Source organism: Rhodococcus sp. I2R (assembly GCF_020889545.1).
GTDB lineage: Bacteria > Actinomycetota > Actinomycetes > Mycobacteriales > Mycobacteriaceae > Rhodococcoides.
Map to the genome: position 1 here is coordinate 1 of NZ_JAHUTG010000009.1, position 57,671 is coordinate 57,671.

At 63.6% G+C, this 57,671-nt stretch carries 53 protein-coding genes, 2 tRNA genes, 1 other RNA gene and 1 pseudogene (1 of these 57 running past the window's edge); 24 read left to right on the top strand and 33 right to left on the bottom strand.

Going from position 1 to position 57,671, the window contains the following annotated elements:
• Positions 1-251 precede the first annotated feature (251 nt).
• The 4 genes from KVY23_RS11015 to KVY23_RS11030 all read left to right on the top strand — a co-directional run bounded on the left by KVY23_RS11015 (position 252) and on the right by KVY23_RS11030 (position 3,080).
• On the top strand, positions 252-1,316 hold the full coding sequence (locus KVY23_RS11015; RefSeq protein WP_230556440.1) for an ABC transporter substrate-binding protein: 1,065 nt from the start codon (positions 252-254) through the stop codon (positions 1,314-1,316).
• Positions 1,316-1,786, top strand: a complete 471-nt coding sequence (locus KVY23_RS11020) for an NUDIX domain-containing protein (RefSeq protein ID WP_230556441.1) — start codon at positions 1,316-1,318, stop codon at positions 1,784-1,786. Before KVY23_RS11015 ends, KVY23_RS11020 begins: the two co-directional genes overlap by 1 nt.
• A 154-nt stretch (positions 1,787-1,940) precedes the next feature.
• Positions 1,941-2,864 (top strand): SPFH domain-containing protein, encoded by a 924-nt coding sequence (locus KVY23_RS11025; RefSeq protein ID WP_374108718.1) that lies wholly within the window; start codon positions 1,941-1,943, stop codon positions 2,862-2,864.
• Positions 2,865-2,867: 3 nt separating this feature from the next.
• Positions 2,868-3,080 carry a toxin-antitoxin system HicB family antitoxin gene (locus KVY23_RS11030; protein ID WP_075840169.1) on the top strand — a complete coding sequence of 71 codons (213 nt, stop codon included), beginning with the start codon at positions 2,868-2,870 and terminating at the stop codon, positions 3,078-3,080.
• A gap of 25 nt (positions 3,081-3,105) precedes the next feature.
• Here KVY23_RS11030 and nrdF read toward each other — a convergent pair whose 3' ends face one another.
• The 6 genes from nrdF to KVY23_RS11060 form a co-directional block, all read right to left on the bottom strand.
• Positions 3,106-4,116, bottom strand: a complete 1,011-nt coding sequence (gene nrdF, locus KVY23_RS11035; protein WP_075838883.1) for a class 1b ribonucleoside-diphosphate reductase subunit beta — start codon at positions 4,114-4,116, stop codon at positions 3,106-3,108.
• A gap of 85 nt (positions 4,117-4,201) precedes the next feature.
• Complete coding sequence (nrdE, locus tag KVY23_RS11040; protein WP_374108719.1) at positions 4,202-6,364, bottom strand: class 1b ribonucleoside-diphosphate reductase subunit alpha; 2,163 nt, start codon at positions 6,362-6,364, stop codon at positions 4,202-4,204.
• 34 nt (positions 6,365-6,398) lie between these two features.
• Positions 6,399-6,863, bottom strand: a complete 465-nt coding sequence (gene nrdI / locus KVY23_RS11045; protein ID WP_083667627.1) for a class Ib ribonucleoside-diphosphate reductase assembly flavoprotein NrdI — start codon at positions 6,861-6,863, stop codon at positions 6,399-6,401.
• A gap of 41 nt (positions 6,864-6,904) precedes the next feature.
• Positions 6,905-7,138, bottom strand: a complete 234-nt coding sequence (locus KVY23_RS11050) for a redoxin NrdH (RefSeq protein WP_075838877.1) — start codon at positions 7,136-7,138, stop codon at positions 6,905-6,907.
• Between the two features lie 440 nt (positions 7,139-7,578).
• The gene (gene ykgO, locus KVY23_RS11055) at positions 7,579-7,701 is read right to left on the bottom strand and encodes a type B 50S ribosomal protein L36 (RefSeq protein ID WP_019668008.1); all 123 of its coding nucleotides are present in this window, start codon (positions 7,699-7,701) and stop codon (positions 7,579-7,581) included.
• A gap of 43 nt (positions 7,702-7,744) precedes the next feature.
• Entirely contained in the window at positions 7,745-8,311 is a 567-nt protein-coding gene (locus KVY23_RS11060; protein WP_230556442.1) for an NAD(P)H-dependent oxidoreductase, read from the bottom strand.
• Between the two features lie 104 nt (positions 8,312-8,415).
• On the opposite strand from KVY23_RS11060, the gene KVY23_RS11065 reads away from it, so the two are divergent.
• Positions 8,416-9,009, top strand: coding sequence for a TetR/AcrR family transcriptional regulator (locus KVY23_RS11065; RefSeq protein ID WP_230556443.1), 594 nt, complete (start codon positions 8,416-8,418; stop codon positions 9,007-9,009).
• A gap of 13 nt (positions 9,010-9,022) precedes the next feature.
• Here KVY23_RS11065 and KVY23_RS11070 read toward each other — a convergent pair whose 3' ends face one another.
• Positions 9,023-9,787: a fructosamine kinase family protein gene (locus KVY23_RS11070; protein WP_230556444.1), complete on the bottom strand. Its 765-nt coding sequence runs from the start codon at positions 9,785-9,787 to the stop codon at positions 9,023-9,025.
• Between the two features lie 36 nt (positions 9,788-9,823).
• Between KVY23_RS11070 and nadE the strand changes: the two genes are divergently transcribed.
• The gene (nadE, locus tag KVY23_RS11075) at positions 9,824-10,705 is read left to right on the top strand and encodes an ammonia-dependent NAD(+) synthetase (RefSeq protein WP_230556445.1); all 882 of its coding nucleotides are present in this window, start codon (positions 9,824-9,826) and stop codon (positions 10,703-10,705) included.
• A gap of 20 nt (positions 10,706-10,725) precedes the next feature.
• Here nadE and KVY23_RS11080 read toward each other — a convergent pair whose 3' ends face one another.
• Together KVY23_RS11080 and moaA are read right to left on the bottom strand one after the other, a co-directional pair.
• Positions 10,726-10,968 carry a MoaD/ThiS family protein gene (locus tag KVY23_RS11080; protein ID WP_230556446.1) on the bottom strand — a complete coding sequence of 81 codons (243 nt, stop codon included), beginning with the start codon at positions 10,966-10,968 and terminating at the stop codon, positions 10,726-10,728.
• Positions 10,961-12,040, bottom strand: coding sequence for a GTP 3',8-cyclase MoaA (moaA, locus tag KVY23_RS11085; RefSeq protein WP_371829791.1), 1,080 nt, complete (start codon positions 12,038-12,040; stop codon positions 10,961-10,963). The genes KVY23_RS11080 and moaA overlap by 8 nt, the downstream gene beginning before the upstream one ends.
• 164 nt (positions 12,041-12,204) lie before the next feature.
• On the opposite strand from moaA, the gene glp reads away from it, so the two are divergent.
• From glp to KVY23_RS11100, 3 genes are read left to right on the top strand one after another with little or no spacing between them, the layout of a single operon-like run.
• The gene (glp, locus tag KVY23_RS11090) at positions 12,205-13,389 is read left to right on the top strand and encodes a gephyrin-like molybdotransferase Glp (RefSeq protein WP_230556447.1); all 1,185 of its coding nucleotides are present in this window, start codon (positions 12,205-12,207) and stop codon (positions 13,387-13,389) included.
• A 59-nt stretch (positions 13,390-13,448) separates the two neighbouring features.
• Positions 13,449-14,438 carry a bifunctional molybdenum cofactor biosynthesis protein MoaC/MoaB gene (gene moaCB, locus KVY23_RS11095; RefSeq protein WP_230556580.1) on the top strand — a complete coding sequence of 330 codons (990 nt, stop codon included), beginning with the start codon at positions 13,449-13,451 and terminating at the stop codon, positions 14,436-14,438.
• A gap of 4 nt (positions 14,439-14,442) precedes the next feature.
• Positions 14,443-14,856, top strand: a complete 414-nt coding sequence (locus tag KVY23_RS11100; RefSeq protein WP_230556448.1) for a molybdenum cofactor biosynthesis protein MoaE — start codon at positions 14,443-14,445, stop codon at positions 14,854-14,856.
• Between the two features lie 11 nt (positions 14,857-14,867).
• Here KVY23_RS11100 and KVY23_RS25095 read toward each other — a convergent pair whose 3' ends face one another.
• Positions 14,868-15,917: a GTP-binding protein gene (locus KVY23_RS25095; RefSeq protein ID WP_230556449.1), complete on the bottom strand. Its 1,050-nt coding sequence runs from the start codon at positions 15,915-15,917 to the stop codon at positions 14,868-14,870.
• A gap of 42 nt (positions 15,918-15,959) precedes the next feature.
• A pseudogene (locus KVY23_RS11110) lies at positions 15,960-16,760 on the bottom strand (N-acetylmuramoyl-L-alanine amidase); the annotation flags it as partial.
• A gap of 378 nt (positions 16,761-17,138) precedes the next feature.
• Between KVY23_RS11110 and KVY23_RS11115 the strand changes: the two are divergent.
• On the top strand, positions 17,139-17,486 hold the full coding sequence (locus KVY23_RS11115; RefSeq protein WP_230556450.1) for an Lsr2 family protein: 348 nt from the start codon (positions 17,139-17,141) through the stop codon (positions 17,484-17,486).
• Between the two features lie 80 nt (positions 17,487-17,566).
• Here KVY23_RS11115 and KVY23_RS11120 read toward each other — a convergent pair.
• From KVY23_RS11120 to prfB, 12 genes are all read right to left on the bottom strand, one after another.
• A tRNA-Ala gene (locus KVY23_RS11120) sits at positions 17,567-17,639 on the bottom strand.
• A 193-nt stretch (positions 17,640-17,832) separates the two neighbouring features.
• Positions 17,833-18,594 carry a thioredoxin domain-containing protein gene (locus KVY23_RS11125; protein WP_230556451.1) on the bottom strand — a complete coding sequence of 254 codons (762 nt, stop codon included), beginning with the start codon at positions 18,592-18,594 and terminating at the stop codon, positions 17,833-17,835.
• 31 nt (positions 18,595-18,625) lie between these two features.
• Complete coding sequence (locus KVY23_RS11130) at positions 18,626-19,840, bottom strand: MFS transporter (protein WP_230556452.1); 1,215 nt, start codon at positions 19,838-19,840, stop codon at positions 18,626-18,628.
• Positions 19,837-21,477, bottom strand: coding sequence for a phosphoglucomutase (alpha-D-glucose-1,6-bisphosphate-dependent) (gene pgm / locus KVY23_RS11135; protein ID WP_230556453.1), 1,641 nt, complete (start codon positions 21,475-21,477; stop codon positions 19,837-19,839). Before pgm ends, KVY23_RS11130 begins: the two co-directional genes overlap by 4 nt.
• A 142-nt stretch (positions 21,478-21,619) precedes the next feature.
• Positions 21,620-21,990, bottom strand: a transfer-messenger RNA (tmRNA) gene (gene ssrA, locus KVY23_RS11140).
• 81 nt (positions 21,991-22,071) lie between these two features.
• On the bottom strand, positions 22,072-23,466 hold the full coding sequence (locus tag KVY23_RS11145; RefSeq protein WP_206511222.1) for an NAD(P)H-binding protein: 1,395 nt from the start codon (positions 23,464-23,466) through the stop codon (positions 22,072-22,074).
• Positions 23,467-23,506: 40 nt separating this feature from the next.
• On the bottom strand, positions 23,507-23,980 hold the full coding sequence (gene smpB / locus KVY23_RS11150; protein ID WP_075840244.1) for an SsrA-binding protein SmpB: 474 nt from the start codon (positions 23,978-23,980) through the stop codon (positions 23,507-23,509).
• A 117-nt stretch (positions 23,981-24,097) separates the two neighbouring features.
• Positions 24,098-25,003 (bottom strand): permease-like cell division protein FtsX, encoded by a 906-nt coding sequence (gene ftsX, locus KVY23_RS11155; protein WP_206511223.1) that lies wholly within the window; start codon positions 25,001-25,003, stop codon positions 24,098-24,100.
• Positions 25,004-25,096: 93 nt separating this feature from the next.
• A complete protein-coding gene (gene ftsE, locus KVY23_RS11160) occupies positions 25,097-25,786 on the bottom strand; it encodes a cell division ATP-binding protein FtsE (protein WP_206511224.1) in 690 nt (229 codons plus the stop codon).
• 65 nt (positions 25,787-25,851) lie between these two features.
• Complete coding sequence (locus KVY23_RS11165) at positions 25,852-26,283, bottom strand: hypothetical protein (protein ID WP_230556454.1); 432 nt, start codon at positions 26,281-26,283, stop codon at positions 25,852-25,854.
• Positions 26,280-27,197, bottom strand: a complete 918-nt coding sequence (locus tag KVY23_RS11170) for a mechanosensitive ion channel family protein (RefSeq protein ID WP_230556455.1) — start codon at positions 27,195-27,197, stop codon at positions 26,280-26,282. Before KVY23_RS11170 ends, KVY23_RS11165 begins: the two co-directional genes overlap by 4 nt.
• Before the next feature lie 7 nt (positions 27,198-27,204).
• Entirely contained in the window at positions 27,205-28,317 is a 1,113-nt protein-coding gene (gene prfB, locus KVY23_RS11175) for a peptide chain release factor 2 (protein WP_230556456.1), read from the bottom strand.
• Between the two features lie 100 nt (positions 28,318-28,417).
• Here prfB and hisN point away from each other — a divergent pair, with 100 nt between their 5' ends.
• From hisN to KVY23_RS11210, 7 genes are all read left to right on the top strand, one after another.
• Complete coding sequence (hisN, locus tag KVY23_RS11180) at positions 28,418-29,206, top strand: histidinol-phosphatase (RefSeq protein WP_230556457.1); 789 nt, start codon at positions 28,418-28,420, stop codon at positions 29,204-29,206.
• Between the two features lie 135 nt (positions 29,207-29,341).
• On the top strand, positions 29,342-30,748 hold the full coding sequence (locus KVY23_RS11185; RefSeq protein ID WP_230556581.1) for an acyl-CoA dehydrogenase family protein: 1,407 nt from the start codon (positions 29,342-29,344) through the stop codon (positions 30,746-30,748).
• Between the two features lie 46 nt (positions 30,749-30,794).
• On the top strand, positions 30,795-32,015 hold the full coding sequence (locus KVY23_RS11190; protein WP_230556458.1) for an acyl-CoA dehydrogenase family protein: 1,221 nt from the start codon (positions 30,795-30,797) through the stop codon (positions 32,013-32,015).
• A gap of 162 nt (positions 32,016-32,177) precedes the next feature.
• On the top strand, positions 32,178-32,513 hold the full coding sequence (locus tag KVY23_RS11195; protein WP_206511228.1) for a YciI family protein: 336 nt from the start codon (positions 32,178-32,180) through the stop codon (positions 32,511-32,513).
• 66 nt (positions 32,514-32,579) lie between these two features.
• Positions 32,580-33,833: an RNA polymerase sigma factor gene (locus KVY23_RS11200; protein ID WP_230556459.1), complete on the top strand. Its 1,254-nt coding sequence runs from the start codon at positions 32,580-32,582 to the stop codon at positions 33,831-33,833.
• 184 nt (positions 33,834-34,017) lie between these two features.
• Positions 34,018-35,616: an acyl-CoA synthetase gene (locus KVY23_RS11205; RefSeq protein ID WP_230556582.1), complete on the top strand. Its 1,599-nt coding sequence runs from the start codon at positions 34,018-34,020 to the stop codon at positions 35,614-35,616.
• A 39-nt stretch (positions 35,617-35,655) separates the two neighbouring features.
• On the top strand, positions 35,656-35,880 hold the full coding sequence (locus KVY23_RS11210) for a hypothetical protein (protein WP_230556460.1): 225 nt from the start codon (positions 35,656-35,658) through the stop codon (positions 35,878-35,880).
• Positions 35,881-35,967: 87 nt separating this feature from the next.
• Here KVY23_RS11210 and KVY23_RS11215 read toward each other — a convergent pair.
• Positions 35,968-36,041, bottom strand: a tRNA-Met gene (locus KVY23_RS11215).
• 497 nt (positions 36,042-36,538) lie between these two features.
• Between KVY23_RS11215 and KVY23_RS11220 the strand changes: the two genes are divergently transcribed.
• On the top strand, positions 36,539-37,138 hold the full coding sequence (locus KVY23_RS11220) for a transglycosylase family protein (protein ID WP_230556461.1): 600 nt from the start codon (positions 36,539-36,541) through the stop codon (positions 37,136-37,138).
• A gap of 86 nt (positions 37,139-37,224) precedes the next feature.
• On the opposite strand, the gene KVY23_RS11225 is transcribed toward KVY23_RS11220, so the two are convergent.
• Positions 37,225-40,212, bottom strand: a complete 2,988-nt coding sequence (locus KVY23_RS11225) for a UPF0182 family protein (protein WP_206511234.1) — start codon at positions 40,210-40,212, stop codon at positions 37,225-37,227.
• A gap of 238 nt (positions 40,213-40,450) precedes the next feature.
• Between KVY23_RS11225 and KVY23_RS11230 the strand changes: the two genes are divergently transcribed.
• On the top strand, positions 40,451-41,044 hold the full coding sequence (locus KVY23_RS11230) for a PPA1309 family protein (RefSeq protein WP_187346808.1): 594 nt from the start codon (positions 40,451-40,453) through the stop codon (positions 41,042-41,044).
• A 5-nt stretch (positions 41,045-41,049) separates the two neighbouring features.
• Here KVY23_RS11230 and KVY23_RS11235 read toward each other — a convergent pair whose 3' ends face one another.
• Complete coding sequence (locus tag KVY23_RS11235) at positions 41,050-42,072, bottom strand: PDZ domain-containing protein (RefSeq protein ID WP_206511235.1); 1,023 nt, start codon at positions 42,070-42,072, stop codon at positions 41,050-41,052.
• A 136-nt stretch (positions 42,073-42,208) separates the two neighbouring features.
• On the opposite strand from KVY23_RS11235, the gene KVY23_RS11240 reads away from it, so the two are divergent.
• The 3 genes from KVY23_RS11240 to KVY23_RS11250 all read left to right on the top strand — a co-directional run bounded on the left by KVY23_RS11240 (position 42,209) and on the right by KVY23_RS11250 (position 46,003).
• Complete coding sequence (locus KVY23_RS11240) at positions 42,209-43,606, top strand: zinc-dependent metalloprotease (protein ID WP_075840180.1); 1,398 nt, start codon at positions 42,209-42,211, stop codon at positions 43,604-43,606.
• 145 nt (positions 43,607-43,751) lie between these two features.
• The gene (locus KVY23_RS11245) at positions 43,752-44,621 is read left to right on the top strand and encodes a TOMM precursor leader peptide-binding protein (RefSeq protein WP_206511237.1); all 870 of its coding nucleotides are present in this window, start codon (positions 43,752-43,754) and stop codon (positions 44,619-44,621) included.
• Positions 44,622-44,686: 65 nt separating this feature from the next.
• Positions 44,687-46,003, top strand: coding sequence for an AarF/ABC1/UbiB kinase family protein (locus KVY23_RS11250; protein WP_230556462.1), 1,317 nt, complete (start codon positions 44,687-44,689; stop codon positions 46,001-46,003).
• Between the two features lie 37 nt (positions 46,004-46,040).
• Here KVY23_RS11250 and KVY23_RS11255 read toward each other — a convergent pair whose 3' ends face one another.
• The 3 genes from KVY23_RS11255 to KVY23_RS11265 all read right to left on the bottom strand — a co-directional run bounded on the left by KVY23_RS11255 (position 46,041) and on the right by KVY23_RS11265 (position 49,113).
• Positions 46,041-46,328, bottom strand: coding sequence for a WhiB family transcriptional regulator (locus KVY23_RS11255; protein ID WP_269418006.1), 288 nt, complete (start codon positions 46,326-46,328; stop codon positions 46,041-46,043).
• Positions 46,329-46,559: 231 nt separating this feature from the next.
• Positions 46,560-46,814, bottom strand: a complete 255-nt coding sequence (locus KVY23_RS11260) for a hypothetical protein (RefSeq protein WP_230556463.1) — start codon at positions 46,812-46,814, stop codon at positions 46,560-46,562.
• 169 nt (positions 46,815-46,983) lie between these two features.
• A complete protein-coding gene (locus KVY23_RS11265; protein ID WP_371829790.1) occupies positions 46,984-49,113 on the bottom strand; it encodes an ATP-dependent DNA helicase UvrD2 in 2,130 nt (709 codons plus the stop codon).
• 103 nt (positions 49,114-49,216) lie between these two features.
• On the opposite strand from KVY23_RS11265, the gene KVY23_RS11270 reads away from it, so the two are divergent.
• The gene (locus KVY23_RS11270; protein ID WP_206511241.1) at positions 49,217-49,492 is read left to right on the top strand and encodes a mycoredoxin; all 276 of its coding nucleotides are present in this window, start codon (positions 49,217-49,219) and stop codon (positions 49,490-49,492) included.
• Positions 49,493-49,503: 11 nt separating this feature from the next.
• Here KVY23_RS11270 and nudC read toward each other — a convergent pair whose 3' ends face one another.
• Positions 49,504-50,409 carry an NAD(+) diphosphatase gene (nudC, locus tag KVY23_RS11275; protein WP_230556464.1) on the bottom strand — a complete coding sequence of 302 codons (906 nt, stop codon included), beginning with the start codon at positions 50,407-50,409 and terminating at the stop codon, positions 49,504-49,506.
• Positions 50,410-50,446: 37 nt separating this feature from the next.
• Entirely contained in the window at positions 50,447-51,514 is a 1,068-nt protein-coding gene (locus KVY23_RS11280; protein WP_075840184.1) for a TrkA family potassium uptake protein, read from the bottom strand.
• A gap of 110 nt (positions 51,515-51,624) precedes the next feature.
• On the opposite strand from KVY23_RS11280, the gene KVY23_RS11285 reads away from it, so the two are divergent.
• On the top strand, positions 51,625-52,014 hold the full coding sequence (locus KVY23_RS11285; protein WP_230556465.1) for a hypothetical protein: 390 nt from the start codon (positions 51,625-51,627) through the stop codon (positions 52,012-52,014).
• On the opposite strand, the gene KVY23_RS11290 is transcribed toward KVY23_RS11285, so the two are convergent.
• Both KVY23_RS11290 and KVY23_RS11295 read right to left on the bottom strand, forming a co-directional pair.
• Complete coding sequence (locus KVY23_RS11290) at positions 52,005-55,403, bottom strand: ATP-dependent DNA helicase (protein WP_230556466.1); 3,399 nt, start codon at positions 55,401-55,403, stop codon at positions 52,005-52,007. The two genes, KVY23_RS11285 and KVY23_RS11290, sit on opposite strands and share 10 nt — an antisense overlap.
• A protein-coding gene (locus tag KVY23_RS11295) for an ATP-dependent DNA helicase (RefSeq protein WP_230556467.1) crosses the window boundary here: on the bottom strand, positions 55,400-57,671 show its 3' portion. It continues 1,121 nt past the right edge of the window; only the last 2,272 of its 3,393 coding nucleotides appear in the window; the start codon falls outside the window, past its right edge; its stop codon occupies positions 55,400-55,402. The genes KVY23_RS11290 and KVY23_RS11295 overlap by 4 nt, the downstream gene beginning before the upstream one ends.

The window sequence follows — 57,671 nt, forward strand, 5'->3', positions numbered from 1 at the left end:
TTCCACCGCGACATAGAGACGGAACGGCTGGTGTCGTGCGCTGACACGAATCCTAGACGGTGTCGCTCCCGTCCGCCGAACCGGTCCTACCGTGTGTCGTATTGCCTCGTCGGCGCTGCACAGGGCATGTGCTCACCTGGTTGCGCACCGGAATCGGCGCGCACGCGCTCGTCCGAGGCGAGTGGGCGCACACCGCCGAGTCGAGCGATAGGGTGTGACGGCATTCCCACTCTTCGATAGGAACGTACGAGTTGCCCACACAATTCTCGGTGCGAGCCCGTGCCATCGCGCTCGCAGCCGGTGCGGCCCTGGCTCTGGCGGGCTGCTCGTCCGCAGCGGAGTCCAGCGACAACGCGTCGGACATTGTTCGGAGCACCACCAACGTGGCCGGCGCCGGCGTCGTCGGCAACGACAGAGACACCGTCGGGCTATGTCCCACCCCGGCGCCGGTGGATCCGGTAGGCATCGAAGGCGCGGTCCGTCCCGTCGGACACAGCGAGGGCATCAGCGAAGTCCCAGCCGACCCCGTCCGTATCGTCTCGCTCGATCCCGCATCGCTCGATGCGACGTGCGCCGTCGGCGTATGGGAGCGAGTAGTCGGGGCATCGACCCTCGATCCCGAGTTCCGTGGGGACGGCGACCAGGAGCTGTACCTGGGCCCGGGGATCGCCGCGATTCCCAGCGTCGGACCGGTGGGCGCGCCCGACATCGATGCCATCGCAGGTCTGACCCCCGACCTCATCATCGGTAGCGATGCGCTGGGCACGGAAACGTTCGACGCCCTGAGCGCGATCGCACCGACGGTCTTCACTTCCTCCGAGGGTGGATGGAAGGACACGTTCCTGCAGTCCGCCGCCGCTCTCGGCCGCGGACAGACTGCCTTCGACGAACTCGCACGCTTCAGTGCCGACGCGCGAGAGGTCGGCGTCGAGCTGAACGCGAGCCAGACGCAGGCTTCGGTGGTCCGATTTCTGGCCGATTCGGCGGTCACCGACGGCGCCGACTCGTTCGCGAGCGAAGTCCTCGACGAGATCGGCGTGCGGCGACCGCCCGCCCAGCGCGATGCTCCGGTGACAGTGACGCCGGAGGACCTCCTCCCCGCCGAGGGAGACATCGTCTACGTCCGATTCGCCGGGGACGATGGTGAGAGTTTCGGCACCTCGATCATGGAGTCCGACGCCTGGGCCGATCTCGGCTCGGCGGAGGACGGGCGAATTTTTGCGGTGAACGACACGGTGTGGTCCGGTAGCGGCGTCATCGCTGCTCGCACGATCCTGACGGACGTGACCGATTCGCTCAACGCATACGTGTCCTGATGCCCATCCCAGAGTTCGTGTTGCAGTTGCGCAGCCACGTCGGCACGGCGCCACTGTGGCTGTCGGGAGTCAGTGCGGTCATCGTCGACGACGACCGTGTGCTGCTCACCCGGCGCCGTGACAACGGATTGTGGGCCGTGGTGTCCGGCATCCTGGAACCCGGCGAGGAACCGGGTCCAGCTGCGCTACGGGAGATCAGCGAGGAGACGGGCATCGAGGCCGAACTCGTCCGACTCAGCAGCGTGGACGTCACCGAACGGATCACCTACCCGAACGGGGACGTGGCGCAGTACCTCGACATCACATTTCTGGCCCGACACATCTCCGGTGTTGCCCGGGTTGCGGACGACGAGAACTTGGCAGTCGACTGGTTCGACGTCACTTCGCTCCCCCGCGATCTCACCGACACATCTCGACTGCGGATCGACAAGGCTCTCAACGGGTCTCACGAGGCCTGGTTCCGGCGCTGAGGCTCGCCAGAGTGCTCCCGAGGTGACCGAATGTCACCCTCGCACACTCTGAGTGACCGAATGTCACCCTCGCTGCGGAAGCGGCGCACTTCGCCTTCCCCGACACCGTTAAATGTGATATCACTTTAGTATCAAAAACCACATGGAGGTCGACATGCCCGAATCTGCACCCGTTTCCGTTTCGGAAAAGCCGACGGGTACACCCACACTCACAATTGCCGAACGACCCGGCTGGGATCTCCCTGGATGGTCGATGCTGGGCATCGGGCTCGTCCTGCTCCTGAGCGGTGGCGGCGCATTCGCCCTCGGCCTGGTGAACGACACCATCGCGTTGACAGTGTCCGGAGTGGTGCTGTTCCTCTTGTCGTTTCCGCTTCTCGCTGGCCTCACGCTCGTTCAACCCAATCAGGCTCGCGTGCTGCAACTTCTCGGCAGCTCCTACAGCGGAACCCTGCGGACGCCGGGGCTGCGCTGGACCAATCCGCTGACGCTGCGCCGATCGATTTCCACACGCATCCGCAATCACGAAACCGGCCAGTCGAAGGTCAACGATGCCGACGGCAATCCCATCGAGATCTCCGCAATCATCGTGTGGCAGGTGGCCGATACCGCGCTCGCCTCGTTCCAGGTGGACGACTACGAGGAGTTCGTCGCCGTCCAGTCGGAGTCTGCGGTCCGGCACATCGCCGGCAGCTACCCGTACGATGCAGCAGATCGGATGTCGTTGCGGGAGAACGCCGACGAGATCACCAGGGCAATGAGCGAGGAGGTGCACGCCCGCGTACGTTCGGCAGGCGTCGAGGTGATCGAAACGCGCATCAACCGCCTCGCCTACTCCCCCGAGATCGCCCAAGCCATGCTCCGGCGTCAGCAGGCCGGCGCGGTGATCGCAGCTCGAGAGCAAATAGTCGAAGGGGCCGTCGGAATGGTCGAGATGGCCCTGTCGAAGTTGGAGGAAAACCACGTCGTCGAACTCGACGAGGAGCGCAAAGCCACGATGGTGTCCAACCTGCTCGTCGTGCTGTGCAGCGACAATGACACCCAACCCGTGATCAACACTGGCTCGCTGTACCAGTGACCGATGGCCATCGAAGGTAGGAAGCCAGAACGCAAGAAGCTGCTGCTTCGGCTGGACCCAGCGGTGCACGACGCACTTGCCCGCTGGGCCGCCGACGACCTACGCAGCACCAACGCCCAGATCGAGTTCCTGCTGCGACGAGCGCTCGTGGACAACGGGCGGATGCCGAAGGGCGCAGGCGAAATCCGTAAACAGGGACGACCCCCCGGTAACTGACGACGTCGTCGGGGGTCGTATCAGGTCAGAAGTCCCAGTCGTCGTCCTCGGTATTGACGGCCTTGCCGATGACATACGAGGAACCGGAGCCTGAGAAGAAGTCGTGGTTCTCGTCTGCGTTCGGCGAGAGTGCCGACAGAATCGCCGGGTTGACGTCGGTCTCGTCCTTCGGGAACAGGCCCTCGTAGCCGAGGTTGTTCAAGGCTTTGTTGGCGTTGTAGCGCAGGAATTTCTTGACGTCCTCGGTGAGCCCGACCTCGTCGTAGAGGTCCTGGGTGTACTCGACCTCGTTGTCGTACAACTCGAACAGCAACTCGAAGGTGTAGTTCTTGAGCTCCTCGCGCTGAGCCTCGGAGACCTTCTCCAGACCTTTCTGGTACTTGTAGCCGATGTAATACCCGTGCACGGCCTCGTCGCGAATGATCAGGCGGATGAGGTCTGCAGTGTTGGTCAGCTTGGCCCGGGACGACCAGTACATCGGCAAGTAGAACCCCGAATAGAACAGGAACGACTCCAGCAGCGTCGACGCCACCTTGCGCTTGAGCGGGTCGTCTCCGTGGTAGTAGTTCAGGACGATTTCGGCCTTGCGCTGCAGATTGACGTTCTCCTCGGACCAGCGGAACGCGTCGTCGATGTCACGCGTAGAGCTCAAAGTAGAGAAGATCGAGCTGTAGCTCTTCGCGTGCACCGATTCCATGAAGGCGATGTTGGTGTACACCGCCTCCTCGTGGGGAGTGATGGCGTCGGGAATCAGGCTGACCGCGCCGACCGTGCCCTGAATGGTGTCGAGCAACGTCAGGCCGGTGAACACCCGCATCGTGAGCTGCTTCTCGACGGCGTTGAGCGTTCCCCAGGACGGGATGTCGTTGGAGACCGGCACCTTCTCGGGCAGCCAGAAGTTGCTGGTGAGCCTCTCCCAGACCTCCGAATCCTTGTCGTCCTGGACGCGGTTCCAGTTGATGGCCGACACCCGGTCGATGAGCTTCGGGCGTGCGGTACCCGCGGGAGTCTGCGCGGTGTTGCTCGTGACTGTCATGTACATCCCCAGGATCGATCGAATTCGGTTCGGCGCTTCACATCAAGTATGTCCTCGGGTCCCGACACCCTTCGTTGCGGACGCTCTACAGCATGCAGGACACGCAGCCCTCGACCTCGGTGCCTTCCAAAGCCATCTGACGAAGACGGATGTAGTACAGCGTCTTGATGCCCTTGCGCCACGCATAGATCTGCGCCTTGTTGATATCGCGCGTGGTCGCGGTGTCCTTGAAGAACAGCGTCAGCGACAGCCCCTGATCGACGTGCTGCGTCGCGGCCGCGTAGGTGTCGATGATCTTCTCGTACCCGATCTCGTACGCATCCTGGTAGAAATCAAGGTTGTCATTGTCCAGGTAAGGCGCCGGGTAATAGACGCGCCCGATCTTGCCTTCCTTGCGGATCTCGATCTTCGACGCGACCGGGTGGATCGACGATGTCGAGTTGTTGATGTACGAGATCGAACCGGTCGGCGGCACGGCCTGCAGGTTCTGGTTGTAGATGCCGTATTGCTGCACCGACTCCTTCAAGACGACCCAGTCGGCCTGCGTCGGAATGTGCACATCGGCTTCGGAGAACAACGAGGCGACACGAGAGGTGCTCGGCTCCCACACCTGGTCGGTGTACTTGTCGAAGAACTCACCCGAGGCGTACTTGGACTCCGGGAAGCCCTTGAACCAGGTCCCCCGGTCCTTCGCCAGCTGATTCGACGCCTGAAGCGCATGGAACAGCACGGTGTAGAAGTAGATGTTGGTGAAGTCGATGCCCTCGACGCTGCCGTAGTGGATGCGTTCGCGCGCGAGGTAACCGTGCAGGTTCATCTGGCCGAGACCGATAGCGTGAGAGTCGTTGTTGCCCTGCTCGATCGACGGCACCGAATAGATATGCGTTTGATCCGACACCGCCGTCAACCCGCGGATGGCGACAGCGATGGTCTTGCCGAAATCAGGCGAGTCCATGGTCTTCGCGATGTTCAGCGAACCGAGATTGCAGGAGATGTCCTTGCCCACGTGGCTGTAGGACAGGTCGTCGTTGAACGTCGACGGCGTCGAGACCTGCAGAATCTCCGAGCACAGGTTCGAGTGGGTGATCTTGCCTTTCACCGGGTTTGCGCGGTTCACGGTGTCCTCGAACATGATGTACGGGTAGCCGGACTCGAACTGCAATTCCGCCAGAGTCTGAAAGAACTCACGCGCCTTGATCTTCGTCTTGCGGATTCTCTTGTCGTCGACCATCTCGTAGTACTTCTCGGAGACATTGATGTCGGCGAACGGAACTCCGTAGATGCGCTCGACGTCGTACGGCGAGAACAGGTACATATCTTCGTTCTTCTTGGCCAGTTCGAACGTGATGTCCGGGATGACGATCCCGAGTGAGAGCGTCTTGATACGAATCTTCTCGTCCGCATTCTCGCGCTTGGTGTCGAGGAAGCGGTAGACATCGGGGTGGTGCGCGTGCAGGTACACCGCGCCGGCGCCCTGACGCGCACCGAGCTGATTGGCGTACGAGAAGGAATCCTCGAGCAACTTCATGATGGGAATGACACCCGAGGACTGGTTCTCGATGCGCTTGATCGGCGCTCCGTGCTCACGAATGTTGCTCAGCAGCAACGCCACACCGCCGCCGCGCTTGGACAGCTGCAAGGCGGAGTTGATGGACCGTCCGATGGACTCCATGTTGTCCTCGATGCGCAGCAGGAAGCAGGAGACGGGCTCTCCTCGCTGCTTCTTGCCGGAATTGAGGAATGTCGGTGTCGCCGGCTGGAACCGTCCGGCGATGATCTCGTCGACAAGATCCGTGGCGAGCGCCTCGTCGCCGGCCGCCAGCGTCAGCGCGACCATGCACACACGATCCTCGAATCGCTCGAGGTACCGCTTGCCGTCGAACGTCTTCAGCGTGTACGAGGTGTAGTACTTGAACGCACCCAGGAACGTCGGAAAACGAAACTTCTTGGAGTAGGCGTGGTTGATGAGAAATTTGACGAACTCGCGAGAGTACTGGTCCAGAACCTCGGGCTCGTAGTAGTTCTCCTCGACGAGGTAGTCCAACTTCTCGTCCAGATCATGAAAGAACACCGTGTTTTGGTTGACGTGCTGCAGGAAGTACTGGTTGGCCGCTTCGCGATCCTTGTCGAACTGAATCTCGCCGTTGGGTCCGTACAGGTTCAGCATCGCGTTCAACGCGTGATAGTCGAGGTCACCGTCGGATCGAACAGCGTTGACGGGTGCTACCTCGGTAATTGTCGGTGCCACGGCGATCGCTCCAGTTTCTGTACGCGTTGTGTAACTAATGTGTGTGCGCCGCCCGACGCGACTCCCGCTCCCAGAACTCCTCGAGGCCGTCTCGGACTCGTTCGACGTCCTCGGGAGTACCCATCAATTCGAATCGATAGAGGTACGGAACTGCACACTTCTGTGAAATGACATCGCCCGCGAAGCAGAACGAGTCACCGAAATTGGTGTTGCCCGCTGCAATGACTGCTCTGATCAGGGACCGGTTGTTCTTCTGGTTGAGAAATTTGACCACTTGCTTCGGGACGTAGTTGGTATCACGCCCGGAGTACGTAGTGCCGCCGCCGTAGGTGGGAACAATCAGCACGAAAGGCTGATCGACCAGGAACGTTTCGGGATCGTGTAGCGGAATCCGACTTGCCGGAATCCCGAGTTTGACTACGAATCTATGAGTGTTCTCGGACGCACTGGAGAAGTAGACCAATCGATGCGTCAACTGTGGAACGGGCGCGGAAGTCACACCTGCTCATCTCCGTCCAATGCACCGGCGGTGCCGTCTGTTCAAGCAACAGCAGCAGTGAGGGCCTTGATGCGATCGGGACGAAAACCCGACCAGTGATCTTCACCGGCGACGACGACCGGGGCCTGCAGGTAGCCGAGAGCCATGACAAAGTCACGCGCTTCCGGATCCTGCGAGATGTCGATGATCTCGTAGTCGATGCCCTCTTTGTCGAGAGCACGGTAGGTGGCATTGCACTGGACGCAGGCGGGTTTGGTGTAAACGGTGACGCTCATATGGGGTTCCCTTCTCCCTGTACGACATCGAGATCTTCATCGCGATGCCGGTGTGCTCTGCCTGTGAAACGAGTTGCATGGTGATGTGAAGTTGTGACGTCGTAGAACGCGCGAGGGCCCTTGGATACTCACGTTCGGGCCGTTTCGAGCGGTTGATATCGCGGCTTCGAGCCGGATTTCCGGGCCCGTCGCGTTGTGTCTTCTCGACTGCTCAGACACTACACCTTGTGTCCGACATATGCCTACAACACGAGATGTTGCGAACAACATCCATGGTATTCGCTGGTCAGACTCTTGCCGACCGCAGGATTAGCAGCCCCCACGGCGTGTCGCGCGTCACATCGACGCAGTGTTCGAAAATCGAGGCAGAGAGCCAACGACAACCCAAGGGCCCCCGCACCCAGTGGATGCGAGGGCCCTTGCGCTCGAAGAGACGATACTCAGCGCTGGCGCGCTTTGAACCGAGGCTCCTTCTTGTTGATGACGAACACCTTGCCGTGACGGCGCACGACCTGCGCTCCAGGCTTGTTTTTCAGCGACTTCAGTGAGTTCCGTACTTTCATGAAGCAGGAGCTTACATGAAAACGATTCCCATTATGGGGCGGGTCAGACAGCGAGGAGCTCGTTCGACGCTCTGACGAGTTCCGCGACGACCTCGGAGATCTCGGCCGACACGACGGCGTTCTCGCGCGGATGCGCAGCCCCGAACTTGTCGCTGGTTCCGCCGATCGTCAGCTCGACATGCTCGAGCACCCTGCCACCGGCGATGCCCACAGCCTTGCGGGCGTGCTCATGCGCCCACTTGGCGCCGTATCCGCTCGGCGATGCACTGATCACCGCGACCGGCTTGCCCTGCACCGCAGAGGCGCCGTAGGGGCGCGAGAGCCAATCGATCGCATTCTTGAGCACCGCCGGGACGGTGCCGTTGTACTCGGGAGTGACGAGCAGGAGCGCAGTCGCCTCTTCTGCGGCAGCGCGCAGATCCAGCGCTCCTACGGGCACCTGTCCGTCGACATCGATATCCTCGTTGTAGAACGGAATCTCGGAGAGAGCGCCGTAGACCACTGCCGAGGAGCCCGTAGGGAACATCTCCACCGCGGTCTGTGCGATCTGCTTGTTGACGGAGTCTGCACGGAGACTGCCGACGAGGATCAATACGTGCGGTTCTGTCATTTCGATCTTCCTTCGAGTTCGGAGTGCGCCGGTGATCTACTACTTTCATACCCCCCAACCGGACCGCGGTCCACTTTGTTCCCCCAGCAGGTACAGTGACGGATGTGACCGAGTTCATGCTCCCTATTGCAGGCGAGGAGACCGAGCGCTGCGATGCGGCGCGCAATCGCCGTCGCCTGCTCGATGCCGCAGCGGAGATGGTCGCGACGATCGGCGTAGACGCGGTCACCATGGACGGCTTGGCATCGAGGGCCGGGGTCGGCAAAGGCACCGTCTTCAGACGGTTCGGCAGCCGGACGGGGTTGATGCAAGCACTACTGGACCACACGGAGAAAGAACTGCAACACGCTTTCCTCTTCGGCCCTCCGCCGTTGGGCCCCGGGGCAGATCCGATTGACAGGCTCGTCGCATTCGGCCGGGCTCGCCTCGACCTCGTCGAAGTGCAGGGCGAGGTCATGCGCGCAGCGGAGAACTCTCCCGAGTTCAGATACTCCGCTCCGGCCCACATGGTGAACTACACCCACGTGCTCACCCTGCTTCGGTCGGCGCACGTCGATGCAGACCTGGAGTTGTTGGCGTACAACCTGCTCACCCCGCTCGAGGCTACGCTCGTCCTCCATCAGTTCCGCGACCTCGGAATGTCGATGGAGCGTCTGGCCGACGGCTGGGAAGACCTGGTGCGCAGGGCCACTCGGTGACAAGCGCTACAGGTCAGAGCAGACGCCCCACCGCAGCCGCCGCCCGATGCAATTGCTGCCCGTAGGACGGGCCGTGCCCGGCGGCGTGAACAGCGAGCGGATGCAGCTGGTGAAGTGGAACCCGCTGCTGCCAGCCCGAGCGAAGCTCGTGCACCGACAAATACCCATCGATGATGTCCGCGAGCATCGGACAGCCGAACAACTGCAGCATTGCCAGATCGGTTTCGCGATGTCCGCCGTGCGCCGCCGGATCGATCATCACCGCACCCACACGGGTCCATACGACGTTGCCGGTCCAGAGATCACCGTGGACTCGGCTGGGAACATCGCCGAAGTCGAACGTGCCTTCGGCGACCACGGCGCAGACACGTTCGACGTCGGCCGCGGCCGGCTCCGAGATATTTCCGACATCGACTGCCACCCGCAGATACGGAATGACTCGCTCGGCGACGTAGAACGAACCCCACGTGGAGTATTCGACGCTCGACATGGGCCGCGATCCGATGAACATCTGACCGTCGAAACCGTCCGGTGAGCACCCGAACGCCCGAGCACCCGCATTGTGCACGCGGGCGAGCTCTGCCCCGAACCGGCGCGCGCCCTCTACCGTCGGGGGCGCGGACTCGAGTCTGTTGAGCTCGATGTGTCCAGACCCGACGCTGCGAACATCGACGACGCTGGCGCCTCCGTCACGAAGCCACGCGAGACCGGCCGCCTCAGCGGCGAAGAAGTCCGGGTGTGCCCCGGCATCGGTCTTGGTGTAGGTATCGGGAGACACCGCCCCGAGTCTACGGAGCGCACCTAGGATGGCCGAATGTCATTGATACGTTCGGAACTGCGCACCTGCATCGTGCGCGAACTCGCCGTCCAGTCGACGATCGACCCCGATCACGAAGTCACCCGGCGGGTCGACTTCCTCAAGGCGTACCTCCGATCCACACCGGCGAAAGGCTTTGTTCTCGGCATCAGCGGCGGCCAGGACAGCACGTTGACCGGGAAGCTGTGCCAGCGGGCAGCAGCAGAACTCCGCAAGGAAGGCGCCCAGGCGGAGTTCGTCGCCGTTCGGCTGCCCTACGGAGTGCAGGCCGACGAAGCGGACGCGCAGACGGCGCTCGATTTCATCGATCCCGACCGGACCGTGACAATCGACATCAAGGCTGCTGCGGATGCGTGTGCGGCCACCGTAGCGAAGGCTCTCGAAGTCGATGAGCTCCGAGACTTCGTGCGCGGCAATATCAAATCCCGTCAACGGATGGTCGCGCAGTACGCGTTGGCCGGCGAGCTCGGATATCTCGTCGTCGGTACCGATCACGCTGCGGAAGCGGTCACCGGCTTCTTCACCAAGTACGGCGACGGCGGCGTCGACATCACACCGCTGACCGGACTGTCCAAGCGCCAGGGTGCGGCGCTGCTGCGCGAGCTCGGCGCTCCCGAGAGCACGTGGAAGAAAGTGCCGACCGCGGACCTCGAGGACGACCGGCCCGCGCTTCCCGACGAGGAAGCGCTCGGCGTCACCTACGAGCAAATCGACGACTATCTGGAAGGCAAGGAAGTCGCCGAGGACGTCTCGGACAAACTCGAGCGCATGTACCTCAATACGCGCCACAAGCGCGCGGTACCGGCGACTCCGTTCGATGACTGGTGGACCACCGAGAATGCCGTCGATACTGAGCACGGGCGCCCCACCCCGGATTGAGGTACGCGCGTCGGGCAGTTCTATCCGCCGGCGAACGGTGGCAGCACATCGACCCTGTCACCGAACGTTGCGCTCGGGTCTCGGGTGAGATCGTCGCCCACCAGGAATGCCGACACTCGGAGCACGGCCGCCACGTCGGCGCCGTGGCGCTCGAGCACCGCGGCTTTCAGTACACCGAGATCGCTACCGGCCGGCAGGTCGAAAAACTCCTGGGCACACCCGAACGCCTCTGCCGCACCGGCGAAATAGCGGACCTCAACCACCTATGGCTCCCATGCTCTTGGTCGGCGGGACGAAGTCTGCGGCGTCCATACCGTGCCCTGCCCACTTGTTCCACATGGCGCCTCGCCACAGCTGGGCCAACTCCTCGTCGTCGGCGCCACCACGAAGTGCGGCACGCAGGTCGGTCTCCTCGTCGCTGAACAGACACGACCGCACCGAGCCCTCGGCGGTCAGGCGGGTTCGGTCGCAATCGGCGCAGAAAGACCTCGTGACCGAGGCGATGATGCCGACGGTACCGCCGGTTCCTTCGACCGCCCACTCCTCGGCGGGCGCAGACGGGTCCTCCCGCCCCACCGCGCGCAGATCGAAGCGTGCAGAGAGCACATCGAGCAGGTGCTCGGCGTCGAGCATGTTCGCGCGTGCCCACTCCCGGTCCGCGTCGAGAGGCATCTGCTCGATGAATCGCAATGCCACATCCTCGTCGAGGCACCACTGCAACAGATCGGCCGCTCCATGCAGCGTTTCCGGCATCAGGACTGCATTGACTTTCACCGGGGTCAGGCCCGCCGCCTTGGCGGCCCGAATACCTGCCAGTACCGCCGGCAGCCGATCACGTCTGGTCAGTTCCGCGAAATGTGCACGATCGATCGAGTCCAACGAGACATTGACCCGAGTCAACCCGGCCGTGGCCAGGGCCTCCGCGCGGCGCTCGAGACCGATCGCATTGGTTGTCATCGCCAAGGGGATCTCCGGCACTCGCTCCGAACAGCGCTGGAAGATCTCGGCGAGATCGGCGCGCATCAGCGGTTCTCCGCCGGTGAACCGAACTTCCCGCACACCGAGTCGGTGCACTGCAATGTCGACGACACGCGCGATCTCCGAGGGCGTGAGCACATTCTCGGCAGCAATGGCGGGCAGGCCCTCTTCCGGCATGCAGTAAGTGCACCGAAGAGAACACTTTTCGGTTATCGACACCCGTAGATCACGCGCCACACGTCCGAAACGGTCGATCAGTGCGGGACGATCCGGTCGGTCGTCGACGGTCGGCTCGGTCCCGCTGCGCGACCGACCGATCGAAGGGATACCGAGGCCGACGGCCCTACTGCCAGTCACGTGCCCTCCCTTCGGGGTCGTTCCTTCGCGCAATACATCCTCACTCCTCAAGTATGCCGCCCTCGAACAACTCGGTGCGATCCGCCGAACGATCGGGTTGCGGCACCCACATAGGATCGTTGCATGACGAGCCGTACATCCGTGCCGAGCCGAGCGAGCAACGCGTGAGTGCATCCACGGTCGAAGAGCACCTGGCGCACGTCGAATCGATGTTGGCATCACTGTCGGACCGGCAGGCCGAGTCGGTGAGCATTGCCGATGCGTTGGGACGCGTCGCGCACAGTGACGTCGAGTCCCCTGTGGATCTTCCGCTGTTCCGCAACTCGCAGATGGACGGCTATGCAGTTCTGGCCGCCGATATTGTAGCGGTGCCGACCACGCTGCAGGTGACTGGAACCATCGCAGCAGGCCCGTCCGGCGACGCTTCGGTCACGCCCGGTACCGCGATGAAGATCATGACCGGCGCACCGCTTCCCGACGGCGCCGACACCGTCGTGCCCGTCGAGCACACCTCATCCGACGGCGACCGTGTCACCGTGTCCACCCCCCACAAGCTGGGTGAGTACATCCGCGAGCAGGGCAGCGACATCACCGCGGGCACTGTTCTCGTGCGCGCAGGACAACTCCTGCAACCGCGCCACATCGCCGTACTCGCCGCAGTCGGTCTCTCGCACACCGACGTTCGGTCCAAACCGAAGGTCGCCGTCATCACCACCGGCGCCGAACTCGTCGATGCAGGCACCAAGCTACGGCCGGGACAGATCTACGACTCCAACGGCGTCACCCTCGCCGCACATCTGCGCGCCAACGGTGCCGACGTCGTCGGAGTCCATCGAAGCTCCGATGATCCCGACGAGTTCCATCGCATCGTGCACGAGGCAGCTGCGGCCGCTGAGCTCGTGATCACCTCGGGAGGGGTGTCGATGGGCGACTTCGAGGTGGTCAAAGATGTTCTGACGCCCCTGGGTGGTCGATTCGGTGCCGTCCGCATGCAACCGGGCGGACCACAGGGAACCGCCACGATCGACGGTGTTCCGGTGCTCGACTTCCCCGGAAACCCCGTCAGCACGGTCGTCTCCTTTCTCGTCTTCGCCCGCAATGCAATCCGAGAAGCTGCCGGACTCGCGGCCGTGCGGCCGACTCGACTGCCACTGACACATCGCATCGCATCGATCGCCGGCAAGCGACAGTTTCTGCGCGGTACCGTCGTGGACGGTGCGGTGTCCCTGATAGCGGGGCCCGGCTCGCACCTGGTGGCAGCGATGGCCTGGGCCGACGTCCTCGTCGACATCCCAGCGGAAACTACGGCGCTCGAAGCCGGCGACGAGGTGGAGGTGCTTGCACTGTGAACGCACAATTTGGAGCCGATCACGCCCTCTCGCACCTCGATTCGGAGGGTCGGGCACGAATGGTCGATGTCTCGCACAAATCCGACACCGCCCGAACAGCGGTTGCCGCAGGCGAATTGGAGACCACCGCAGAGGTCGTCGCCCTGGTGCGCGCAGACGGAATGCCCAAGGCCGATGTGCTGGCCACCGCTCGGATCGCCGGTATCGCGGGTGCGAAGAAGACATCCGAACTCATCCCGTTGTGTCACCAATTGGCGCTATCGAAGGTGGATGTGACCTTCGGCTTCACCGACACCACGATCACTGTCGAGGCAACGGCGAAAACCACCGGTCCCACCGGCGTCGAAATGGAGGCATTGACCGCGGTCGCCGTCGCCGGACTCACCCTGCACGACATGGTCAAAGCAGTGGATCCGTCGGCTTCGATGAACCATGTGCGGCTGCTGACCAAGGACGGCGGAAAACACGGGCACTGGTCACGCCGCGGTAGCGAACCGACTCCTGCGGACACCGAGGCAACTGCGGATACTGAGGCAACTGCCGGGGAATCACCCGGCATCAGGTCCGCCGTCGTCCTCGTCGCCTCCACCGGTGGCGCAAACGGAACCCGCACGGACACCACCGGCCCGGCCATCGCCACCTGGCTCACCGACCGTGACTTCGCCGTTCGCGGACCCCTGGTCTATCCCGATGCCCACATCGCCGACGGCCTCACCGACGCACTCACCGGCTCGCCGGCCCTGCTCGTCACCACCGGCGGTACCGGCGTCTCACCGACCGATGCGACGCCGGAAGCCACGCGCCTCGTCCTCGACCGCGAACTACCGGGCGTCGCAGACGCCATCCGAGCCAAGGGCACCGAAGTGACCCCCCACGCGGTGCTGAGCCGAGGCCTGGCTGGTGTCGCAGGCCGTACCGTCGTGATCAACCTGCCTGGGTCTCCCGGAGGCGTGAAGGACGGCCTGTCGGTGCTCGAGCCGATCCTCGATCACCTGCTTGCCCAGGTTGCGGGGCACGGTTTGCACGACGGAACGAAAGGGACACCGTAGCGCCATGGTCGACGTACTCGCCGAGATATCGAACACACCTATCGACTCAGCAGCCGTCGAGAACGCCGTGGCTGGTCCACAGCACGGTGCCGTCGTACTGTTCAGCGGTGTCGTGCGCGACCACGACGGCGGCCAGACAGTCTCGGCCCTGGAATACCAGGCACACCCCGAGGCAGAGCGGTTCATGCGCGCGTGCTGCACAGCTGTGGCGGAGCAGTCGGGGCTACCGGTGGCTGCAGTTCACCGCGTCGGGAATCTCGTTGTCGGAGATGTCGCTCTGGTCGCAGCTGTGGCAGCCCCGCATCGAGCCGAAGCCTTCGCCGCGTGCGCCCTTCTCGTCGAACGCATCAAAGCGGAAGTGCCGATCTGGAAGCGCCAGCATTTCGCGAGCGGTGTCTCGGAATGGGTGGGACTGTAAGAGCTGCACCGTCAGCGTGCGATACCCGGAACATATCGGTGCACCGGCATCATCGCCGACTCGTCGGTGGCGTCTCCCGGGCGCCGGACACAGTCGAGCAATCGGACCTCGATGAGTTCATCGTCGATCTTCGTACCGATGACGACTAGTTGAGTTCCAACCGCGTCCGCGAATTCAACTTCGGTACGTTTCATTCTGATGTGTGTACCGACGGTGCTGACTTCGTATCGCCCCGGATATCCGTCGATACCGAACAGAACAAAACCTTTCAATCGATAGACCTCACCCGTTGGGTTCTCGAGCACCTCGACGAATCGCCGGGGATCCATCGGCTCACAGGTTTCGAAAGTTGTCGTCGAATAGCCGACGTGGAGATGTGCATGGTGATCGTCGGCAGCGTAGAGAATTTCATCGAAAGACAGCTGGCGGGCAACGCTCGAGTCGTCGAGGTATTCCGGTACGTCGAACAACAACTCCGCATCGACACGGCCATGATCGGTAGCCTGTACCGGGACGTTCGGTGCGCAACGGCGTAGTTCGGCCGTCACGGCGTCGATATCGTGCTGGGCGAGTCGGTCGGTCTTGTTCAGTACCAACAGGTCCGCAAGGCGCAGATGCTGCTCGATCTCGGGGTGAGCGCTGCGCGTCGAAACGAACTCGACGGCATCGACCACCGTGACAAGTCCCCCGTAGGTGATCGCAGGGTTGTTGCTGGCCAACACCATCCGGATCAAGTTCCGTGGCTCGGCGAGACCGCTCGCCTCGACGACGATGACGTCCAACCGAGACGGGGCACCCGCCAGAGTGTCGAGCATCGCATCCATCTCGTCAGCGTCCACAGCGCAGCACAAGCAGCCGTTGCCGAGAGTCACCATCGAATCGACCTGCCCTGCGACCATCATCGAATCAATGTTGATGGAACCGAAGTCGTTGACAACGACTCCGATCTTGATCCCTCGATTGTTGCGTAGGAGGTGGTTGAGCAGAGTCGTCTTGCCTGCGCCGAGAAATCCTCCGACGAGAACCACGGGGATTGCGTCGTTTCCGCGAGCGTGCACCACGCAGCGAGGCTACTGCAACCTCCGTCACGAGGTTTCCGACGACTCCCGAGAAGCACCTTCAGGTCCGAGCAGAAAGTCGATGATGCCGGTGGTGATCGCGATGGCGTGTTCGAGCTGACCTTCGGAGGTTTCGAGAACCGCGGCGTCCTCGGGGTTCGATCCGTTGCCCATCTCGACGAAGACGAGCGGTACGCCGGTGAGAGCGGGACCAGCGACATCCGAGCGTTCCGCGATGCCGTCGACAGCGCCCGCATAGTTGGCGGGTGCAAATCCTGCACGTTCGTAGGCGTCACGCATCAGCGTGGACGCCGCGCGGCCGCCGACGGACTGCGCGCTGTTCGCTGCCTGATCCGGAATCGGGAGTGAGGGCACGATGAGGTGGAATCCGCGTCGGTTGTCGTCTGTGGCGCCAGTGGAGTCCGCGTGGATGCTCACGGCCACGTCGGCGCCGGATCGGCTTGCCATCGCCGCGCGTTCGTCCACGCATCCACCCCAACCCGAATCGTCTTCCCGCGAGGTGATGACGGTGGCCCCGAGGCTTTCCAGGCTCGCTTCGATCAACTGGGCTACGTTCCAGTTGATGGTGTGCTCGGGGATGCCGTTCAGACTCGTCATTCCGGTCGTCTGGCAGTCTTTGGTGCTTCCTCTGCCATCATCGACCTGCCGGGTCAGGTTCTCGCTGTGTCCGGTGCCCTGGTGTCCAGGATCTAGAAACACCGTCGTGCCGGCCAGCGCGTCGTTCCGGCCGTCCTCGTTCGGCGCTGCGGCGCTGACCGAGGGCACGGCAACCGACAACAGAAGAGTGCCTGCAGACAGCGCTCCGAATACAGCGGTTCTGTTCATCACGGCTTGGGCCCAGCTCAGCGGAAAGAGCCGACCACTCTCCTTCCATGGATGCTCGTCCACCAAGGCACACTGGCACCGGCAGACACTTCCGTACCAACTCCCGCATCAAGTGAAGCAGACCGTCGCGGATGCTTCCGAGCACGGTGAAATCGGAAGCCGATCGTGAGCATGCTGTTATTCGGCTGTTGCCTGGCTCGTTCGGACGAGCATCCGGATTTTACAGATGCAATCGGCGCAACGCCTATTGTTTGGACGCCCCCCGAAACGTATATCGACAAAACTTCCATGCAGATGGATAATTCAGAAGCGCGGTCGTATAGTTCGCCTGGAGTTCCTTTTCGGACGCACCCCTGATGATCATTGGAGAAGTTCACAATGGCGAAAAAAGTCTATGTTCAACTCGTCGACGATATCGACGACAAGCCAATCGAGTCCGGCGGAGAGCACATAATATACGCCGTCAACGGCGTCAGCTATGAAATCGACCTGAGCGACAAGAACGCCAAAGAGTTTCACCGCAAGTTGGACTACTACATCGAGCACTCGACTCGCTTGGGCGGAAAGCGTTCCAAGAAGTCTGTTGCGGCAGCCAGCGGTGGCAGCAAACGCGACGCGAATCAGACGAAGGCCGTCAGAGAATGGGCCAAGTCGAACGGGTACACCATCTCCGCACGGGGTCGCATTCCAGCTGATGTCGAGAAGGCTTTCGACGCGGCTCACTGATATCGAGAAGCTGTCATGGTGTCGGCGAGCCCGGCATATGAACGAAAAAGGGAGCCACCGTTGGGTGGCTCCCTTTTCGGTGGAGCTAAGGGGACTCGAACCCCTGACCCCCACACTGCCAGTGTGGTGCGCTACCAGCTGCGCCATAGCCCCGTACTTCACAATCACATCAGCGACGCATTTCTCCGGCGCCTTGAGGTTGCTCGAACGAAGTTACACCATGGCCGATGACGCCCACAAATCTCGTGGTCAGGGTGGGCAGGGTGGCAGGAGTGGAGCCTGCGGAATGACCCGGGTGGCAGGAGTGGAGCCTGCGGAATGACCCGGGTGGCAGGAGTGGGAGGACTCAACTTGTGGGTGTGATTGCTTCGACCCACCCGGAGTCGCCGAGTGCGTCGACGAGTTCGCCGTCGACGAGCACGCCCGGGGTTCCTGCGGCTCCGGAAGCGGAGAGGGCGGCCCGTGCGGTGTCGGCGTCGGCTGCTGCGGTTGCCGTCATTGCGCCGGAGGTGATGCAGTCCGCGGTGGTGTCGCCGGCGCCGCTGGCGCGTGCCATGTCAACGAGTTCGGCGTCGGTTCGGTCGGTGTCACCATTTTCGGCGGGCTGGAATTCTTCGGAGAACAGGGTGGCGTGGAATGCCGAGTAGACGATGACGTTCTCCGATTCGGCGACGCAGTGTGATGCCGCGACGGCTCGGCTCGAATAGTTGCCACTGGCGGAGGCTGCATCGAGTCCCGGAAGTACCAGGAGGTGGTAGCGCACAGCTAGTTCGCCGTCGTCGATCTTCTGAGCGAGTTCCTGTCCGTGCAGCACTTCGAGTTCGCGGCAGAACGGGCACATGGGGTCTTCGAAGATGTCGACGACGGATCCGCTGGCGGGGTCTCCGAGTTGGACGACTCCGTCGTCGAGGACTGTCAGCTCCACCGCCGGATTGTTCACCGATCCGTACCCGTCGTTGCGTGGTTCGGCGCCGCCACGCTGCCACATGATTGCCACGACCACCACGACGATCACTGCTACGAGGGCTATGGCAGCCAGAACGTAGGTGAAGGCATTCGATGTCGGTTGTGGCGTGTATTTGGTGGAGGAGGTTCTCTTCTGACTCACGGTCCTCATGATACGGAGGACGTTGCCTCGGTCAGGAGGCCTCGTGCAGCTTTCGTGTGTCGGGCACGAGGGCCCACCACAGCGCGGCGGCGAGCATTATGGCGCCCGAGAGCACGAACGCCGTTCCGTACGTGTACACCTCGACGATTGCACCGGCAACCAGGGGACCCAGAATCGCGCCGACGTCGGCGGACATCTGGAAGGTGGACAGAACCGGACCGCCGCGAGCCTTCGAGCCGATGATGTCGGCGATGGACGCCTGCTGAGCGGGAGTCATCAACCCGGATCCGACGCCGGCGACGAACGAGGCGATCATGAACAGTGTGACGGTGTCGGTCAGGCCCAACGCGGCCATGCCAATACCAGAGACAACCAAACCGATGATGACGAAGGGTTTTCGGCCGCGCGCATCGGACAGCCGACCCGAGGTGATGAGAACCAGAGCATTTCCGACGGCAAAGATTGCCAGTGAAACTGCGGCAACTGCCGCGGAGCGATCCAGCACGGCGATGACGAACAAAGGGATCAACGCGACGCGTACGCCCATCACAACCCACCCCGTCGCGAAGTTCGATGCCAGCGCAGCTCGGTACGCGGGTACGCGAAGTGCCGATCGCAGCGTCAACACGGGCATCGACGAATCGCCACCGGCCTCGTGGTCTTCTATCGCGTCCAAACTGAAGTACACGACGGCCGCGGCGATCACCAGTGCGATTGCGTAGATGACGAACGGGGCGCGCAGTCCCAGTCCGACGACAGCGCCACCGAGCAGCGGCCCACCGATCGATCCGAGCAGAAAGCTCGTTGCGTACAGACCCGATACGCGACCGCGACTGTGGGCTGGACTCATTCGAATAAGTAGGCCGAGTGCCGAGACCGTGAACATCGTCGATCCGATTCCGCCGAGACCGCGGAACACCAGAAGCTGCCAGTAGGACTGAGCCAGCGCACACGCGCCGGTGGACAGCGCAACGATCAGAAGTCCGGAGAGGTATACCGGCCGCTCCCCGAGCTTCTGCACAAGAAGACCACTCGCAGGCGCGAACACCAACCGCATGCCCGCGAACGTGCTGATCACTGCCGACGCAGCGAACTCACCCACACCGAACTCGGTTGCAAACTGCGGCAGCGCGGGCGCGACGATTCCGAACCCGAGCGCAATGACGAAGCTTGCCGAAATCAGGACCCATATCTGGGACGGAAGGGAGTCGTCCTTGCGCTCGTCGGGTGAGTCCGTTCTCGTCACGACTTGTTCAAGGCCTGTGACACCACGTCTTTCGCAGCCGCCTGTACCTGGGCGAGATGTGTTGCCCCGAGGTAGGACTCGGCGTAGATCTTGTACACGTCCTCGGTTCCGGACGGGCGAGCAGCGAACCATGCATTCTCGGTGGTGACTTTGAGGCCTCCGATCGGGGCACCGTTGCCGGGCGCGGAAGTCAGGGTATCGATGATCTTCTCACCGGCCAGCTCAGTGGCGGTCACCTGTTCAGGGGACAGCTTTGCCAGGACGGCCTTTTCTTCTCTCGAGGCCGGCGCATCGATCCGCGCGTAGCTGGGGCTGCCGTACTTCGCCTCGAATTCGGCGTAGCGCTGCGAAGGGGTCACCCCCGTGACAGCGGCGATCTCGGAGGCCAGGAGGGCCATGATGATGCCGTCCTTGTCCGTGGTCCACACCCGTCCATCGGTTCGTAGGAACGATGCGCCCGCACTCTCCTCACCGCCGAAGCCGAGATCACCGTTCGACAACCCTGGTACGAACCATTTGAATCCGACGGGCACTTCGAGGAGTTGACGACCCAGACCGGCGACCACGCGGTCGATCATCGACGACGACACCAGGGTCTTGCCGACGCGGGTGGCGGGCGACCAACTCGGACGGTGGCCGAACAAATAATCGATCGCGACCGCCAGGTAGTGGTTGGGGTTCATCAGTGCACCGTCTGGGGTGACGATGCCGTGTCGATCGGCGTCTGCGTCGTTGCCGGTGGCGATGTCGTACGCAGTCCGCGAGTCGATCAGCGAGGCCATCGCGTTGGGTGACGAGCAGTCCATCCGAATCTTGCCGTCGGTGTCGAGCGTCATGAACCGGAACGTGGCATCGACGAGCGGATTGACCACTGTCAGATCGAGATTGTGCCGTTCGGCGATCGCATCCCAGTAGTCGACACTTGCGCCGCCGAGCGGGTCGGCACCGATTCGTATACCGGCTGCGCGGATGGCATCGAGATCGACAATGTTGGGCAGATCGTCGACGTAGGTGCCAAGGAAGTCGTACTTGTCCACCGACGAGTTCAGCGCGGCCGCCAGCGAGACCCTCTTGACGCCCGCGAGCCCGCCTTCGAGAAGCTCATTCGCGCGGTTGGCGATGATGGTGGTGACGTCGCTGTCGGCGGGGCCACCGTGCGGTGGATTGTATTTGAATCCGCCGTCGCGCGGCGGATTGTGCGACGGCGTCACGACGATCCCGTCGGCCTTGGCCGACGAACCGGAGGTGTTGTAGCGCAGGATCGCATGACTGACGGCCGGCGTCGGGGTGTATCTATCACCCGAGTCCACCAGCACCGTCACATCGTTCGCTGCGAGAACCTCGAGGGCAGTGGTCCACGCCGGTTCGGAGAGCGCATGCGTGTCGCGGCCGATGAACAACGGCCCGGTGATGCCCTGCGACGCGCGGTACTCGACGATGGCTTGCGTCGTGGCCAGAATGTGGCCCTCGTTGAATGCTGTGTCGAGGCTCGATCCACGATGCCCGGAGGTTCCGAAGGCCACGCGCTGATTCGGGTCGGACACATCAGGGGTACGTGTGTAGTACGCAGTGATCAGCTGCGCAACATCGACGAGATCCTCGGGTAGAGCAACCGTTCCTGCTCTCTCGTGCGCCACGACAGTCTCCTTCGTACTTGCCCGATACCAGCCGGGTTCAACACTAGTAGCCCGCTCGGACAACCGTCGGCGGGGCCGTTGGCGTTCGGCTCAGGAAAAGAAAAAGCCGGGCCGGCGAGCGTGTGCTCGTCGACCCGGCTTTCGGTGGAGCTGCCGGGAATCGAACCCGGGTCCTCCGCTGCATTGCCAGGGCTTCTCCGTGTGCAGTCTGCTATGCCTCTACTTGGATCTCCTGATCTCGCAAACAAGCCAGGATGACGATCCCAGCCACTGTTGGATGTTCCTCATCACTCCGTGGCCAAGTGAATCGGTAAGCCCTCTAGCTGATGCCAGTACCCGGACCGAGGGCAAGTCCGGACTGACAGACACGCAGTCGCTACTTAGGCAGCGAGGGCGTAGTCGCGCTGATTGGAATCGGCGCTTATATGTTTGCGATGACGCTTACGGTGGTCTCTCGCCTGCACCGACACGCTTCCCCTGACTCAACATACAAAGTCGAAACCGTTCAGCCCCGTATGTCCCCGACACTTTGCCGGGGTCCATCAGTGTAACGCGTGAACCCACGAGAATCATCCCGGTATTCGCCCGACGTACCTATGACCGGTCCACTTCAGCCACGACCGCCTGCAATGTTCGGCCGGCCAGCACCTTTCGCACCGGAAGAGATCCGTACCAGGCCGCGTGTCCGGCCAGGCCTCGCGGAAAGAAATATGTGCGTTGCTCGAGCCGCGTACCACCGCCAGCCGAGGTCGCGGAGTACAGCAACCAGGCGTTGCCGGGCAGAACACCAGTCGACCTCAGACGGATGTCGCTCGAGTCCTGCTCACTATCGGAATCATCGATCTTCCACCCCTTTGTTGCACCCGATTCGACGGCGGCGCGCAGGCGCGGACGTATCACCTCCGGGCCGCTACCGAGGTAGACGCTTCGCACGTCCGTGTAGACCACCTCGCCCGCCCAGTCCGGATCAGAAGGGAGCGGGTCCGATGGCGCGGACACCACCACGGACCACGTCGTCTTCGGCTCACCGTCGTCGACCGCGCGCAGCGCAAGGCGCACCGACTCACGGTACGACGTCAAGTCACCCTCCGGGCGCGCAATCACGTCGTCGATACCGGTTTCGTGTGCGACGGCGTCGTACTGCAGCGATTCGATGAGCGGCATGGCCAAGCCGCGAGGTATCGGCGTCACGAGACCGATCCAGTGCCCGGCCAAGCGCGGTGTGAGTACTGGGAGCACCACCATCCGGCGTGGCCGCAAGCCTGCCACGCCTGCGTAGATGTTCATCATCTCGCCGTACTCCATGACGTCCGGTCCGCCCACGTCGTACGTCCGACTTTCGGGCAGGTCCGCGGTGGCGGCCTCGATCAGATAGTGCAGGATGTCTCGAACTGCGATCGGCTGGATCTTGTTGTGCACCCACTTCGGCGTCGTCATCACCGGTAGGCGGTTCGTCAGATGGCGAATCATCTCGAACGACGCCGAACCCGCGCCGATCACCACACCAGCCTGCAGCACGAACGTCGGTACATCGGATTCGATGAGAATCCGTCCTACCTCGGCGCGAGATTCGAGATGCTCGGACAGCTCTCCGGTTTCGGGGTGCAGTCCGCCCAGGTAGACAATCCGCGACACTCCCGCCTCGGCGGCGACGGCCGCGACGTTCTCTGCGCTGATCCGCTCGACCTCGGCGAAATCGTTCTTTCCAGGCGAACCCATCGAATGCACCAGGTAGTACACGACATCGACGTCGGCGAATGCCTTTTTCAGAGAGTCACGATCACCGAGGTCACCCTGAGCGATTTCGACGTTCTCCGCCCAGGGAACGCCATCGAGTTTGCTCGGCGTGCGCGCCAGCACTCGCACGGTGAAGCCCGCGTCGACCAGTCGGGGCGCGAGGCGGCCACCCAGATATCCCGTCGCTCCGGTAACGAGCACGCGAGACGGGACGGCGGTCTTGTCGGCGTTCGCGGTGTTGTCGGCGTTCATGACGCTGCATTACCCCGTCGGTCGCCGATTCAACCTGCGGTCAGCGCATCCCCTTGATTCGACGGCCGAGCTCGCGAGTCACCTCGCGCTCGGCGGTGCGCCGAGCAAGATCCTGACGCTTGTCGAAATCCTGTTTGCCCTTGGCCAGTGCGAGTTCGACCTTGACCTTGCCGTCCGAGAAATACATCGACAGAGGGACGAGTGTGAGCGACCCTTCCTTGGTCTTGCCGACCAGTCGTTCGATTTCTCGCTTGTGCAGCAACAGCTTTCGATTGCGCCGCGGGGCGTGGTTGGTCCAGCTGCCTTGTGTGTACTCGGGAATATGCAACCCGCGCAGCCAGATTTCACCGTTATCGACGGTAGCGAAGGCGTCGGCGAGAGATGCTTTTCCGTCTCGCAGACTCTTCACTTCGGTGCCGACAAGTGCGATTCCTGCCTCGTAGACATCGAGGATCGAGTAGTTGTGTCGCGCCTTTCGATTGGTCGCGATTGCCTTCCGGCCCTTTTCTTTCACTTCAGGGCCCTTTCTCGAGCGCTGGTTATCGGGTGCACGCGTGTTCTCGTGCACAACCGTTCCAGCATAGAACCGCCGCGCAACCGAGTTTGTTCCGGAGTGACGCTCGCGTTCGTCTTACTCGCGCACATACAGTCGCAGAGTTATGTACGCCGTGATCGCGGCCATACCGATTCCGACCAGCGCGAGGAACGGCGATACGAGCAGGACGTCACTGTTGGATATTCGCGCCAGAATGTTCGCCTCGTACACATCGGACAGCACGTCGTCGATGAACAGGTTCTTGGCGGTGAACAGTCCGGCGATAGCCAGTGCTGATCCGACGATGGCGGCGACCACCGCCTCCAACAGGAACGGTAGCTGGGTGTACCACCTGGTGGCCCCGACCAGCCGCATGATTCCTACCTCGGTACGTCTTGTGAACGCAGCTATCTGCACCATGTTGGCAATGAGCAGTACCGCAGCGACTGCCTGCACGATCGCGATGGCGAATGCGGCATTGCGCACCCCGTTGAGGACACTGAACAGTCGTTCGACAAGATCGCGCTGGTTGAGCACACTCTGCACTCCCGGACGAGCGCCGAAGTTGTCGTTGATGACGCCGAAGCGCTCGGGGTCGCTGAGTCTGACCTTGAACGAAGCAGGGAAGCTGTCCGCGCTGACCAGCTCGGCGAGCTCGGGTTGATCGCGGAAGACGCGCTCGGTGGCGTCGCGCACTGCGTCATCGCGATTGAGATACTGCACCGATACGACCGCGGGGGTCTGTTCGAGGTCGGTACGCAGCGTCCGGCAGGTGTCCTCGGCGCACTGCGGGTCGTTCGCCGAGATGTCGTCGGTGAGAAAGATTTGCACCTCGACGCGGTCGAGGAAGATCTGCTGGGTCTTGCCGGCCATCTGAACCACGAGCAGGCCGCCGCCGAACAGACCGAGCGAAATGGCGGTGGTGAGAATCATCGCGATGGTCATGGTGATGTTGCGACGAAGCCCGGTGAGGACTTCGCTGGAGATGAAACTTGCGCGCATCGGAGTATCCGGGCCCTTCGGTGTCTACGGTCGAGCAGGTGGCGGTCGATCGTGGCGGGCAAGTGAGGAGCCCGCAGCGACGACCCGGAGGTTCTACCGGCCGACGCCGTACACCCCGCGGGCCTCGTCGCGGACGACTCGGCCGTTGTCGAGTTCGATCACCCGTCGGCGCATCGAGTCGACGATGTGGTTGTCGTGGGTGGCCATCAGCACCGTCGTTCCCGTCCTGTTGATGCGCTCGAGCAGCATCATGATGTCCTGGCTGGTGTCGGGGTCGAGATTCCCGGTCGGTTCGTCGGCGAGCAGTACCAGGGGTCGGTTGACGAAGGCGCGCGCGATGGCCACGCGCTGCTGTTCGCCGCCCGACAACTCGGTGGGCAGACGGTCGGACTTTCCACCGAGTCCCACGAGGTCGAGCACCTCCGGAACCGTCCGCTTGATCATCGATCGAGGCTTGCCGATCACTTCGAGGGCAAAGGCGACGTTCTCGACGACTGTCTTCTGCTGCAGGAGCCGAAAGTCCTGGAAGACACATCCCATGCTCTGCCGGAGTTTCGGTACCCGCCTCGACGGCAGGCGGTTGACATGGAAGTCCGCGATGTGGATGTCGCCGGACGTGGGCGTCTCTTCCTTGAGCAGCAGACGCATGAACGTCGACTTGCCGGAACCGGACGGACCGATGAGAAAGACGAACTCCCCCTTGTCCACCGAGATCGTCACATCGTCCAGAGCGGGCCTGGTCGACGTCTTGTACGACTTGGAGACATTCGAGGTGCTGATCACGGGTCGCCAGTGTAGCCCTTGCCGACCGACGGCCGGCCTGCATGCGGGTGTGTCGCAGAATCGGTCTACGAAGTCGCGGCGGCGCTGGGTTGGGTCGGTATCACCGAGCGCAGCTGCGGGGGAATCGGTACACCGGGCAGCAGTGTCGGTTCTTCCGAGGGGACGGTGCCACTCTCGGTCGGCGAGAACCCCGACTCACCGGACTCGGTACCTGCGTCCGGACTCTCCTCTACCGACGGGGTCACCGACAGTGGCGTCGTTGTCATCACGGATTCCGGCGTTCGAACATCTTCGGGAGCGGTCGTCTCCGGGGGCGGGCTCACTGTTCCCGGCGGATCAGGTCGCACCTGGCCGTAGAGGAGGGCTGTGAGGACGAAGCAGATTCCGAGCGCGACGGTGGAGGTTCGGATCCTGCCGCGAATGCGGGCGGGGATCATCCACCTGCGTTCAGGCCGATCGGGGTCGGATTCGTGTTCGACCGATTCGCGTTCGCTCACAACGGTGTCCGCCCTTCACCTGATGCGGAATCCGGGGTGGGCGGTGCTGTGGACACGCCGGGGCTGACGGAGATGCCCTCGGGCTGCAGCGCAGCGGCTATCCGGACACGCAAACTGCTGCCGACCTCGAACTGCTTGCCCGGGAGCGTTCGCGCGACTATACGCACGTTGACCTGGTCGACCTCGATGCTTTCGACACCCATGACTGTCGGCTCGTCGAGCAGTAGCGGACGTAGCTTGGCGTCGTTGAACGCGTCGTGGCCGATGCCCTTGAGAATCTCGTTGACCCGATTCAGGTCAGTCGTCGCCAGGACCGGCACGTCGACGACGGCGCGCGCCCAATCCTTGGACAGGTTGATGGACTTGACGATCTGACCGTTGGGGACGGTGATGACTTCGCCGTTGGCACTTCGAACCCGGGTGACACGCAGCGTGACGTCCTCGACGGTGCCCTCTGCGTCCTCGGCCGATCCGAGCACGGCGATGTGGACGACGTCTCCGAATCCGTACTGGCGTTCGGTGATGATGAAGAATCCGGCGAGGATGTCCTGCACCACACGTTGCGCGCCGAAGCCCAGAGCGGCGCCGAGCACTGCTGCGGGGGCTACGAGGCCGCTAGCAGAGAAACCGAATCTGCGGAGCACTTCGATTGTGACGAGCACGTAGATGATGGTGACGGCAACCCAGGTGATCACCTGGGCCAGCGCGTGGCGGTGTTTGGCTGCTTCGGTCCGCACGAGCGCGTCACTGTGCTGGTAGTTGTTGTCGATTCGGGTGGTGATCTTCTCACCGATATAGCTGATGAAACGCGCGATGAGCATGCCGCCGAGGATGTACAGCACGATCTCGAGGCCACTGCCGCGGAGCCAGTCCCCGAGGTCTCCGGAGAATCCCAAGTTCAGTGCCATCGTCATGGGCGGGCTACTCGTCCCCGCGCATGCGCCAGCGAATTCCGGCTTCGAGGAAACCGTCGATGTCGCCATCGAGCACGGTCGAGGGATTGTTGACCTCGAACTCCGTCCGCAGATCCTTGACCATCTGATACGGATGCAGCACGTACGAGCGCATCTGGTTGCCCCACGAGCTGCCACCGTCGCCCTTGAGCGCATCCATCTCGGCGCGCTCTTCCTTGCGCTTGACCTCGAGCAGTTTCGCCTGCAGAACGCGCATTGCGGAAACCTTGTTCTGCAGCTGCGACTTCTCGTTCTGACACGTCACGACGATGCCTGTCGGAATATGGGTGAGCCGGACGGCGGAGTCGGTGGTGTTGACCGACTGGCCACCTGGGCCGCTCGAACGGTAGACGTCGACGCGGATGTCACCTTCGGGAATGTCGATGTGGTCGGTCGTCTCGACCACCGGTAGCACCTCGACCTCGGCGAACGAGGTTTGGCGACGCCCCTGATTGTCGAACGGGCTGATTCGCACCAGCCTGTGGGTGCCCTGTTCTACCGACAAGGTGCCGTACGTATAGGGAGCCTTGACGGCGAAGGTGGCGCTCTTGATGCCGGCTTCCTCGGCGTAGGAGGTGTCGTAGACCTCGACGCTGTAGCCGTGCTTCTCAGCCCAGCGGATGTACATGCGCATGAGCATCTCGGCCCAGTCCGCGGCGTCGATGCCCCCGGCACCGGAACGTATGTTCACCAGGGCGTCGCGCTGGTCGTACTCACCGGACAACAATGTCCGCACCTCCGCCGCAGCGATGTCCACGCGCAGGGACGCCCGCTCTGCATCGGCGTCGGCCAGAGCAGAGTCAGCGGCGTCGCCCTCCTCCCCCTCGGCGAGTTCGTAGAGCACCGGCATGTCCTCGAGACGCTGCCGAAGTTCTTCGACACGCCGCAGTTCGGCCTGCGAGTGCGAGAGCTGACTGGTGACCTGCTGCGCATGTTCCTGGTCGTTCCACAGATCCGGCGACGCCGCCTGATGTTCGAGCTCGTCGATTCGACGACGCAGCTCTTCGACGTCGAGCACCGACTCGATGGTGGAGAGGGTGATGTCGAGTTCGTTCAGGTCTGCGGATACGTCAGGATGCACAAGAGACAAGGTTACCGGCATCGGCGTCGTCGGATTCACCGCAGTCGATCACCTGGTCCTGCGGGCGCCTGGTCATTTGCCGGCGCCTAGTCTTGCGGGCGTGACCGACCGTACTGCCGACCTGCAGCTCGCACTCGCCATTGCCGACCACGCCGACGCGATCACGCGGAGTCGATTTCTCGCGCTGGATCTGAAAGTCGACGACAAACCCGACCTGACGCCCGTGTCCGACGCCGATCTCGCGGTCGAGGAGAAGATTCGGTCAGTTCTCGCCGCAGAAAGACCCTCGGACGCAATTCTCGGTGAAGAATTCGGCGGCGACGTCGTGCTCAGCGGTCGCCAATGGGTGCTCGACCCCATCGACGGCACCAAGAACTTCGTCCGCGGCGTCCCGATCTGGGCAACTCTCGTCGCACTGCTCGACGACGGTATTCCAGTGGTCGGCGTCATCAGCGCGCCTGCCCTCGACCGGCGCTGGTGGGCCGCGGAGTCGACAGGTGCATGGACCTCCCACGGGGGCGGCTCTCCCCGATCGATCTCGACATCGTCGGTCCGCGAACTTTCGGCATCGAGCCTGAGTTTCGCGAGCCTCTCGGGTTGGAAGGAGCGCGGTATCCGGGATCGGTTCGTGGACCTGACCGACGAGGTCTGGCGAGTGCGAGGCTACGGCGACTTCTTCTCGTACTGCTTGCTCGCGGAGGGCACCCTCGACATCGCTGCCGAACCCGAGGTGTCTCTGTGGGATCTGGCACCGCTGGACGTGCTGGTCCGCGAAGCCGGCGGCGCGTTCACCTCACTCGAGGGCGAAGCGGGACCGCACGGCGGGAGCGCGCTGGCGACCAACGGCTTGCTGCACGAGCAGGTCTTGGAGCGGCTTCGCCGCTTGTGAGCGGAAATACGTGCTCCGCTATGTATTTCCGCGCACATGCGGCGGAGCCGCGTGTGGACCTTACTCGGGAGTAGACAGCTAACTTACTCCGGAGTAAGATTGATCGCGTCCGAGACCGACACCGAGAAACAGCTGGTGATCATGAGCAAGCAAGACAATGTGATCGACACGAAGCGCACTGCGCCTCGCGACACATCCGCGGTTGGCCTCAATCCGTTCAAGCGCGATGCCATGGGCACCGCCATGCGCGTTCTCACGGCCATCACCGGATCCGAACTAGCCGAGAAGTACAACTTCCGGCAGACAGTCGACCGGGTGACCTACGAGAGCACCAAGACAGGGTTCAAGACCCTGGGCGCAGCAACGCGCACGTTCTCGAAGGTGACCGGGGGCGGCAAGCCGAAGCGGCTCGACGATGCAGCGGTCAAGCATCTCGATTACTTCGACCTGACTCCCGACGACGAACAGCGCATGATCGTCGAAACCGTCAAGGAATTCGCCGAGGAGATCATCCGCCCGGCCGCCCACGACGCCGATGCCGCAGCATCCTCGCCAGACGATCTGGTTCGCCGGTCCGCCGAACTCGGAATCACGTTCATCAACGTGCCCGAGGAACTCGACGGTGCTGCCAGCGAACGCGGAGCCGTCACCAACGCCCTCGTGGCCGAGGCACTCGCCCACGGCGACATGGGACTGGCACTGCCGATCCTCGCGCCGAGCGGGGTTGCCGTCGCCCTGACGCAATGGGGTTCCGACGCGCAGCAGAAGACGTACCTTCCGGCATTCGTCGGCGAGAAGGTCCCCGGTGCCGCGGTCGTCGTCAACGAGCCTCGCGCGCTGTTCGACCCGTTCGCGCTGCAGACGAAGGCAGTCCGATCACCCAGCGGCTTCAAGCTCAACGGCGTCAAGAGCGTCGTGCCGGCAGCGAGTAGCTCCGAGCTGTTCATCGTCGCGGCCGAACTCGAGGGTCGTCCGGCGTTCTTCATCGTCGAGTCCGACACCAAGGGTCTCGTCGTCGAGGCCGACCCGAGCATGGGTCTGCGCGCGGCAGGCCTCGGCCGTCTCGTCCTCACCGATGTCGCTGTTCCCGAATCGGCACTCCTCGGCGACGGCGACGCCGACCAGCGCGCCCTGGACTACACGGACGCCATCAGCCTGGCTCGCCTCGGCTGGTCGGCCCTTGCAGTCGGCACCAGCCAAGCTGTGCTCGACTACGTGATTCCGTACGTCAACGACCGCGAGGCATTCGGCGAGCCGATCAGCAACCGTCAGGCAGTGGCGTTCATGGTCGCGAACATTGCAATCGAACTCGACGGTCTGCGCCTGGTGACCCTCCGTGGCGCCTCGCGGGCGGAGCAAGGTCTGTCCTTTACCCGTGAGGCCGCGCTCGCGCGACGTCTCGCGTCGGAGAAGGGCATGCAGATCGGATCGGATGGTGTCCAGTTGCTCGGAGGACACGGCTTCACCAAGGAACATCCCGTAGAGCGCTGGTACCGCGACCTCCGTGCCGTCGGTGTCGCCGAGGGCATCGTCCTCATCTGATTCGCGCCCACATCACAGTCGAGAAGTCGAACCAAGGACACAAACGATGATCAATCTCGAATTACCCAAGAAGCTCAGGGCGCAGGCGAATCAGGCTCACCAGGTAGCGGCCGAAATTTTTCGCCCAATCTCGCGCAAGTACGACCTCGCCGAGCACGAGTACCCGGTCGAGCTCGACACCATGGCCTCGATGGTCGAGGGAATGTCCGATGCCGGCGGTGAGATCGGTGGCGCAGCCGGTGGCCGCGAAAAGGACAGCGAAAGCGCCAAACCTAGCAAAACCGCCAATGCCAACGGCGGCAACATGTCCGCTCTGGTCAACGTCATCGAGACGTGCTGGGGCGATGTCGGGCTGACCCTGTCGATTCCGTACCAGGGTCTCGGCAACTCTGCCATCGCGGCAGTGTCCACCGACGAGCAGCTCGATCGTTTCGGCAAGGTGTGGGCATCCATGGCCATCACGGAGCCGAGCTTCGGCTCCGATTCCGCGGCTGTCACCACAACAGCCGTTCTCGACGGCGACGAGTGGGTCCTCAACGGCGAGAAGATCTTTGTTACCGCCGGTGAACGTTCGACCCACATCGTGGTTTGGGCCAGCGTGGACAAGTCTCTTGGTCGCGCCGCAATCAAGTCTTTCGTGGTTCCGCGCGATGCCCCTGGACTGTCGGTGGCGCGCCTGGAACACAAACTCGGCATCAAGGCCTCCGACACCGCTACGCTCCTGCTCGAAGACTGCCGAATCCCGAAGGACAACCTGCTGGGCAGCGCGGAGGTGAACGCCGAAAAGGGGTTCGCCGGCGTCATGCAGACGTTCGACAACACCCGTCCGCTGGTGGCCGGTATGGCAATCGGTGTAGCGCGTGCTGCACTGGAAGAGTTGCGGTCGATCCTCGACGAGGCCGGCGTGCAAATCTCTTACACAGCGCCCGCATACAACCAGCACGCCGCCGCCGCCGAGTTCCTGCGTCTGGAAGCAGACTGGGAAGCGGCGCACCTGTTGGCGCTTCGCGCGGCGTGGATGGCCGACAACAAGGAACCCAACTCGTTGCAGGCGTCCATGGCGAAGGCCAAGGCAGGGCGTTCGGCCACCGACATCACGCTCAAGGCCGTCGAGCTCGCCGGCAATTACGGATACTCCGAGCGCCTTCTACTCGAGAAGTGGAGCCGTGACTCCAAGATCCTCGACATCTTCGAGGGCACCCAGCAGATCCAGCAGCTCATCGTTGCTCGTCGCGTCCTGGGTAAGACCTCGGCCGAACTGAAATAGTATTCGGCTCGATCTGAACGAGCATCAGCGTGAACCCGTGGTCGTAACATCCGACCACGGGTTTTCGTGCTCCTCGAACTATTTCTGCCAGTCTGTCGAAAACGTCGGGTCCCGTTCGTCGTCATCATGTAAGACAACCCATGAGCGAGACGAGGAGCCAACATGAAATACATGCTGCTGATCAATGCACCGAGTGCCGACTTCGACAACGGGTGCGTGGTCGAGGACTGGGTGCGGTTCGGTGCGGAAATGAAGGATGCCGGTGTCTGGGTGAGCGGGCACGCGCTCGCCGACCTCACCACGGCCACCAGCGTTGCTGTCGATGCCGACGGGCAGCGAAGCATCACCGACGGTCCCTTGGCCGAGACACGCGAGGTACTCGGAGGTTTCGAGGTCATCGACGTTCCCGATCTCGACGCCGCGCTCGACTGGGCCGCGCGATGCCCCGGCTCGCGCGGGGGTGGGTCAGTGGTGGTCCGACCCATCGCAGAGTTCTGACCACGCCGAGTTCTGACCACGCCGACTTCTGACCACGCCGACTTCTGACGGAAGGGGCCATCCCGAATGACACCGACCTCGCTGGAACAGGTGTTCCGGGAGGAACATGGTCTCCTGCTGGCGACTCTGGTACGGCGCTACGGTGATCTCGACTTCGCCGAGGATGTGACCTCCGAGGCCATCGAGGCGGCGCTGAAGCACTGGCCTACTGAGGGTGTCCCGACCAAACCCGGCGCCTGGCTGCTCACCACAGCCCGGCGGCGGGCCGTCGATCGACTCCGCCGTGATCAGGCCTACGCTGCGAAACTCGCAGTGCTGCAAGTCGAGCAGGATCGAACCGATCCTGCGGCCTCCGGCGATGCCGCAGGTTCAGAATTCCCGGACGAGCGTCTGCACCTGTTCTTCACGTGTGCCCATCCTGCGCTCGACGCCGACGACCGAGTCGCCATCACGCTGCGCTGTCTGGCACAGCTGACGACGACTGAGGTTGCACGCGCGTTCGTGATATCGCCGGCTACTGCAGGGCAGCGGATCTCGCGTGCCAAGCGGAAGATCCGGGAGGCGAGAATCCCCTTCCGGGCGCCGGATCCCGACGAGCTTCCGCAGCGAGTGCCGGGCGTGCTCCAGGTCGTGTATTCGATCTTCACCGAGGGATATGCGGCATCGTCGGGCAGCGACCTGGTCCGCCGAGATCTCGCAGAGGAGGCGATCCGACTGGGACGGGTGCTGCGCGCTCTGCTTCCGACTCATCGGGAGACGTCGGGGCTACTGGCACTGATGCTGCTGACGCACGCACGTCACGCGGCACGAGTCGGCGTCGACGGCGATCTCCGGTTGCTGGCCGACCAGGATCGCGCACTGTGGGATCACGAGATGATCGCAGAGGGCAATGCGCTCGTTGTCGAATCGTTGACCGGTGGCGCGCAAGGCCCCTACGGAGTACACGCCGCCATTGCAGCACTGCACGACGAGGCCGACACGCCCGAGGAAACGGACTGGCCCCAGATCGTCGCACTCTACGGCGTGCTGGAAACGCTGTCGCCGTCGCCGATCGTCTCCCTCGGCCGTTCGGTCGCCATCGCTATGCGTGACGGACCGGAAGCCGGGCTGTCGCTGCTTGCGTCCATGGCGAACGACCCAATGATGCGGGGATATCACCCGTACTTCGTCGCTCGCGGCGATCTGCTCCGACGAATGGGACGCAGCGCGGAGGCAGCGCAGGACTTTCGGACCGCCGCCGGTCTCGCCGGATCGGATCCGGAGCGAGAATACTACCGGCGACGTGCCGCCGACGCAGAGGCTGACGCCGAGAGGTCCTGACCTTGATGGAAGCAGCCCGCCCGATCGGTCCGCGCACTAGGATCGAAACCGGCCCGGCGATGCGGCACGCGTCGGGACAGTTTTCTAATCGATCCCGAGGGGGACGATCTTGTCGGTGAAGCAGAACCTCGCACGCCACCGCACCTTGGCTCACATCGTCGACGGTGTCGGCGCCGTTCGCGTGATGAATCGCGCAGGGCTGGTGCCGTTTCCGCGGCTGGATCGCGGCATCGCATCGATACGCGCCGTCGGGAAGTACGGTCCGTTCGCAGGTCCAGTCCACGCTCATGCCCGTGCGGGAGTCCAATCGATCGCGCTGATAGACGAACGAGGGCCGCTGTCGTATGTGGAACTCGAGGAGCAGTCCAACGCTCTGGTGCGAGGGTGGAAGCAGGCGGGTATCGGTGCCGACTCGGTCATGGGAATCATGGCGCGCAATCACCGCGGCACAGTGCTCACAATGCTCGCGGCAGCGAAGGCCGGCATCCGGCTGGTGATGATGAACACCGGATTCGCTCCCCCGCAACTAGCCGATGTCGCCAGCCGAGAACAGGTCCGGTCGTTCGTCTACGACGAGGAGTTCAGCGAGGTGGCGGCGGCGCTGGCGCCCGAGGTAGCCCGCTACATCGCATGGTCGGAAGAGCCGAGCGATGTGCCCACTCTGGACAGCGTCGTGGCGGGCAATTCGATCGGGCCGGTTCCTGCTCCACAGAACCACGGCGGATTCGTGTTGCTCACCAGCGGCACCACTGGAACCCCGAAAGGCGCTTCGCGGGACCGTACGTCACCGCTGGCGTCGGCCCAGTTCCTCGATAGAGTGCCACTGCGTCGAGAGCAGACCATGGTGATGGCCGCACCGATTTTCCACGGCACGGGGGTATCGCAGTTCGCACTGGCGCTGTCCCTGCAAAACACCGTTGTAATGCACCGAAAGTTCGATCCGCAGAACACCATTCGTCTCGTCGCCCGTCATCGAGCCGACTCACTTGTACTGGTGCCGACCATGTTGCAGCGAATCGTCGACCTGGACCCTGCATTCTTGGCATCGCAGGACACCTCGTGTCTGCACATCATCTTCGCCGCGGGTTCATCGATCAGTCCCGACCTGAGTCGACGAACGGCAGACACATTCGGTCCGGTTCTGCACAATCTGTATGGATCGACGGAGGTGGCCGTCGCGACGGTGGCCACTCCGGAAGATCTGGCGCGCGCACCGGGCACTGCGGGGAGACCCCCGGTGACGTGCCATGTCGAATTGTTCGACAACGACGGAAATCCGGTGACCACCGCCGGAAGCGTCGGCAGAATTTTCGTCTCCAGCGGACTCAGCTTCTCCGGTTACACCGACGGGCGCGACAAGGAACGAATCGCAGGCTTGGTCTCCACCGGGGACGTCGGGCATTTCGACGACGACGGCCTGCTCTTCGTCGATGGCCGCGACGACGACATGATCGTCTCGGGTGGCGAGAACGTGTATCCGCTCGAGGTGGAGAACCTGCTCGCCGACCATCCATCCGTCGCCGAGGCGGCAGTCGTCGGTGTCCCGGACGTGGAGTTCGGGCACCGCTTGAGGGCCTTTGTGGTGCCGATGAAAGGTTCTCCGCACGACGCCGATTCGCTCAAGGCGTACGTCAGGTCTCATCTCGCCAGGTACAAGGTTCCGAGGGAGGTCGTCTTCCTCGGCGAGCTCCCCCGCAATGCCACCGGCAAGCTGTTGCGGCAAGTTCTTGCCGAGTACGACGAGACCAGCGCCGCCGACCCGCGCCCCGAGACGACCTGGTAGAGAAGTGAGGTACACGTCGAAGCGGAGGAGAACACCACAATGTTGGATTGGGCGAAAAAGCTGAAGGACAGAGTACGAGGGGTGTTCGCCGAGGCCGAGCAAGAACTGACGGCGCTCGAAGGCGTCGACACCGTCGACCTCACCGCCCACGAAACCGATGACGGCGAAACCACCGACGGTGACGCTACCGACGACGACGCTACCGATGATGGCACCGAACCGGATCCAGAGATCGTCACCGACAGAGGCTCTGGAGACAGCTGACCGAACCTGGGATGGTGTGGCCAGCATCGCGACTTCCAAAGAAAACAAGAACGGCCCGGAACTGAAAGTTCCGGGCCGTTTCGTTAGTAGCGGGGACAGGATTTGAACCTGCGACCTCTGGGTTATGAGCCCAGCGAGCTACCGAGCTGCTCCACCCCGCGCTGTGAACACAAAGTTACCCGACGGTGTCCGGCAATAGCAAATCGCGTTCCATCGAAGGACCACCGCCACCGACGCGACGGGAATTTCGCAGGACGAGCCATCGAGCACCACGAGATACAAGTGTGCTGCACCACAGTTTCGACGTGATTCGCGGCACATAACAACCGCGTAACGAACGGGACACGAATGCGTCCCGATGGTGTTTGACCAGCAATAACGCCTTTCAGCGTCCCAGCATCCGGACTCGGGCAGTCCCACGGATTGGTGTGACATGGCAAAAAACCTCGACTAGGTTCGCGGTCGGCCCTACAACGCAGGGTCAGTACCGCCCCCGCCGCTGCATTGCTCTGCCCCGCGGGGGATGGTTCCCCGATACGCACGGGGGCAGAGCCGCAACACCTACGAGCACAGTCTCGTGCACGACGCCGGGAAGCACGCACTCGAGGTGCCTCCAACGGTGGGTTGCGTTAGCCAGCGCGGAGAGGATTCACCCCGAATGACCACAGGAACTAATTTCGGCAAGCGCGCACTCGGATGGGCCGCCGTCACCGGCGCCGTCGTAGCAATCCCCCTCGGCCTGTCGGCTGGCACCGCCAACGCAGCTACCCACAACTGGGACGGCGTCGCCCAGTGCGAGAGCGGCGGCAACTGGGGCATCAACACCGGCAACGGTTACTACGGTGGCCTGCAGTTCTCGCAGAGCACCTGGACCGCAAACGGTGGAAGCGGTTCGCCGGCCAGCGCGTCCAAGGCCGAGCAGATTCGCGTTGCCGAGAACACCCTGCAGAGCCAAGGCGTCGGCGCCTGGCCCACGTGCGGTCAGTACCTGACAACCGGTGCAACGACCCCAGAGCCGACACCGGCACCGGCCCCCGCACCCGAGCTTGCCGCCCCCGTGGAGCAGGCACCCGCCGCGGTTGTGCCAGTGACACCCGAGTACCAGGAGCCCGCTCAAGAAGTCGTCGAGCAGGCCACCACCGTCGCGCAGCAGCACTTCGACGCCGCGTCACAGGTCGCCGCACAGTACGGCCTGAGCGCACAGTTCGACCAGTTCGTTGCTGCGAACTCCCCCGTTCTCGCGTCCATCGGACGCTAGAGATCGGCAGGTCCGAACCTGCAACAACAAAACGCCCCGATCACTTCGCGAAGAAGTGATCGGGGCGTTCTTGCGTACTGGGGGAATCAGTTCGCGTTGTAAGCGTCGATAGCATCCTGCAACGCATCGAACGCGTCACCCAATCGACCGAGATCGCCGCTCTGCTGCGCCGTCCGTACCTCCGCCAATGCGTCGTTCAGCTCCTGCACCTCGGCCGCCGTCGCGAGCGGCGCCTGCGGCGTCGGTGCGGTGTTCGGAGTACCCACGGAAGCTTCGCCGGTGTTGCCTTCCGCCTCGACAGCTTCACCGGAGTCGGTGCTCGGCTGCGGATCTGCAGCATCGCCACCCGGTGCGGTCGCGGCCGTACCGGTGCCCGAACCGAACACCTGATCGAGCGCTTCCGACAATCGCGCCGCGTAACCGACACGAACACCGCCGTCCGACCCGGGTTCCCGGTAACTCACGAGAACACGTGTGAGCTGCGGGAAGGTCGATGTAGATGTTGTGTTTCGCTCGGTGTAGAGCGGCTCGACGTACAGAATGCCGCCGTCTGCGATGGGTAACGTCAGGAGGTTGCCGTACTGAATGTTGTTCGACTGCTGCAACAGCGTCCTGTCCGAGGCAACTCGCGCGTCCGAGGTCATCGAGTTCTGAGCCTGCTGCGGGCCCTGCGTCTGCGTATCGGTCGGCAACTGCAGAATCGTGAACTTTCCATAGTTTTCCGGATCCGAACGGACCGAGATGTACGAGGCCAGCAGTTCACGGTTGAACCCGACCATTGCGCTGGTGAGTCGGAACGACGGTTCACCCGTTTCCGGATCACCGATCAGCACGTAGTAAGGAGGCTGGTTCAGCTCGGTACCACCGTCGACTGTCGGGTCGCTCGGAACCGACCAGAACGCATTGTTGGTGAAGAACTCGTTCGGGTCGTCGACGTGGTACTTGGCCAGCATCTCGCGCTGAACCTTGAACAGATCCTCCGGGTAACGGAAGTGCGAACGAAGCTCGTCGGAGATCTCGGACTCGGGCTGAACCGAATCCGGGAATACACCCATCCAGGCCTTCAAGACCGGATCGGTCTCGTCCACCTGGTAGAGCTTCACCGAGCCGTCGTACGCATCGACGGTCGCCTTGACCGAGTTACGAATGTAAGAAACCTCGTCGCGGGGAAGTGGACGCCCCGTCGTCGGCTCGATGCTGTCGACGGTGAGTCCATCGAGCGATGCACGCTGGGCGTACGGGTAGTTCTCGAGCGTGGTGTAGCCGTCGACGATCCACACGATCTTGCCGTCGACCACGGCCGGGTAGGAGTCGGTGTCGGTGGTCAACCACGGCGCCACCTTCTGCACACGTTCGCGCGGATCACGGTCGAACAGGATCTTCGACTCGCTGCCGATTGCACCCGAGAACAAGATGTTCCGCTCCCCGTACTTGGCAGCGAAAGCGAGTCGGTTGATCCAGTTACCGACGGACACACCACCGGATCCGGTGTAGGTGTACCTGGACGCGTCGGTGTCGTACTCGCGATCACCGGCGCCGGAAGCACCGACGATGGCGTAGTCCGGGTCGGCCTGCGCGATGACCTCTCCGTAGTAGATACGAGGCTGATCGACCGGGATGACCTGTTCCGACCCCTGCGACGATATGTCGCTGACGGTGTAGATCGGGTAGCCGCTGTTGCTGCTGGCCCCTTCGGCGGTCGGATCCTCCACCGCGGCGTTGACCCGGTTGGCGGGTGCGGCCACGAACCCATTGCCGTGGGTGTACACGGTATGGCGGTTGATCCAGTCGGTCTGGTTGCCGGTCAAACTTTCGGGCGAGAGCTCGCGGGCTGCGACGATGTAGTCCTGCAGCTGACCGTCGATCTCGTACCGGTCGATGTCGAGGGTGGCCGGGAACCCGAAGAAGTTCTTCAACTGTTGTTGCTGAGTGAACGTGCGCGAGAGGACATTGGGGTCCAGCAGCCGGGTGTTGGCGATGGTCGTGATGTCAGCTTGGCTCTCGCGAGGGTTCTGCGAACCCTCACCGGAATACGCCTCGTATTCGACGACATCGTCGCCGATACCGTACGCATCCCTGGTGGCGTCGATATTGCGCTCGATGTACGCGCGCTCCTTCTCCGCAGCGTTCGGCCGAACCGAAAACTGCTCCATGAGCAGCGGGAAGACCGCACCGACCAGGATCGAGGACAGCACGAGCAGTGCGGTAGCGAGCGCGGGAACCCGGAGATCGCGCAGGAAGATCGCCGCGAAAAACGCTGCGGCACAGATCACAGCGATGGCCAACAGGATCAGCTTGGCGGGAAGCACTGCGTTGATGTCGGTGAAGCCGGCGCCGCTGAATGTCGGTTCCTTGCGCGTGCTGGAGAGCAGCGTGTACCGATCGAACCAGTAGGCAACGGCCTTGAACAGCACGAACGTCCCGGCTATGACCGCCAGCTGGATACGCGCGGCGCGCGTGAACGCGCCCTCGCGTCCGGCGAGTCGAATCCCACCGAATACGTAGTGCGTCACCAGGTTGGCGAAGAAAGCGAACAACAACGCCACGAACAGCCAGTTCAGAACGAACCGATAGAACGGCAAGTCGAACGAGTAGAAGCCTATGTCGAGGCCGAATTGCGGGTCGGTGATGCCGAAGTCACCACCGTTGAGGAAAAGCTGCACCGTAACCCAGTTCGCTTGCGCGATCAGCCCGGACAGTACGCCGAGGGCTACCGGAATTCCGATTCCGAACAGGCGCAACCTGCTCATCACTGTCGTGCGATACCGAGCGATCGGATCGTTCGGCCCTGCAACGGGTACGAACACGGGACGGTTGCGGTAGGCCAGCAGAAGCGCCAGGAAGACGATGCCTCCGACAATCGATCCGACGAGGAGGAAGAGTGCGACTCGGGTCAGCACGGTGGTCGTGTACACCTGACGGAAGTCGACTTCGCCGAACCAAAGCCAATTCGTATAAGTGTCGATGAGGCGGGGACCGACGAGCAAGAGCGCTGCGAAGATCAAGGCCAGTACAAGTAAAATCCGTCCACGCCGCGATAGCGACGGTAGACCGGTGGGGGCCCTCATGCCCACGTGCCACACTCCAACTTCGGGCGATACCCAAGGGCATCGCTGATGGTTTCGCGGTACACCGTGCGCACCGCGTGTCCGATTTTGACCCCACTGTACGGAACGGGTCGACAGCCTGCCGACCCCCGTCGACTCAGGACCTACCGGGCGCGATCGAACCGGTGAACGGTGGGAAGATGTCAGGGTGAACGATTTCAACGACGACCTGTTCGGCGACGGTGCCGACTCGATTGACGACGACGTGAGCACCGGAGGATTCGGTGAAGCACTGGCGCGATGCGCGCGGGAAGTCGCCGACTTCGTCGACGGCGAGGGGTGGGGCCAGCGGCCTCAGCTCTTCGCCCTCGTACCCACGTCCGTGTTGGCTGCGGCCGAACCGGCGTTGCTCGAGGAGCTGACGGATGGATCGGCGCTGACGCCGATCCAGCAGCACAACCTGCCCGAGGACATCACCGGCGGATCACGCGCACTCGACGAATTCCTGGCGACGACCAGTTGGCCCGAGGGGGTTGTCGGCTGCGCTCTCGTTCAGGAGATCGTCATCCTGCCGCCCGCGGCCGAAACCGATCTCGACGACGCACTCATCCCACTTCTCGCGGACAGGGACGCCGCCGACGACGCAGCTCGACACGCTGCACACTCGCATCCCGACCGCAAGGACGGAAGACTGATCGCCGCCGTGGTCAAGGACGGGCCTTCGCTGACCCTTCTGCAGATGCAACCCGAGGGCGACGAGGATCCTTTCGCCCCCATCGAATTGCTGCTCTACGACAATCTTGCACCGGGAATCGTGCACGCCTTGTACACGACTTTCGATGTCGTGGACGACGACTGAGCTGGTCAACAGGTAGGGGGGCTCTGGCCTGCGCCGATCGCCTCGAGCGAATCGATGGCACTGTCGAGCGAATCCACCCTTACCAAGCGCAGCCCGTCCTGAGCGTTCTGCACAGCTTCGCTGCAGTTCTGCGAAGGAACCAGAAAGGTCGTGGCACCTGCCTCGCGTGCCGCGATCAGTTTGTACGGTATCCCGCCGATGGGTCCGACCGTGCCGGCCGAATCGATCGTTCCCGTACCCGCAACGAAGTCGCCGTTGCTCAGCTCACCAGGGCTGAGTTTGTCCACCACAGCCAAGCTGAACATCAACCCCGCCGACGGTCCCCCGACGTCCGCAAGGTTGAAGGTGACCGTGAACGGCACATCGGGCTCCTCCGCTGGTGTGACACCGAGGTAGCCGCTCTCGGCGTCATCGGGTCGCGCTCCCAGGACGACCGACTCCGTTCTGACGACGCCGTCCGCGTCGACAACGATCTCGACGGTGTCACCCGGTGAGCGGGCGCTGATCGTCTCGCGAACACCGGTGACCGTGTCCACCGACTCACCCGCCACCGAGACCAGGCGCTCACCCTCGTTCAGCAATCCAGCCGCAGGTCCGTCGGGCGCCACAGCTCCGATCACGAGCGCGATCGGCAGGCCCAGATGGTGAAGCGCGGCCAGCTCGGCGCTGCTCTCGGACTGCTCGAAGTCGGCTTGGTTGCTCTCCTGGACCTCCTCCTTCGTCTGGTTCGGTGGATACACCTCCTCGCGCGGAACGAGACCCTGCCGACCGGTGGCCCAGAAGCCGAAGGCCTCGAAGATGTTCAACTGGTCGCGGACTGCCACGGTGGTCATGTTCAGATGACCCGTCGTCGGGTCCACATCGACGCCGTCGATCTGCACGACAGGCTCGCCGTCGGCGTCACCGAGCGTGTTGTACGTCGGCCCGGGACCCAAGGCCGCGAAAGGCACAGTGATCACGGTGCCGACCACGCCGAGTACGACTACGGGCGCGAGGGCGGCAACCAATGTGGCAATCCTACGATTCACCCGACAAACATTAGAACCGTCGTCTGTGCGGTACATGTGAGACCCCTCCCGAAGGCATCGTCACGGTCACCGACTGTTCGCCATCAGCGTGATCACCAGCGTGCTCTTTCGTGCTGAAGCCTTGTACCGTTGACGTATGAGCAATTTTGGGTTCAACAGCTCCGACGAGGATCCGGACAAGAAAAAGGATCAGGGCGGAGACGGCACGCCCGGCGGGTTCGGATTCGGTGGCGAGGGCTTCGACCCTGCCGCTCTGGGTCAGATGCTCACCCAATTCGGCCAGATGCTCAGTGGAATGGGCGCACCCGGGGCGGGCGGCGCGTCTGCCGGTCCGGTCAACTACGACTTGGCCAAACAATTGGCGAGACAGCAAATCGGCAATGTCTCCCCCATCGGGGCGGGCAAGGCCGAGGCCGTGTCCGAGGCCGCGCATCTCGCCGAGCTGTGGCTCGACGGCGCGACCACCCTCCCAGCCGGTGCGTCGAAGACAGCAGCGTGGACGCCGGTCGATTGGCTCGACAACACGATCGACACCTGGAAGCGCCTGTGTGATCCGGTAGCGGAACAGATTTCCGGTATGTGGACCGCGGGGCTCCCCGCAGAAGCGCAGCAAATGGCCGGACCCATGATGGGAATGCTGACGCAGATGGGCGGGATGGCATTCGGCTCACAACTGGGCCAGGCTCTCGGGCAACTGTCGAAGGAAGTTCTGACCTCCACCGACATCGGGATCCCTTTGGGGCCGAGCGGTGTATCGGCGTTGCTTCCCGAATCGATCGCGGCGTTCACCGAGGGTCTCGAGCAGCCCGAACGCGAGGTTCTGGTGTTCTTGGCCGCACGCGAAGCTGCGCATCAGCGCCTGTACAGCCATGTGCCGTGGCTTCGCCAGCGCGTCCTCGCGACAGTCGAAGAGTATGCGCGCGGGATTCGTATGGACTTCTCGGCCATCGAGGAGGCAGCCGCCGGCCTCGATCCGGCATCGCTGACCGATCCGTCGAAGATCGAGGAAATCCTGCAGCAAGGCGCTTTCGAACCACAGACCACGCCCGAGCAGAAGCAGGCGCTCGAGCGTTTGGAGACGCTGCTCGCACTCGTCGAGGGCTGGGTCGAGACAGTCGTCGCCGAAGCTCTCGGAGACCGCCTGCCCGGAGCGGGCGCGCTCGGCGAGACCATCCGACGACGACGCGCGTCCGGTGGGCCCGCAGAACAGACCTTCGCCACCCTGGTGGGGTTGGAGCTTCGTCCTCGCAAGGTTCGCGAGGCGGGTGAACTGTGGCGGCGTTTGAGTGCCGCAGCCGGCGTCGACGGGCGCGACGGAGTCTGGGAACACCCCGATCTGCTCCCTGTCTCGGCCGACCTCGACGACCCAGCCGGATTCATCGACGGCATCGTCGGCGGCGGAACGAGCAGCTTCGACGACCCGATCGCTCAGCTGGAGGCGACCGAAGCGCAGGAACGCTCGGAGCGCGAAGCCGGCGAGAACGAGGACGGCGAGAACGACGGCGGTACCAAGGACAGTGGTTCCGCGGGGTAGTCGGTCCCACCGAAGGGGGCGTTGCGAAGTTTTTCGGATCACCCCGATTTCTGCACCGAAAGCCCTGCTCGACGCCGGTGTGAGCCTGTGGATAACCCCACCCGATCTGTCGGTGGTTTCCTGACCGAGGTGGCACCCTCGCGACATGTCCACATTGCCCCTGCGTAGACCCAGGCTCCACGCCCCGATTTTCGTCCAACGCGACGGAACCGCGCGGCTCGGCTGGCATCCCGAACGGTCCTTCGTCGTCACACCGCCACCCGGCATCGAACCCGAAGCCCTACTGGACCTCCTCCGACGCCTCGACGGCGTGCATTCCCGCGCGCACATGATCTGGTACGCGGGCACCATCGGGCTGTCCGCGAACGCGATGTCGACGATGTTGGCGGAACTCGGAGAATCGGGCCTGTTGAGCGAGGGCACTGCGCGCGCATCGACCGAAAGGGCCGACGAGACCGCTGTGGTCACCACGGTGCACGTGCTGGGGCGAGGACCGATCGCCGACGCCGTTGTGGCCGGCCTGGCCGCGTCCCCTCTGACAGTGATCGAGCGCCCCGGGGCCGCGGCGTCACGGACAACGGGACCCGACGATGATCGAAGCAGGTGCGATATCGCACTGCTCACCGACGATATGGCTCCTGATCCCGCCGTGGTCACCCGACTGGTTCGCACCCGCACGCCGCATCTGCAGGTTCGACTTCGCGACGGTCGCGGCATTGTCGGACCGTTTGTGCTCCCCGGCGTCAGCAGCTGCCTGCGGTGCGCGGACCTTTTCCGTTGCAGTGCCGACCCGCAATGGCCGCACGTGTCGGCTCAGCTCCTCGGACGTGTCGGCGAGGCAGACAGACCCACGGTTCTCGCCGCTGCAGCAATCGCGCTGGCCCAGATCGAGGCCTTCGCGGACGGTCGTCGCGCTCCGTTGCAGGACACGACAGTGGAGATCGATTTGAACGACAGTTCCGTCTCCCGTCGAACATGGTCGCGGCACCCACGATGCGACTGCTCGCTGTTGTGACGCGCCGAGCAGGGCTCTCACCAGCGCTGTAGGCAAGATAGCGCTCCGTCCGACATGATGGAGCCGTGCCAGATATTCCTCGCCGGGGCTCCGCCCGTACTGCCAAGCTCGCTCGCATCCCGATCGGCATCGCCGGCCGTGCAGCCGTCGGCTTCGGAAAGAAGCTGGCGGGCGGAAACCGCGGCGAGATCGACTCCGACCTCGCCGCCAAGGCTGCCGAGCAACTGTTCTCTGTTCTCGGCGAACTCAAGGGCGGGGCAATGAAGTTCGGACAGGCCCTGTCCGTCATGGAAGCGGCCGTACCCGAGGAATTCGCCGAGCCTTACCGGGAGGCACTGACCAAACTCCAGGCCGATGCGCCGCCCCTGCCCGCAGCCAAAGTTCATCGCGTGCTCGACCATCAACTCGGCACCGAGTGGCGGTCTCGTTTCGCCTCGTTCGAGGATGTACCTGTTGCGTCGGCAAGTATCGGCCAGGTACACCGCGCCGTGTGGGCAGACGGCCGGGAGGTGGCTGTCAAGGTGCAGTACCCAGGCGCCGACGACGCTTTGCGTGCGGACCTGAAGACGATGTCTCGCTTCGCGAGCACGTTCAGCGCAATTTTCACCGGCGCGGATGTCAAACCGGTGCTCGACGAGTTGATCGCACGCACCGAGGACGAGTTGGACTACCGCATCGAGGCGGGCAATCAACGTGCCTTCGCCGCGGCCTTCGACGGTGACCCGCAGTTCGCTGTGCCACGTGTCGTCGCGAGCGCACCCAAAGTGCTGGTCACCGAGTGGATGACGGGTGCGCCGCTGTCGTCGATCATCGCCGATGGCACCCCGGAGCAGCGGAACGCAGCAGGCGAACTACTGGTGTTGTTCGCGTTCGCTTCGCCGGCGCGGGCACGGTTGCTGCACGCCGATCCACATCCGGGAAACTTCATGTTGTTGGCCGATGGACGCCTCGGCGTCATCGATTTCGGTGCGACAGCCCCGATGCCGAACGGTCTGCCCCCGGTGCTCGGCCGCATGGTTCGTCTGGCGCGGGACGAGCGTTTCGACGAACTCGTCGACCTGTGCACCGATAGTGGGTTCGTCATTCCCGGCCGGAAAGTCAGTGCGCAGGAAATCTCGGACTATCTGCGCCCGTTCACCGATCCCATCAGAACCGATTCTTTCCATTTCACTCGATCGTGGCTCCAGAAGGCTGCCGGAACCGCGACCGAGTTCGACAGTGCACAGTTCCGCACTGCCCGAGCTTTGAACATGCCCGCGGAGTACATCATGATCTTCCGTGTCCTCGGCGGGTTGGTCGGCATCTGCGCTCAGTTGGATGCGTATGCGCCGTACATGGCGATCCTCACAGAATGGATGCCCGGCTTCGACAGCGAAGTCTGATCAACTTCGGCTGGGAAGCCGGGCATCGGCGATCGGTTCACGCGACCTGTGGTTGCTTGCGGGGACGTCCGCGCGGTCGCTTCCGTGCGACGACGACTCCCTGATCGAATATTTCGCCGCCCCACACTCCCCACGGTTCGGCACGATCGAGTGCTGTGCTCAAACATGCGCGACGAATCGGGCACTCGGTACACAGCGCCTTCGCGCGTTCGAGTTCGCCAGGACTGTCGGCGAACCAGAGGTCGGGATCGGCGACGCGGCAGGGCACGCGAAGTCCCGAGATGCGCGAGAAACGGGAGCGTTCGTTCACGATGTGATCGTCGATCGGGTGGCTAGCAGCGTCGATGCGTTCGGATTCGCCTTCGGGTCGGCATGTCGTCCGGATCGTGACGGGTGACACGTCGGTCTCCTCTACTTTTCGTGCGGCTTGTTTACAGTTGGCTGGAAATTCTGCGAACCAAGTGAGCCGAACGTTCGAGCGGAGGGGACTCCTCGAACGAAAATGGCCACGGTCCGCGTATGCGGGTCCGTGGCCTTGTTGGCGAATCGAGTCTCTCTATCGAGACTTCTCTCGATATCGAATTTCGATCACGGACTTCATTCGTGGGCGGCGGTGACGCGCTGCCAAGCCGAGAGCACCGGCGGGCGCCTGGGCGGCTGGTGCCTGAGTAGCGAGGGCAGCAATTGCCTTGTGCGCGCAGGGCTCAACGGCCACTGCTGCTGCGGTGCCGGGGAGCCAGGTGGAGGCGTCGACGACCTTCGCGGTGTGCGCATCGTTCTGCGTTCCAGCTTCGAAAATGTAGTTCGTCATCGTTCTCCACCTCCTGTTCTGATATCGATCTCGGACAATATGAACCACAGCGGATCACAGCGTAGGAACACGCGGCTTCACTCGAGCGGTGGAAACAGACTAAACCTCTGCGCCGAAACAGCACAAGTTATTTTCTACCTGCGGTTTCTTGCTCGGCATCGAGTGTCGGTCAGGTAGCCGATGATTCCCGGACCACCGTCAACACGTCTGCGCCGAAACGCTCTAGCTTCTTTGCGCCGATACCAGGAATAGCGACCAGACCGCGGTCGTCCTGGGGTTGCTGTTCGGCAATCGCGGTCAGCGTCGTGTCACTGAAGACCACGTATGCCGGAACTTTCAGCTCGCGTGATTTCTCCAACCGCCACGACTTCAACGCATCGAGCAGTGCTTCGTCCACATCGCTCGGATGAGATTCACACCGCCCCAGCATGGTTGCGCCGGTGCCGATCAACGGCTTTGCGCACAATCTGCACTTCGGCCCGGACTTCTTCGTCGGCGTCGCGGCAATACGTGACGCCGGCGAATCCTCGGGTATCAACCCGTTGAGGAATCGGGACCTGCGCCGCGACTTGCGCCCACCCGCGTTCCGAGCCAGCGCCCATGACAGATGCAGGTGTTCGCGGGCTCGGGTGACCCCGACGTACAGCAGTCGACGCTCCTCCTCTATCGCGGCGTCGTTGTTCGCGCTCGGATCGTTGCCCAGGGCATGCGAGATCGGGAGAGTCCCGTCGGCCAAGCCGACGAGAAAGACTGCATCCCATTCCAATCCCTTGGCTGCGTGCAGTGAAGCCAAGGTGACGCCCTGGACCACCGGTGGGTGGCGAGCCTCGGCCCGTGCGGCGAGCTCGCCGAGCAGCCGGTCCAGGTCGAGATCGGAGTCCTGTACGAGCAACTCTTCGGTGACCTGAACCAGTCCGCCGAGGGAGGCCCACTTTTCACGTGCTTGCGCGCCGGCCGGTTCGGTTGCGGTCAATCCCAATGGGGCCAGCACCGCTCGAACCAGAGAGGGCAACCCCTCCCCCTGCTTCGATTCTTCAGGGAGATCATCCCGGCCCGAGGCCGTTCGCAAGGCCGAGATACCCTGTCGCACTTCGGATCTGTTGAAGAATCCCTCCCCGCCTCGAACCTGGTACGGGATCTGCATCTCTGTCATCGCCTGCTCGTGTACCTCGGACTGCGCGTTGATGCGATACAGCACGGCAATTTCCGAGGGGGCGGTCCCTTTGGCGATCAACCGCTTGATCGCCCGAGCGACACCGTCGGCCTCGGCCGGCTCGTCGTCGTACTCGAAGAACTCCGGCTCCGGACCGGGGGCCCGTTGCCCGATGAGCTGCAGGCGCGTCCCAGCGATGCGGCCACGTGCCGCGCCGATCACCCTGTTCGCGAGCGAGACGACCTCGGGTGTGGATCGATAGTCTCGCTCGAGCCGCACCACGGTTGCGTCGGGAAACCGTCTGGAGAAGTCGAGCAAGTAACGAGGGGTCGCGCCGGTGAAGGAGTAGATGGTCTGATTGGCATCTCCCACGACCGTCAGATCGTCACGTTCACCCAACCAGGCATCGAGCACCCGCTGCTGCAACGGTGTGACGTCCTGGTATTCGTCGACGACGAAGCAGCGGTACCGCTCCCGGAACTCGTCGGCGACCGCGGAGTGCTCCTCGAGCGCGGCCGCTGTGTGCAGAAGCAGATCGTCGAAGTCGAGGAGGATTCCCTCGCCACCACGGTTCTTGAGATCCTCGTATCCCGCGTACACGGACGCTACTTTGGCCGCATCCATCGGCACCTCGCGGCGCAGCCGCGCGGTCACCGTCGGGTAGTCCTCGGGCGCGACGAGCGAACCCTTGGCCCATTCGATCTCACCGGCCAGGTCGCGGACCGAATCGGTGGACGTCGACACACCGGCTCGGTGCGCGGCTTGGCTGACGAGGGCAAACTTGCGATCCAGCAGCTGCCAGCTCGTATCGCCGACGACCTGGGGCCAGAAATACTTGAGCTGTCTCAGGGCTGCGGCGTGAAATGTTCGGGCCTGCACGGGTGGACCGTCGCTACCTACGCCGAGTTCACGAAGTCGCCCACGCATCTCACCGGCAGCTCGCGCCGTGAAGGTCACGGCCAAGACCTGCCCCGAGGAAACATGGCCGGCGGAGACGAGGTGCGCAATACGCCTGGTGATCGTGCGCGTCTTTCCCGTTCCGGCGCCCGCCAACACACACACCGGTCCGCGTGGCGCCGCGACCGCGGCAGATTGTTCGGGATCCAAACCGTCGATCATCGAATCCACAGACATGGCGTCCATCATGTCAGGAGCCTCCGACAGTCCTCGATTGCGTCCGCAGGAGGCTCGATAGCGGTCGCGACCTCCGACCGGAACAATGGACCGACACACAGTGTTGAATCGAGCCATGACGTCCACAGAAAACAACACCGCCGCGGAGAGCCCAACGGCCCTCACGATCTACTCGACAACGTGGTGCGGTTACTGCCGTCGACTCAAGACGCAGCTCGACGAAGCCGGGATCGGCTACTCGGAAATCGATATCGAACAGGACCCGAAATCGGCCGACTTCGTCGGCAGCGTCAACGGCGGCAACCACGTGGTCCCCACGGTCCTCTACGCCGACGGATCGACAGCGACGAATCCCACCCTCGCGGCGGTCCAGCGAGCGCTCGGCGTCTAGCTCGGGCTCGATCAGCCGGTGTTCGCGGCCCACGCCTCGAGCATGCCGCGCGCGATCGAGATCGATCCGGGTAGTAACAGCCTCGCCGGAGAATCGGACGCCCAGTCCCCCAGTTCCAGGGCGCCTCGCACCTCGGCGCGGTCGAACCAGTGCGCTTCGGCGATCTCACCGTCGAGGAACTGCAGCGGCACCTCTGGATCGGCGACGGCTGCGAAGCCGATCATCACCGATCGAGGGAACGGCCACGGCTGACTGCCGAGATAGGTGATGTCGGACACAGTAACTCCGACTTCTTCCTTGATCTCGCGACGAACGCACGACTCCAGCGACTCACCTGCCTCCACGAACCCGGCGAGTACGGAGAAGCGACGCTCCGGCCACGAGGGCGCGCGAGCGAGCAAGACACGGTCGGCGCCATCATGGACGAGGCAGATCACTGCCGGGTCGGTCCGCGGGAACTCTTCGTGTCCGTTGGATGTGCTCGTCCTGGACCACCCCGCGGCCGACGGAGTAGTCGCTGCACCGTCGAGTGCGCTGAAGCTCGCCGACGCATGCCAGTTGAGAATCGCGAGTGCACTGGTCAGAACTGACAGCTCGTTCTCGCCGAGCTGATCACCCGCCATCCGCAGATCGACGATCTCTCCGGCCAACGCGCCAACGCGCTGCGCCCACAGGTGCCGGTCGCCGTCGATTCCGAGGAACACTGCATCGAGGGCTGGTTCGGCCGAGACGTCCGTCGCCGGGACATACACGAGTCCGGATTCGTCGATACGCATCCGGCCGCGATGATCGACCTGCAGAATTTTGGCGGTGGACCAGCCGGCCCTGAGGGCCTCTGTGTTCTTGCGCAGCTCCTCGGCCCGATCGAGCGGAGAACGCGAAAGCAGGGGTGCTCGTTCGAGCTGAAAGCGTGGCACGACCCGACCCTACTGCCATGACCCGGCCGCGCTCAGGTCACTCCCCGACGCGGCGGATGTAGAGAAGTCGGTCGTCGGCCTCGACGGCATCGACCTCGGGAGCACCGATTCGGAAGAGCTTTCCGCCACGGACGACGCCCAACACGATATCGGTGAGGTGCCGCGGCGATCCGCCGACCTCGTCGCGTTCGACTTCCCGCTCGGCGATGGCGAATCCCGCCTCGGGGGTGAGCAAGTCCTCGATCATCTCCACGACGGACGGAGTGGAGGTGGCGATACCCAGGAGGCGGCCTGCTGTCTCCGAGGAGACTACGACGGAATCGGCTCCCGATTGTCGGAGCAGGTGCGTGTTCTCTGCCTCGCGGATCGCTGCGACGATCTTCGCTTTCGGAGCGATCTCCCGCGCGGTCAGGGTGACGAGCACGGCGGTGTCGTCTCGATTGGTGGCAACGATGATGGCGGCCGCGTGCTGAGCGCCGGTCAACCTCAGCACATCGGACTTGGTGGCGGACCCGTGCACCGTCACCAACCCCATGCTCGATGCCGTGTCGAGCACAGCCTGATCGGTGTCGACCACGACGATCTCCGACGCCGGCACGCCGTCGCCGATCATCGCATCGACAGCGGTACGGCCTTTGGTTCCGAAGCCGATGACCACGGTGTGATTGCGCACGCGGCGCCTCCATCGCTGAATTTTGAATGCCTGCCGGGACCGCTCGGTGAGAACAGCGAGCGTGGTACCGACCAGCAAGATGAGGAAGAAGATTCGAAGTGGCGTGATGACCAGGATGTTGACCAACCTGGCAGAAGGCGTGACCGGGGCTATGTCTCCGTAGCCGGTCGTCGACAACGACACGGTTGCGTAGTACAGCGCATCGAGCATCGACACCCCGTCGCCCTGGGAATCCGAGTAGCCGTCCCTGTCGATGTAGACGACGGCCGCAGCCAGAAACAGTGCGCCCAGCGCAATGAGCACGCGACGATAAATTGCACGCCAGGGGCTGCTCTGGAGCTCGGGGACGCGAAGGACGCCGACGAGCGCGAAGTCCGGCCTGTCCGTCAACGTGTCACCGTTGTTCAGACGAGTCCGCAATCTACCGGCCACCTCGTCTACTCCCCTTTTCCATCGTCCACGGCTGGCAGCGTATCCCGGTTCGCTGAAATCGTGACGCCGTGGCCCGAATGTCGCGGCTGAACGTGTGGCACGGTGGATCCATGACAGGACGAAATAATCAGGCTGCGTTCCGATTGTCCGCATTGTTGGCCGGTGCAGGAGTACTGCATTTCGTTGCGCCCAAGTTCTTCGACATGCAGGTTCCGAAGGCGCTGCCGGGTACAGCACGCATGTACACCACCGTTTCGGGTGTCGCCGAGGTCGCAGTTGCGGCGGCGTTGGCCGTGCCGTCGACGCGGCGCCTCGGCGGCGGGCTCGCAGCCGCGCTGTTCGTTGCGGTGTTCCCGGCGAACATCGACATGGCGCGCCGTATCGTGGCCGATCCGAAGTCCTCCACAGCGATGAAGGCGACTGTGCTGGCCCGGCTGCCGTTGCAGATTCCACTCGTGACCGAGGCCATGAAGGTGCGCAAGAACGCTGCTCAGAGGTAGTCCTCGGTGGTGCCTTCGATGAGTGCGGTCAGAGCGAGGCCGTCCGGTAGGTCGTCCGGGGAGATCGTTCGGCCGCTGCGAACGTAGTGGAATGCCGCGCGCACCATGTGGAGCGGCACCTGCTCTCCGTCCGGTCGAGAGGCCGACATCAGCTCCGCCCAGGCGAGCCGATACGCAGCGAGCTGCATGCCGACCGATTTCTCCTCGTTGGCCGTCGGTTCCTTGCCGGTCTTCCAGTCGACGACCGTCCAACCCCCGTCCGGATCGGCGAACACTGCGTCGATGCGCCCACGCAGAACTGTTCCGGCAACCGAGGTTTCGAACGGCACCTCCACCTCGACCGGACTGCGCAGGGACCATTCCGAGGCCAGGAATGCGTTCTGCAGAGTTTCCAGATCGACGTCGGCCGCCGCCCCGGTGTCCGCGGACCCGGGAAGTTCGTCCAGATCGAGCAGCCGGGTAGCGCCGAATCGACGTTCGACCCAGGCGTGAAACGCAGTACCCCGGCGGGCGAGCGGATTCGGCGGGAACGGCAGCGGTCGACGCAATCTCGACGCCAACGCATCGGGATCCGCTGCGAGATCGACCAACTGACTGACCGAAAGATTGCGAGGCAAAGGGACAGTTGTGGTGGAGCGGGTGCGCTCGTGGCGCTCGGCGAGCAACGTCTCGACCTCTGCGGCCCAATTCTCCGGGTCCTCGCTCACATCCGGCTCGGCCGCCGCTTCGGACTCGGCGAGCGCGAGCAGCACAGCTCGGGCCCCATGTTCGACGGCGCTGCGACGCTGCCCCAGGGGGTCTGCAGGCCATGTCGCAGAATGCGGCTCGGCCGTCAACGGGTTCGCGATTCCGGGCTCGGGCGCGGGTGCCCATTCATCGATGACGGCAACCGGTTCGGGTTGCGTTCGAGATGGGTCGTCGACGAGCGATTTGAGCTCCTTCAAGAACTCCGATGGCCCACGCGGTTTGCTACCGGTTTCACCCCAGTGGTGCCCGGAGACGAAGAGCGCGCGTTCGGTTCGGGTGAGCGCTACGTAGAAGAGTCGGCGGTCCTCGGCGAGTCTCCGACGAGCGAGAGCATCCTTGTGTCGATCGATGGCCTCCTGCAGGTCTTTTCGGTTGTGCACATCGAGCAGATCCAACGTAGGTACACCCTCCGACATGTGGCCGTTCTCATCTACCTCCGCACGGTCACCGCGCAGAATCGGAGGCAGCTCGGCCATCGCACCCAGCCAGGTCGATGATGCCGTCGAGGACGGGAAGACCCCGGCGGAAACGTGCGGCACGGCAACCACCTCCCATTCGAGGCCTTTGGCCGAATGGACGGTGAGTACCTGGACGCGGTGCGGCGCCACCTCCACCTCCCCTGGCGCGAGTCCGTCCTCCACCGTGTCCGCTGCGGCGAGGAACGACAGGAACCCGGTGACCGTGGCGGTCGGGTTGTCGGCGTAGTCGGCCACCACGACAGCGAACTCGTCGAGGTGTTCGCGACCGACTCCCCCTGCGGTCGACGGTGATGTTCTCGCTTGCGCCTCGATTCCGATGCCCATCGCACGCTCGATATCGGCCACCAGTTCGGTGAGCGGTTGCCCTATCCGCTCACGGAGCGAATGCAGTTCCTGCGCGAGCGCGGTGATCCTCTGGTACCCGCGCGTCGAGTAGCGATCGGCCGGGCCGGGATCGGCGATGGCGTCGGCAAGTCCTGCTTCCTCTGCATGCTCGCCCGGTAGAGAGCTGCCGAGGGCAGCGTCGAGGGCAGCGATGTCGTCCACTCGGCCCGGTGTGCCGTAGCCGCCACCGATACCTAGCTCGCGAGTTCGACGTGCCAATGCCCGGAGGTCGGCTGCCCCGATCTGCCAGCGTGAACCCGTAAGCACTCGCATCGCGGCGCTCCCGGCCAGAGGGTCGGCGACGAGCCGGAGCATGGCGATGACGTCGGCAACCTCTGGGACGTGCAGTAGCCCACCGAGGCCGACCACCTCGACGGGCAGCCCGCGCGCCCGAAGCACCTCGGCGAGCGGCTCCGCGTCGGCGTTGCGCCGCACCAGAACTGCAGCCGTCGGCGGTGGGCGCTCCTCGTCGAGCGCGACGCGAAACTCGTTCTCGATACGATCGGCAATCCACTCCCGCTCGTCACGGACTGTCGCGGACACCGCCAACCGAACATCTCCCGCCGTGGCTCCGGGCCTGGCGCGCAACGTGGGGACCGGTACTCCGCTTCGACGCAGCGGCGCGGTGATGTGGTTGGCAAGCTCGAGTGCTTCTGGCGGATTCCGCCAGCTCGTCAACAATTCGAGCCTCGGCGCAGGACCGGCCGCCGTCGCGAAATCGGTGGCGAAACGCGGCAGGTTGGCTGCCGACGCGCCGCGCCACCCGTAGATGGACTGCATAGGATCACCGACCGCGGTCAGCGCCAGCGCCGGATCGGCGCCGGCGCCGAAGAGAGATGACAGCAGCACTCGCTGGGCATGCCCGGTGTCCTGGTACTCGTCGAGCAGGACGAGCCTGAACCGGTCACGCTCCGAGCGGCCCACCTCCTGGTGATCCGCGGCAACTCTCGCGGCCAGCGACATCTGACTGCCGAAATCCAGTGCGCCCTCCCGACGAAGTGTCTGCGCGAGTCTCTCCACCAGGGGCAGCAGAGCAACACGGTTGTGCTGAGCGTCGAGGATATCGAGCAGGGTCTTGGTCGGACCGCCCTTCTGCCCCGGCCCGGGCCCGAGGGTGTGCACGAGTGTGTCGAGGTGAGTGTGCGCGCCACGAAGATCATCCGGGTCGACGAGGTGCTCCGCGAGTTGGCCGGAGAGCGCCAGAACCGCCTCGGTGATGGAGGTGGGGTTGCGGTCGGTATCGAGATCACCGTCCCAGGTGCTGACCACGCGATGCGCGAGCTGCCACAGTTCGGTCTCGGACAGCAGGGTCGCCGACGGCTCGATCGGAAGCAGGAGTCCGTGTTCGGCGAGCAACCGGCCCGCATAGGAGTGATAGGTGCTCACCTCCGGCTCGCCGCTCATGATGCGTTCACGCAGGGCCAGGCTCGGATCCAGTGCCCGCACCACGTCCGATCCGGCCAGTCGGGCGAGCCGCGCTCTGATGCGTGAGGTGAGCTGTTGGGCAGCTTTTCTGGTGAATGTGAGCCCCAGAACGCTGTCCGGGTCGACGAATTCGTTCGCCACCATCCACACCACGCGTGCAGCCATCGTCTCGGTCTTGCCTGCACCGGCACCGGCCACGACGAGTGTCGGCCCGGCCGGCGCGGCGATCACAGCGGCCTGCTCAGCCGTCGGCGGATGCTTCTGGCCGAGGGCGCGGGAGAGTTCGATCGGATCGATGCGGGCGGCCCTGTTGGGGGCCGCCGAGGTGCGGCCGGGGCTACGACGTGATGTCAATTCTCGGTCACCTGTCTACCGGTCTCGTGTGCTGGGCAACTCGACTTGACCGGACAATGTCGACAACCGTCGTTGACGTGGGCGTCGAACGTCGGTCCCTGCGTCGCGGACGCAGCCCGGTGCACAGTGTCTCGCCACTGCTCGAGTTGCTCCGGAGTGGGGGCCTGCTGAATCCGTTGCGTCGCACCTTCTTTGTTGTGCGGTTTGGCCACGAAGACCAGACGGGCTCCGCCCGGCGGCCCGGCGGGCTCGCCTTCGATGGCACCCGCTGCGGCAGCGACCTGATACGTGGCGAGTTGGCTGTGGTCACGTGCGTCGTCCTTGGAGACGACTGTTTTCGCTGTCTTGACATCGACGATCACCGGTCGTCCGTCGAGGTCGTGTTCGAGCCTGTCGATGCGCCCGCGCAGTGCCACCGACGGTTCACCCTCCGACCTCGATTCGAGTACGCCGGCCACCTCGACCTCGATTCCCGCTTCGGTGAGCTCACCGCGGGTCCCGCGCAGCCACTTCTCGAACGTCTCGAGCATTGCTCCTGTTCGGTTCAGTTCCCGGCGCGAATACCACTGCGATCCTAGATCCACTGCATCCCATGCTGTTTCGAGTGCGCGGCGCAACTGATCGGGCGCCATCTCTCCGGCAACTGCCTGCACCAGCGTGTGCACGAGCGTCCCGGTGATCGCATGGGTGTTGGCGCCGTCGTTCCCACCATGGCGATCCAACATCCACCGAAGGGGGCATGTGGTGAGCTGTTCGACTGTCGACGGTGACAACGGGACAGGGCCGTCCTCGGCAGTCCACAGCGGTGCGTCGGTACTGATGCCGCCGACACCGAACCACCCGTCGGGATGAGCGCCCTTGACACCCGCGCGAGCCAATCGAGCCAGTTGACGGGCCGCGCGCGCATGCTTGGCCGGGTCACGCTCGGCGATCACTGGATCGCAGACCACACCGCGCAGTTCGGCAACGAGCATCGGCAGGGCGAGTACGCGAGTGTCGGGTTGCTTCTCGGACACGCTGGGTACGTCCGCAGCATCCTCTGCCCCACCGCGGTCCCCTCCCCCGCCGCGCAACTCGTCCACGAACCGTGACCGAACGAGGTCAGCGTCTCCCGTGCTGGAATCGACTGCGGTGACGTGCAATACCGACCGGGCACGCGAGCACGCGACAAAGAACAGCTTTCGCTCCTCCGCAAGCAGCGGCGCTGTCTTCGACAGGGCGGCGTCGATGGACCTGCCTCCCTCCCCGATACCTCCGGCCAGGTCGACCAAGGCTTCGGTGCCCAACAAGCTTCCGCGGGCACGCAATCCGGGCCACAACCCTTCCTGGACACCGGCAACTGCAACGAACTCCCACTCGCGTCCCGCTGACGAATGCGCGCTGAGCAAAGTGACCGCACTCCGTACGACTGACGACCTGCCTGCATTCGAGGTGGGAATCTGCTGTCCGCTGATGTAGTCGACGAATCCTGCCAGACGTGCCTGCGGAAGACGGTCGACGTAGGACGCTGCGGATTCGAACAACGCAACGACGGCGTCGAGATCACGATCTGCCTGCGCACCGACCGAGCCACCCCAGGCCGACGCAGCCGACCAGCGTCGCTCGAGCCCCGTCGCCTGCCAGGCAGCCCAGAGGACGTCTTCGACTCCGCGCCCGCGCCGAGCTACCGCGTTCGCCTTCCGCAATACGGACAGAACTCTGCGGAGCGGCGCCGATTCGACTTCGGAGAGCTCACGGACCCACGCAGCGCTGCCTCGAGTGACACCGGATTCGACCGGAGTGCCCGCCTGCACGATCACCTCTCGCAACAATTCCGCGGAATCCCGCTCACCACCGTTCGAGAGTTCGACGCGCCGTACCCCACGTCGGAGTCTTCGCAGACTCACCGGGTCGGCGCCGCCTATCGGTCCGGACAGCAGCGCGAGTGCATCTTCACCGTCGAAAGTGTCGTCCACCAGCGCACGCAGAACCAGCAGCAGACCGACTGCGCCGTGCTGACGGTGGAGCGGCAGTTCGGAAGCCGGCGTCACGAGCGGAACTCCCGCAGCCGACAGCGCGCGACGCAGCGGAGCGATCGACCGCGGAACCGAACGCACGACGATGGCCATCTCCGACCAGGGCATCGCGTCGGAAAGATGCGCTCGTCGCATCGCGTCGGCAATGAAGGATGCTTCTTTCGCTGCCGAAGGCAGCACGTGGACCGACGAACGACTCACACCGAACCGAGGCTCGGCGACCGCCACCGCCCCGCGATGCCGACCGATTCCC

Bases quoted from the DNA above. Each gene is read 5' to 3' on its own strand.
- KVY23_RS11205 (WP_230556582.1), top strand. From the start codon at position 34,018: ATGAATCGCGCAGGGCTGGTGCCGTTTCCGCGGCTGGATCGCGGCATC.
- KVY23_RS11030 (WP_075840169.1), top strand. From the start codon at position 2,868: ATGGCCATCGAAGGTAGGAAGCCAGAACGCAAGAAGCTGCTGCTTCGG.
- KVY23_RS11240 (WP_075840180.1), top strand. From the start codon at position 42,209: ATGAGCAATTTTGGGTTCAACAGCTCCGACGAGGATCCGGACAAGAAA.
- KVY23_RS11210 (WP_230556460.1), top strand. From the start codon at position 35,656: ATGTTGGATTGGGCGAAAAAGCTGAAGGACAGAGTACGAGGGGTGTTC.
- nrdF (WP_075838883.1), bottom strand. From the start codon at position 4,116: ATGACAGTCACGAGCAACACCGCGCAGACTCCCGCGGGTACCGCACGC.
- KVY23_RS11170 (WP_230556455.1), bottom strand. From the start codon at position 27,197: ATGACGATGGCACTGAACTTGGGATTCTCCGGAGACCTCGGGGACTGG.
- KVY23_RS11050 (WP_075838877.1), bottom strand. From the start codon at position 7,138: ATGAGCGTCACCGTTTACACCAAACCCGCCTGCGTCCAGTGCAATGCC.
- KVY23_RS11265 (WP_371829790.1), bottom strand. From the start codon at position 49,113: ATGATGGACGCCATGTCTGTGGATTCGATGATCGACGGTTTGGATCCC.
- moaCB (WP_230556580.1), top strand. From the start codon at position 13,449: ATGGTCGATGTCTCGCACAAATCCGACACCGCCCGAACAGCGGTTGCC.
- KVY23_RS11145 (WP_206511222.1), bottom strand. From the start codon at position 23,466: ATGAACGCCGACAACACCGCGAACGCCGACAAGACCGCCGTCCCGTCT.
- KVY23_RS11200 (WP_230556459.1), top strand. From the start codon at position 32,580: ATGACACCGACCTCGCTGGAACAGGTGTTCCGGGAGGAACATGGTCTC.
- ykgO (WP_019668008.1), bottom strand. From the start codon at position 7,701: ATGAAAGTACGGAACTCACTGAAGTCGCTGAAAAACAAGCCTGGAGCG.
- KVY23_RS11100 (WP_230556448.1), top strand. From the start codon at position 14,443: ATGGTCGACGTACTCGCCGAGATATCGAACACACCTATCGACTCAGCA.
- KVY23_RS11060 (WP_230556442.1), bottom strand. From the start codon at position 8,311: ATGACAGAACCGCACGTATTGATCCTCGTCGGCAGTCTCCGTGCAGAC.
- KVY23_RS11025 (WP_374108718.1), top strand. From the start codon at position 1,941: ATGCCCGAATCTGCACCCGTTTCCGTTTCGGAAAAGCCGACGGGTACA.
- KVY23_RS11270 (WP_206511241.1), top strand. From the start codon at position 49,217: ATGACGTCCACAGAAAACAACACCGCCGCGGAGAGCCCAACGGCCCTC.
- KVY23_RS11245 (WP_206511237.1), top strand. From the start codon at position 43,752: ATGTCCACATTGCCCCTGCGTAGACCCAGGCTCCACGCCCCGATTTTC.
- KVY23_RS11020 (WP_230556441.1), top strand. From the start codon at position 1,316: ATGCCCATCCCAGAGTTCGTGTTGCAGTTGCGCAGCCACGTCGGCACG.
- ftsX (WP_206511223.1), bottom strand. From the start codon at position 25,003: ATGCGCGCAAGTTTCATCTCCAGCGAAGTCCTCACCGGGCTTCGTCGC.
- KVY23_RS11190 (WP_230556458.1), top strand. From the start codon at position 30,795: ATGATCAATCTCGAATTACCCAAGAAGCTCAGGGCGCAGGCGAATCAG.
- KVY23_RS11220 (WP_230556461.1), top strand. From the start codon at position 36,539: ATGACCACAGGAACTAATTTCGGCAAGCGCGCACTCGGATGGGCCGCC.
- KVY23_RS11195 (WP_206511228.1), top strand. From the start codon at position 32,178: ATGAAATACATGCTGCTGATCAATGCACCGAGTGCCGACTTCGACAAC.
- nadE (WP_230556445.1), top strand. From the start codon at position 9,824: ATGTCATTGATACGTTCGGAACTGCGCACCTGCATCGTGCGCGAACTC.
- KVY23_RS11285 (WP_230556465.1), top strand. From the start codon at position 51,625: ATGACAGGACGAAATAATCAGGCTGCGTTCCGATTGTCCGCATTGTTG.
- KVY23_RS11115 (WP_230556450.1), top strand. From the start codon at position 17,139: ATGGCGAAAAAAGTCTATGTTCAACTCGTCGACGATATCGACGACAAG.
- KVY23_RS11260 (WP_230556463.1), bottom strand. From the start codon at position 46,814: ATGACGAACTACATTTTCGAAGCTGGAACGCAGAACGATGCGCACACC.